At 59.8% G+C, this 49,966-nt stretch carries 50 protein-coding genes and 1 pseudogene (1 of these 51 running past the window's edge); 19 read left to right on the top strand and 32 right to left on the bottom strand.

The window, feature by feature from the left end; translation table 11 throughout:
- Nucleotides 1-612: 612 nt before the first annotated feature.
- A complete protein-coding gene (locus LPU83_RS72710) occupies nt 613-1,362 on the bottom strand; it encodes a hypothetical protein (RefSeq protein ID WP_024315228.1) in 750 nt (249 codons plus the stop codon).
- A gap of 412 nt (nt 1,363-1,774) precedes the next feature.
- On the opposite strand from LPU83_RS72710, the gene LPU83_RS72705 reads away from it, so the two are divergent.
- Both LPU83_RS72705 and LPU83_RS72700 read left to right on the top strand, forming a co-directional pair.
- On the top strand, nt 1,775-3,100 hold the full coding sequence (locus LPU83_RS72705; RefSeq protein ID WP_244656166.1) for a sensor histidine kinase: 1,326 nt from the start codon (nt 1,775-1,777) through the stop codon (nt 3,098-3,100).
- Nucleotides 3,097-3,750, top strand: a complete 654-nt coding sequence (locus LPU83_RS72700) for a response regulator (protein WP_024315226.1) — start codon at nt 3,097-3,099, stop codon at nt 3,748-3,750. The genes LPU83_RS72705 and LPU83_RS72700 overlap by 4 nt, the downstream gene beginning before the upstream one ends.
- Here the strand turns inward: LPU83_RS72700 and LPU83_RS72695 are convergent.
- From LPU83_RS72695 to LPU83_RS72675, 6 genes are all read right to left on the bottom strand, one after another.
- A complete protein-coding gene (locus tag LPU83_RS72695; RefSeq protein WP_425301962.1) occupies nt 3,744-4,280 on the bottom strand; it encodes a hypothetical protein in 537 nt (178 codons plus the stop codon). The genes LPU83_RS72700 and LPU83_RS72695 overlap by 7 nt on opposite strands.
- Nucleotides 4,281-4,548: 268 nt before the next feature.
- Nucleotides 4,549-5,016 (bottom strand): Lrp/AsnC family transcriptional regulator, encoded by a 468-nt coding sequence (locus tag LPU83_RS72690; RefSeq protein WP_024315224.1) that lies wholly within the window; start codon nt 5,014-5,016, stop codon nt 4,549-4,551.
- A 230-nt stretch (nt 5,017-5,246) separates the two neighbouring features.
- The gene (locus LPU83_RS73355; RefSeq protein WP_167546233.1) at nt 5,247-5,393 is read right to left on the bottom strand and encodes a hypothetical protein; all 147 of its coding nucleotides are present in this window, start codon (nt 5,391-5,393) and stop codon (nt 5,247-5,249) included.
- A gap of 271 nt (nt 5,394-5,664) precedes the next feature.
- The gene (locus tag LPU83_RS72685) at nt 5,665-6,021 is read right to left on the bottom strand and encodes a DUF779 domain-containing protein (protein WP_024315223.1); all 357 of its coding nucleotides are present in this window, start codon (nt 6,019-6,021) and stop codon (nt 5,665-5,667) included.
- A 58-nt stretch (nt 6,022-6,079) separates the two neighbouring features.
- Nucleotides 6,080-7,588 (bottom strand): aldehyde dehydrogenase, encoded by a 1,509-nt coding sequence (gene adh, locus LPU83_RS72680; protein WP_024315222.1) that lies wholly within the window; start codon nt 7,586-7,588, stop codon nt 6,080-6,082.
- Nucleotides 7,589-7,731: 143 nt separating this feature from the next.
- On the bottom strand, nt 7,732-8,691 hold the full coding sequence (locus LPU83_RS72675) for a helix-turn-helix domain-containing protein (RefSeq protein WP_024315221.1): 960 nt from the start codon (nt 8,689-8,691) through the stop codon (nt 7,732-7,734).
- Nucleotides 8,692-8,979: 288 nt separating this feature from the next.
- Between LPU83_RS72675 and LPU83_RS72670 the strand changes: the two genes are divergently transcribed.
- Entirely contained in the window at nt 8,980-10,065 is a 1,086-nt protein-coding gene (locus LPU83_RS72670) for an ROK family protein (protein WP_024315220.1), read from the top strand.
- 22 nt (nt 10,066-10,087) lie between these two features.
- Here the strand turns inward: LPU83_RS72670 and LPU83_RS72665 are convergent, their stop codons facing one another.
- From LPU83_RS72665 to LPU83_RS72645, 5 genes are all read right to left on the bottom strand, one after another.
- A complete protein-coding gene (locus LPU83_RS72665; protein WP_024315219.1) occupies nt 10,088-11,311 on the bottom strand; it encodes an ROK family transcriptional regulator in 1,224 nt (407 codons plus the stop codon).
- A gap of 105 nt (nt 11,312-11,416) precedes the next feature.
- A complete protein-coding gene (locus LPU83_RS72660) occupies nt 11,417-14,440 on the bottom strand; it encodes an alpha-mannosidase (RefSeq protein WP_024315218.1) in 3,024 nt (1,007 codons plus the stop codon).
- Nucleotides 14,441-14,469: 29 nt separating this feature from the next.
- A complete protein-coding gene (locus LPU83_RS72655; RefSeq protein WP_024315217.1) occupies nt 14,470-15,312 on the bottom strand; it encodes a carbohydrate ABC transporter permease in 843 nt (280 codons plus the stop codon).
- Nucleotides 15,309-16,241: a carbohydrate ABC transporter permease gene (locus LPU83_RS72650; protein ID WP_024315216.1), complete on the bottom strand. Its 933-nt coding sequence runs from the start codon at nt 16,239-16,241 to the stop codon at nt 15,309-15,311. Before LPU83_RS72650 ends, LPU83_RS72655 begins: the two co-directional genes overlap by 4 nt.
- 88 nt (nt 16,242-16,329) lie before the next feature.
- On the bottom strand, nt 16,330-17,682 hold the full coding sequence (locus tag LPU83_RS72645) for an extracellular solute-binding protein (RefSeq protein ID WP_051166667.1): 1,353 nt from the start codon (nt 17,680-17,682) through the stop codon (nt 16,330-16,332).
- A gap of 287 nt (nt 17,683-17,969) precedes the next feature.
- Here LPU83_RS72645 and LPU83_RS72640 point away from each other — a divergent pair, with 287 nt between their 5' ends.
- Nucleotides 17,970-18,416, top strand: a complete 447-nt coding sequence (locus LPU83_RS72640; protein ID WP_024315214.1) for a GNAT family N-acetyltransferase — start codon at nt 17,970-17,972, stop codon at nt 18,414-18,416.
- Between the two features lie 41 nt (nt 18,417-18,457).
- Here LPU83_RS72640 and LPU83_RS72635 read toward each other — a convergent pair whose 3' ends face one another.
- From LPU83_RS72635 to LPU83_RS72610, 6 genes are all read right to left on the bottom strand, one after another.
- Nucleotides 18,458-18,709, bottom strand: a complete 252-nt coding sequence (locus tag LPU83_RS72635; protein WP_024315213.1) for a hypothetical protein — start codon at nt 18,707-18,709, stop codon at nt 18,458-18,460.
- A gap of 107 nt (nt 18,710-18,816) precedes the next feature.
- Complete coding sequence (locus LPU83_RS72630) at nt 18,817-19,518, bottom strand: TfuA-like protein (RefSeq protein ID WP_024315212.1); 702 nt, start codon at nt 19,516-19,518, stop codon at nt 18,817-18,819.
- Complete coding sequence (locus LPU83_RS72625; RefSeq protein ID WP_082321377.1) at nt 19,515-20,705, bottom strand: YcaO-like family protein; 1,191 nt, start codon at nt 20,703-20,705, stop codon at nt 19,515-19,517. The genes LPU83_RS72630 and LPU83_RS72625 overlap by 4 nt, the downstream gene beginning before the upstream one ends.
- Before the next feature lie 9 nt (nt 20,706-20,714).
- A complete protein-coding gene (locus LPU83_RS72620; RefSeq protein ID WP_024315210.1) occupies nt 20,715-20,930 on the bottom strand; it encodes a hypothetical protein in 216 nt (71 codons plus the stop codon).
- Nucleotides 20,931-20,950: 20 nt separating this feature from the next.
- Complete coding sequence (locus tag LPU83_RS72615; RefSeq protein ID WP_024315209.1) at nt 20,951-22,786, bottom strand: peptide antibiotic resistance protein; 1,836 nt, start codon at nt 22,784-22,786, stop codon at nt 20,951-20,953.
- Nucleotides 22,787-22,789: 3 nt separating this feature from the next.
- Nucleotides 22,790-23,233 (bottom strand): helix-turn-helix domain-containing protein, encoded by a 444-nt coding sequence (locus LPU83_RS72610; protein WP_024315208.1) that lies wholly within the window; start codon nt 23,231-23,233, stop codon nt 22,790-22,792.
- A gap of 459 nt (nt 23,234-23,692) precedes the next feature.
- Between LPU83_RS72610 and LPU83_RS72605 the strand changes: the two genes are divergently transcribed.
- A complete protein-coding gene (locus tag LPU83_RS72605; protein ID WP_024315207.1) occupies nt 23,693-23,890 on the top strand; it encodes a hypothetical protein in 198 nt (65 codons plus the stop codon).
- Nucleotides 23,891-23,927: 37 nt separating this feature from the next.
- On the opposite strand, the gene LPU83_RS72600 is transcribed toward LPU83_RS72605, so the two are convergent.
- The 4 genes from LPU83_RS72600 to LPU83_RS72585 form a co-directional block, all read right to left on the bottom strand.
- Nucleotides 23,928-24,251 (bottom strand): bestrophin-like domain, encoded by a 324-nt coding sequence (locus LPU83_RS72600; protein WP_225040043.1) that lies wholly within the window; start codon nt 24,249-24,251, stop codon nt 23,928-23,930.
- 266 nt (nt 24,252-24,517) lie between these two features.
- Complete coding sequence (locus LPU83_RS72595; protein ID WP_024315206.1) at nt 24,518-24,817, bottom strand: hypothetical protein; 300 nt, start codon at nt 24,815-24,817, stop codon at nt 24,518-24,520.
- A gap of 145 nt (nt 24,818-24,962) precedes the next feature.
- Complete coding sequence (gene uxuA / locus LPU83_RS72590; RefSeq protein WP_024315205.1) at nt 24,963-26,150, bottom strand: mannonate dehydratase; 1,188 nt, start codon at nt 26,148-26,150, stop codon at nt 24,963-24,965.
- A 41-nt stretch (nt 26,151-26,191) separates the two neighbouring features.
- Entirely contained in the window at nt 26,192-26,914 is a 723-nt protein-coding gene (locus LPU83_RS72585; protein WP_024315204.1) for a GntR family transcriptional regulator, read from the bottom strand.
- A gap of 204 nt (nt 26,915-27,118) precedes the next feature.
- Here LPU83_RS72585 and LPU83_RS72580 point away from each other — a divergent pair, with 204 nt between their 5' ends.
- From LPU83_RS72580 to LPU83_RS72565, 4 genes are read left to right on the top strand one after another with little or no spacing between them, the layout of a single operon-like run.
- On the top strand, nt 27,119-28,294 hold the full coding sequence (locus LPU83_RS72580) for an extracellular solute-binding protein (RefSeq protein ID WP_024315203.1): 1,176 nt from the start codon (nt 27,119-27,121) through the stop codon (nt 28,292-28,294).
- Between the two features lie 56 nt (nt 28,295-28,350).
- Nucleotides 28,351-29,451, top strand: coding sequence for an ABC transporter ATP-binding protein (locus tag LPU83_RS72575; RefSeq protein WP_037070718.1), 1,101 nt, complete (start codon nt 28,351-28,353; stop codon nt 29,449-29,451).
- Complete coding sequence (locus LPU83_RS72570) at nt 29,448-30,326, top strand: ABC transporter permease (RefSeq protein ID WP_024315201.1); 879 nt, start codon at nt 29,448-29,450, stop codon at nt 30,324-30,326. Before LPU83_RS72575 ends, LPU83_RS72570 begins: the two co-directional genes overlap by 4 nt.
- 2 nt (nt 30,327-30,328) lie before the next feature.
- Nucleotides 30,329-31,171, top strand: a complete 843-nt coding sequence (locus LPU83_RS72565; RefSeq protein WP_024315200.1) for an ABC transporter permease — start codon at nt 30,329-30,331, stop codon at nt 31,169-31,171.
- Nucleotides 31,172-31,233: 62 nt separating this feature from the next.
- Here the strand turns inward: LPU83_RS72565 and LPU83_RS72560 are convergent, their stop codons facing one another.
- Complete coding sequence (locus LPU83_RS72560) at nt 31,234-31,485, bottom strand: YMGG-like glycine zipper-containing protein (RefSeq protein WP_024315199.1); 252 nt, start codon at nt 31,483-31,485, stop codon at nt 31,234-31,236.
- Between the two features lie 259 nt (nt 31,486-31,744).
- Between LPU83_RS72560 and pepT the strand changes: the two genes are divergently transcribed.
- Nucleotides 31,745-32,977, top strand: a complete 1,233-nt coding sequence (gene pepT, locus LPU83_RS72555) for a peptidase T (RefSeq protein WP_024315198.1) — start codon at nt 31,745-31,747, stop codon at nt 32,975-32,977.
- Here the strand turns inward: pepT and LPU83_RS72550 are convergent.
- From LPU83_RS72550 to LPU83_RS72530, 5 genes are all read right to left on the bottom strand, one after another.
- Complete coding sequence (locus LPU83_RS72550; RefSeq protein WP_024315197.1) at nt 32,974-33,162, bottom strand: hypothetical protein; 189 nt, start codon at nt 33,160-33,162, stop codon at nt 32,974-32,976. The genes pepT and LPU83_RS72550 overlap by 4 nt on opposite strands.
- Nucleotides 33,163-33,179: 17 nt before the next feature.
- Nucleotides 33,180-33,632 (bottom strand): helix-turn-helix domain-containing protein, encoded by a 453-nt coding sequence (locus LPU83_RS72545; protein WP_024315196.1) that lies wholly within the window; start codon nt 33,630-33,632, stop codon nt 33,180-33,182.
- Nucleotides 33,633-33,873: 241 nt separating this feature from the next.
- Nucleotides 33,874-34,146 carry a hypothetical protein gene (locus tag LPU83_RS72540; protein ID WP_024315195.1) on the bottom strand — a complete coding sequence of 91 codons (273 nt, stop codon included), beginning with the start codon at nt 34,144-34,146 and terminating at the stop codon, nt 33,874-33,876.
- Nucleotides 34,147-34,262: 116 nt separating this feature from the next.
- Complete coding sequence (locus LPU83_RS72535; RefSeq protein WP_040681026.1) at nt 34,263-35,423, bottom strand: fumarylacetoacetate hydrolase family protein; 1,161 nt, start codon at nt 35,421-35,423, stop codon at nt 34,263-34,265.
- Nucleotides 35,424-35,661: 238 nt separating this feature from the next.
- Nucleotides 35,662-37,497: an IlvD/Edd family dehydratase gene (locus LPU83_RS72530; protein WP_029710063.1), complete on the bottom strand. Its 1,836-nt coding sequence runs from the start codon at nt 37,495-37,497 to the stop codon at nt 35,662-35,664.
- A gap of 117 nt (nt 37,498-37,614) precedes the next feature.
- On the opposite strand from LPU83_RS72530, the gene LPU83_RS72525 reads away from it, so the two are divergent.
- Nucleotides 37,615-38,523, top strand: coding sequence for a LysR family transcriptional regulator (locus tag LPU83_RS72525; protein ID WP_024315193.1), 909 nt, complete (start codon nt 37,615-37,617; stop codon nt 38,521-38,523).
- 21 nt (nt 38,524-38,544) lie between these two features.
- Here LPU83_RS72525 and LPU83_RS72520 read toward each other — a convergent pair whose 3' ends face one another.
- On the bottom strand, nt 38,545-39,453 hold the full coding sequence (locus LPU83_RS72520) for a helix-turn-helix domain-containing protein (RefSeq protein WP_024315192.1): 909 nt from the start codon (nt 39,451-39,453) through the stop codon (nt 38,545-38,547).
- Nucleotides 39,454-39,539: 86 nt separating this feature from the next.
- Between LPU83_RS72520 and LPU83_RS72515 the strand changes: the two genes are divergently transcribed.
- The 6 genes from LPU83_RS72515 to LPU83_RS72490 all read left to right on the top strand — a co-directional run bounded on the left by LPU83_RS72515 (nt 39,540) and on the right by LPU83_RS72490 (nt 46,247).
- Nucleotides 39,540-40,817 (top strand): ABC transporter substrate-binding protein, encoded by a 1,278-nt coding sequence (locus LPU83_RS72515; RefSeq protein WP_024315191.1) that lies wholly within the window; start codon nt 39,540-39,542, stop codon nt 40,815-40,817.
- Nucleotides 40,818-40,893: 76 nt separating this feature from the next.
- The gene (locus tag LPU83_RS72510; RefSeq protein ID WP_024315190.1) at nt 40,894-41,754 is read left to right on the top strand and encodes a carbohydrate ABC transporter permease; all 861 of its coding nucleotides are present in this window, start codon (nt 40,894-40,896) and stop codon (nt 41,752-41,754) included.
- Nucleotides 41,751-42,587, top strand: a complete 837-nt coding sequence (locus tag LPU83_RS72505) for a carbohydrate ABC transporter permease (protein ID WP_024315189.1) — start codon at nt 41,751-41,753, stop codon at nt 42,585-42,587. The genes LPU83_RS72510 and LPU83_RS72505 overlap by 4 nt, the downstream gene beginning before the upstream one ends.
- A 14-nt stretch (nt 42,588-42,601) precedes the next feature.
- Nucleotides 42,602-43,687 (top strand): ABC transporter ATP-binding protein, encoded by a 1,086-nt coding sequence (locus LPU83_RS72500; RefSeq protein WP_024315188.1) that lies wholly within the window; start codon nt 42,602-42,604, stop codon nt 43,685-43,687.
- 45 nt (nt 43,688-43,732) lie between these two features.
- Entirely contained in the window at nt 43,733-45,736 is a 2,004-nt protein-coding gene (locus tag LPU83_RS72495) for an aldo/keto reductase (RefSeq protein ID WP_024315187.1), read from the top strand.
- A 172-nt stretch (nt 45,737-45,908) separates the two neighbouring features.
- A complete protein-coding gene (locus LPU83_RS72490; protein WP_024315186.1) occupies nt 45,909-46,247 on the top strand; it encodes a DUF2147 domain-containing protein in 339 nt (112 codons plus the stop codon).
- 37 nt (nt 46,248-46,284) lie between these two features.
- Here LPU83_RS72490 and LPU83_RS72485 read toward each other — a convergent pair whose 3' ends face one another.
- Nucleotides 46,285-46,596, bottom strand: coding sequence for a hypothetical protein (locus tag LPU83_RS72485; RefSeq protein WP_024315185.1), 312 nt, complete (start codon nt 46,594-46,596; stop codon nt 46,285-46,287).
- A 554-nt stretch (nt 46,597-47,150) separates the two neighbouring features.
- Between LPU83_RS72485 and LPU83_RS72480 the strand changes: the two genes are divergently transcribed.
- Complete coding sequence (locus LPU83_RS72480; RefSeq protein ID WP_024315184.1) at nt 47,151-47,894, top strand: SDR family NAD(P)-dependent oxidoreductase; 744 nt, start codon at nt 47,151-47,153, stop codon at nt 47,892-47,894.
- On the top strand, nt 47,891-48,799 hold the full coding sequence (locus LPU83_RS72475; RefSeq protein ID WP_024315183.1) for an RNA polymerase sigma factor: 909 nt from the start codon (nt 47,891-47,893) through the stop codon (nt 48,797-48,799). The genes LPU83_RS72480 and LPU83_RS72475 overlap by 4 nt, the downstream gene beginning before the upstream one ends.
- A gap of 295 nt (nt 48,800-49,094) precedes the next feature.
- Here the strand turns inward: LPU83_RS72475 and LPU83_RS72470 are convergent.
- Nucleotides 49,095-49,265 (bottom strand): annotated as a pseudogene (locus LPU83_RS72470) (VOC family protein); the annotation flags it as partial.
- A gap of 259 nt (nt 49,266-49,524) precedes the next feature.
- On the bottom strand, nt 49,525-49,966 hold the 3' portion of the coding sequence (locus LPU83_RS72465; RefSeq protein ID WP_331000932.1) for a DUF2332 domain-containing protein. It continues 533 nt past the right edge of the window; only the last 442 of its 975 coding nucleotides appear in the window; its start codon lies off the right edge, out of view — the gene reads right to left on this strand; it ends in the stop codon at nt 49,525-49,527.

Genomic DNA, 49,966 nt, shown 5'->3' with positions numbered 1-49,966 from the left:
GATTCTTTCCTCAGTTCGTTTCAATAGCCTAAGCGCCGATACGATTGATGAACGGTTAATGCAGTCGTTGTTTCGCCCTGCGGCGATAATTCGCTCTTTTTGCGTAGTTACAGAACTAGCTCGATTCGCGAGATTCGGCAAACCCCTCGAGGAGCCTTGTGCGGTCCATGTGCTGTGACGCGCGCATACGCGCGCCCCATGCTGTCATGCGCGAGGCGCGTGCCGGTCGAATGCCAGCAGAGTTCAGGCGGAACGAGACGTGGCGGTTAGGGAGAAGAGTTGTCCAAGGACACTTCCCTTGCGGTGACACGGGGTATTGCCGGATCAAGAAATGCAAAGGCTCGGGCGTTCTGCCGCTGCCTCGGGTTGCGGCAGCTCGTCGCCGACACACCGATACGGTGATCGTCCAAATGCTGGTGGAAGTCGGATTGCGATGGTGGCTATATCAGGAACGGAAATCGCGACGCCGACTGGCCAGTGGGCCAAGGCGTCGCGATCACTATTGATATTTCGGCTGGCGATTCCATCGCCTATGCCATGCGCCGACCACCAGTGCCGCCGCGGGGCTCCTCATCCGAATGCTGCCGCACCGTGGCCTCGCTCTCAGCAACCTCAGGGCTGCTCTACGATCACGGTCACTGGCGGCGCGTCGCTTTCCACCGGCGCGCTTGCGTCGGGATCCGTCACTGACTCCTCTGTTGGAAGTGTATCGCGAATCTGATCGATCTTTCCGACGGCCGGGCCGACACCCAAGATGTCTTTTGCCTCTTCGAGAGCATCGTCCGTCACTTCGCCACCCTTGGTAAAGCTCGAAAGCGCGTCGCGCAGCGCTTCGTCGCTAAGAGCCGGGTCAGTCGGAATAGCGTCAGGCCCGTTTTCGGCTTCAAACTCGGCGTAGGCCATCACATAGGCCGAAACCGCCGCCATTCGAGGATCGTTGGAGTGCATGTAGGCGTGGTAGTTCCTGTTCAGCGAACTCAGGCTGGCAAAAGAGGCTTCAGGGGCTTTTGCTTTGCTCGTCGTCGCGACCTTGCTTTTCGTTGTCGGTGCGGACTTCTTCTCGTGCGTGAACAACGACTTCAACGTTGGACGATCGCTACTGCTGTTGCTGTTCTTGCTTTTTCCGTGCGAACCGGCGGTGTCAGACTTCCCGTGGCTGGAACTGCCACCAGCGTGGTTTCCGCCGTTGCCGTTGCCGTTGCCGCCCCCATTGCCATTTCCGTTGCCACCTCCGGAATTGCCGTTACCGTTCCCACCCTTCGCATAGGCGACGCCCGACAAGCCCAATGCTGCGCCCCCGACAGGCGCAACCGCAATTGTCAGCGCAATAATGCTGCGTCCAAGAATCGTGGAAATGCTCATATCAACCTCCGGATTTAATACTGCTTTGCAGTACATTGTTCGTATGGCCGGAAAGCATGGTTGCAAGCGGCGGGCTTGAAGCCAGCTTTCCGGCCTGGCGCGGACACACCGCGTTCCAATTCACATCGACGATAGCCTGCGTCGGGCGCCAGTTCCACGCAGGTCAGACCATTGCTCCTCCAGTTAGGACCTAGGTCTGACCTGTCACAGACCAAAGGTCCAAATTCCCGTCCCTGTGACGCGATATTGTTTGACCCATTATCGGAACGAGGTAATTCTGCGGTTCGATGAACTGACGTGCCGCCGCAACTCTGGGCGGCCGATCCCGAGACATCTTGTGCGGCCCCATGAACTCATAAAACGATGGAATTCACAATCGCTGGCCAGGCAGTTCCTACTTACGGGAGGCGCTGTGTCGCTGGTCGCGATGGTGTTGGTCGGCGCATTCGTAAGCAGCCTGATCGAAGAGGCGGTGACCCGAAATTCAGCGGCGTCGACTGCCCTTTACGTCGACAGCGTGATCGCACCGTTGCTGCCTGACATGCTCACGGCAGAGGAGCTCGATGATACGGTCTCTCGCGCGCTCGACGAGACCCTCGAGCAGGGCGCGCTTGGAAACCGCCTGAAGTCGTTCAGGCTGTGGCGCGCAGATGGCACCGTTCTTTATTCGAACGACAAGCGCATGCAAGGCAAGCGCTTCAAATTGAGCGACGACCTCAAGACGGCTTTCTCCGGCAAGATGGTCGCGCAGTTCAATCGCCTGGACGACGGGGAGGACGAAGGCGAGCGGGAAAGTGGCAAGCCTTTGCTTGAGATCTACAATCCCGTTCTGCAACCATGGTCAGGGCAGGTCGTCGCCGTCTCCGAATTCTATGAAATAGCCAACGATTTCCAGCGGAGTCTCAATCAGGCGCGCTTGCACAGCTGGATGGCGGTCGCGGCCTTCACGCTTGCGTTTTTTATCGTGTTGTCGGCCCTCATTTTGAGAGGAAGCAGGACCATCGAAGATCAGCGGCAGGCACTGAGGCGCCGCATTGACGAGCTTTCGGCGCTCCTGTCGCAGAACCAGACGTTGCGAGCGCGGGTCCACCGCGCGTCTCAGCGCGCCACGGCGCTTAACGAGAGCCATTTGCGACGCATTGGCGCCGATCTTCACGACGGGCCGGCACAACTCGTCGCATTCGCCTCGTTGCGACTGGACAGCGATGCGCTGGTCGATCCGGCCACACCTGCATCACTGCGCGAGCGTGAAATCGCAGCCATCAAGGCAAGCCTCGACGAGGCCATGAATGAGATCAGGACGATCTGCAGCGGGCTTGTGTTGCCGCAGATCGAGGCCGCGAGCCTGCCAGAGATATTGGAGCGCAGCGTTCGTGCGCATGAGCAACGAACCGGATCACGCGTTCAATTGAAGATGGCTAACGTGCCCGAGCACCTTTCGCCCTCGGCAAAGATCTGTATATACCGTTTCGTGCAGGAAGGGCTGAATAACAGCTATCGTCACGGCGGCGGTGTAGAACAACGCGTGGTGCAACGCTTGGAGGGTGACCGCATCAGTATCGAGGTTTCAGACGGTGGATCCGGGTTCGATCCCAATGCCGTGGGCCCCACCAGCCTTGGCCTTGCCGGTCTCAGAGAGCGGATTGAAAGCCTTGGCGGCACCTTCCAGCTGCAATCGTCCGCCCAAGGTACCCTTGTCAGCATGTCGCTCAGTAGCGAGGAGATCCCACAAACATGACAGCGCGAATTCGCGTCGCAGTGATCGATGACCACCCGTTGTTCAGGGAGGGGGTAACCCGAAGCCTGTCGGAGATCGACGGATTTGAAATCGTCGCGGAGGGAAGCACGAAGGATGATGCGATAAAAGTGGCGCAGAATCTGCAGCCGGACGTGCTGCTTATGGACATTTCCATGCCTGGCGGCGGCTTGAACGCAATCGCTCCGATCCTCGAAACCGAACCGTCACAGAAGATTGTCATGCTCACCGTTTCTGAGTCCAGCGACGATGTCACGGCCGCATTGAACAGCGGAGCAAAGGGGTATGTGTTGAAAGGCGTCGGCTCCAGGGCACTTGCCGAAATCATCCGGAGCGTGGCTGCAGGCGAGAGCTATGTCGCCCCGACGCTGTCAGCACGGCTGCTTTCCAGTCGTTCTTCGCCTGCTCCGAAGAAATTTTCCGCCATTGCCGCACTGACCACGCGTGAACAACAGGTCCTGCAGCTCGTCGCATCCGGCATGAGCAACAAGCATGTCGCCAGGAAGCTCGATCTTCACGAAAAGACGATCAAGCATCACATGACGCAGATCATGGCGAAGCTCGGTGTCGCCAACCGAACGGAAGCGGCAATTGCGCTTCGCGATGCCATCGATGGGCGCGACAATCAATGAATGAAGGATTCGAGGCGGACTTCATCTGCAGAGGTCGCGCGCCGATTGACGATCGTGCGCCCCCTCGCGTCTCTCATGATGTAGCGGCCTTTCCTGATGGCTTCACTCATGCCGTCGCCGTGGCGAACCTCTATTGCCGAGCTGTCCGTATCACCGACATAAGCCCTCGAGCCATTTCCCGTGGTGGTGCCGCGGTTGGAACTGCCGCCGCTGTTTCCATTGCCGTTACCACCGCTATTGCCGTTTCCCCCGCTATTGCCATTGCCGCTGCCGCCGCTATTGCCATTGCCGCTGCCGCCGCTATTGCCATTGCCACCGCTATTTCCATTGCCGTTGCCGCCACCGTTGCCGCCACCATTGCCGTTGCCGCCACCATTGCCGTTGCCGCCCTTGTCGGCCTCAGCGGTCTGGAGCTTGAGCGTCAGCGAAGTGCCAGAGACCACGACCTTGTAGGGCATCGCTGCCAGCAACAGACCAAGTGACATACGGCACAGGGTCGCAACGAACCTTCGACGTGCGGGCATCATCATTCCTCTGAATTCCACGGTCCTTCCCGATCGTGATCTGGGCAATCATCGCTACCCGATTTGTCCGACGCTGGAATGCACATAGAAAAACCACCCGGCGTAGCATATGGAACTGCCGCGCCACCTTCTCGAATTTGCTCACGTGTCCACCAGACCGTCAATTCGCAATCGCTGCTTTCAGACCTTTCCTTGATAGCCGCAGGACGTTCGTCCAGCCAGCCTTTGGACCAAGGTCCGAGGATTTCGCCAAAGTGCTTGAGAAGCGACGTGCTCAGACCGGCACCGAAGTCGAGTATTTTACGCGCTTCAAGGCGAAATGCGACGACGATGTCGCCACGGCGTGGTGTGTCAGTATCCCTTGCATGAGTAGCCGCTCGTAGTCCTCGACGTCTGTGACGGCCACACGCAGTAGATAGTCCCAATCACCAGACATCGAATAGCACTCGAGTACCTCCTCGTGACTTTCCACGAAACGTTCGAAATCACCTCTGGCGACCGGGTCGTGCGTCTTCATTCGCACCTGGCAAAATACGGTCAGACCGCGACCGACCGCCTCAGGGCGCACGAGGCGGACCGTCGGCCCAAGCATGCCGGCCGCCTCCAGCGCCTTGATGCGGCGCCAGCAAGACGCGCTCGACGCCCCGACCCGCTCGGCAAGCGCGGCATGGCTGAGATCCCCCTCGCTTTGGAGTAATCGGAGAATCTTTCGGTCTACATTGTCGATTTCGGGCACTTTCATCGGAATCTCTCGTTTCGCGATACGTGCGTTTCTCATGATCTGACGCTTCCGTCGAAACCGTGCAGCCAGCCTTGGCTTTGCGCACCATTCTCTTCAGACAGTAGCGCGGTTTATCTCATATGAAATGGCGGAATGGGAAAGCGAAGCCAGAGCACTCGTCGCTTGTCAGTCAGGGAGCTCTCGTGCCCTACTGCCCTCAGTCGCAAACCGGTGCACCGAAGGAACCGATATCAGATCGGCGTCCTGAACAGGGTAAAATAACCCCATGCCGCGACGAACAGTGCAAGAATGGCTGCCGCAATCGCGAGCTTGCGAAGACCTGGTCGAGGCGGCCGCGGGGGCTTCGGACGCCGGAATTGAATGACATTATCGTTCATCTGCTGTTTCTCCCTCGTGCCGCATCATACGCTGTTTCGGGCGAGCCATAGCAGATGTCAAAAAGAAAAAGACGCTCAACCCTTTCGGGGAGCGTCTTTTCTTTCCCGGACAGCGAACGCGACATGTCCCGGAGGGCACGCCAGCAGGCTATCGATACAGGTGATGTGCGTTAGATGGCACCGTTCTTGCCAACGATCAAGTCGGTAAGGACGACTTTTTTGCATCGCCGCTCGGTCGGCCTGCTTGGCAGTGGGTAGATCTGATCGCTCGTCAGGTCGCGGCCGCAAACAGACGGGATCGGGTCAGGAAGCGCTTCTCTCGGCCGTTGTCGAGCGAGAACATGCCGCCACGACCGGGCACGACGTCGATGATCAGTTGCGTGTGCTTCCAGGCCTCGAACTGTGTGGCGCTGATATAGACAGGGACGCCTGCGATCTCCCCGAGCTTGACGTCGTGATCTGCGACAACGAAGTCCCCCGCCGGATAGCACATCGGCGACGAACCGTCGCAACAGCCCCCCGATTGATGAAAGAGGATATCGGGATGATCTCGCCTGATCTCCTCAATCAACGCGATCGCACTGTCTGTCGCTGTGACGCGTGGCTGGTCATTGATCGTCGCTTTCATCATCTCTCTCCTGAAAGCGGCTCGCCCTGTCATGAGAGCGAGCCGGCAAACAGACCTCTCAGAAGAAACCGAGGGCCTTCGGGCTGTAGCTCACGAGCATGTTTTTCGTCTGCTGATAATGGTCGAGCATCATCTTGTGGGTTTCGCGACCGATGCCCGACTGCTTATAGCCGCCAAAAGCGGCATGCGCCGGATAAGCGTGGTAGCAATTCGTCCATACCCGACCGGCCTGAATCTCACGGCCGAAGCGGTAGCAACGGTTGGCGTCGCGGCTCCAGACGCCGGCGCCGAGGCCGTACAGCGTGTCGTTGGCGATTTCGAGGGCTTCCTTTTCTTCCTTGAAGGTGGTTACGGCCACGACGGGTCCGAAGATTTCCTCCTGGAAGACGCGCATCTTGTTGTGTCCTTTGAAGATCGTCGGCTTGACGTAATAGCCGCTGGCGAGGTCGCCGCCGAGATCGCTGCGCGAGCCGCCGGTCAGCACGGCAGCACCTTCCTGCTTGCCAATGTCGAGATAAGCGAGGATCTTTTCCAACTGTTCGCTGGAAGCCTGGGCACCGATCATCGTCGCCGTGTCGAGGGGGTTTCCCTGCTTGATGGCTTCGACGCGCCTGACGGCCTTTTCCATAAAGCGATCGTAGATCGATTCCTGGATGAGCGCGCGGCTGGGGCACGTGCACACCTCGCCCTGGTTCAGCGCGAACATTGCAAAACCTTCCAGCGACTTGTCGAGGAAGTCGTCGTCTTGCGCCATGACGTCGGCAAAGAAGATGTTTGGCGATTTGCCACCGAGCTCGAGGGTCACCGGAATGAGGTTCTGGCTGGCGTATTGCATGATCAGGCGGCCGGTCGTCGTCTCACCGGTAAAGGCGATCTTGGCGATGCGCGGGCTGGAGGCGAGCGGTTTGCCTGCTTCAAGGCCAAAGCCGTTGACAATATTGAGGACGCCAGGCGGCAGCAGATCACCGACGAGTTCTGCCCAGACGAGAAGCGAGGCCGGCGTTTGCTCGGCGGGCTTGATGACGACGCAGTTGCCTGCGGCGAGCGCCGGAGCGAGCTTCCAGGCAGCCATCAGGATCGGGAAGTTCCAGGGAATGATCTGGCCGACGACACCGAGCGGCTCATGGAAATGATAGGCAACCGTGTCGTGGTCGATCTCTCCGATCGAACCTTCCTGGGCACGAATGCAGGAGGCGAAGTATCGGAAGTGGTCGATCGCCAACGGGATGTCGGCGGCCATCGTCTCGCGTATCGGCTTGCCATTGTCCCATGTTTCGGCTTGCGCCAGGAGTTCAAGCTTATCCTCCATGCGCTGAGCAATCCTCATAAGAATGTTGGCCCGTCCGGCAACCGAAGTCCTGCCCCATTTCTCCCTGGCAGCGTGTGCAGCGTCGAGTGCGGCATTGATATCCAGTTCACTGGAGCGTGCCACCTCGCACAGCTTGCCGCCGGTAACGGGCGTGATGTTGTCGAAGTAACGCCCCTCGATCGGCTCGCGCCATTCTCCGCCGATGAAGTTGCCGTATTTCGTCTTGAATGGCGTCTTGATGATTTTCTGATGCAGCATGTGATCCTCCCTTGAAAAGGTCCGGGTTCGGGAGCGAACCGGTGAGAGGAAATCTGCGCGCGTTTTGCAGCGGCAGAAAGCTGCCCTTAAGAGTACCGCAGCGCACACTGTCGCAACTCTGCGACAAAGAGGCGTCAAGGCAGTCAGTGTAGATTGAGTCGCTTCATCTTCCTATGCAGCGTTGCCCGGCTGATACCGAGCGCAACGGCAGCTTGTGAGACGTTTCCACTAGAGCGGGAAAGGGCACGCAGCAAGGCTGCCCGTTCTGCATCGACGAGATCCTCGTTTGCCGAAATGCTCTGCTCCTGAAGCGCATCGGCGGCAGGCAGGCCCGCCGCAATGCGGCTATCGTCCAGCTTTAGGGCCAGACGCGCGGCGCGGGTAGCGCCGAGAACGAGGTCATGTCGATCGACAGCAAGGAGCGCTGCGGTCGGATTGCTCGCGGCAGGCACCATGAGGAAGCGGGCCCCGGCAAAGGCGCTTCTGAACAGATTGATTTCAATGCGCAGGGCGGCGTCACGGGCCATCTGGCCAAGGATCCCGAGTGTGACCTCGTTCACGTCGTCGCGACACGTCGATATGTCGAGTGCGGCGGCCAGCTGGCCGCGGTGGTCGCGGATTGGCGCCGTTGTGCAGCTCAAGGTGATGTTCGAGCAGAAGAAATGTTGATCCCGCAGGATCGTGACAGAACGCCCGTCAGCGATGGCGGTGCCGATGCCATTCGTACCAATGCTGGCTTCGGTCCAGACGGAACCTGTCCAGAGACCCAATTCATGAAAATGCTTGTCATCGCCTGCCACACCGCGGCGTTCGAGCGCAACGCCATTGCTGTCGGTCAAGATTAAGCAACAGCCGCTCTTGCCCACCGTCGCACATAGACGATCAAGTTCGGACAAAGCGTCAGCGATGAGGTTTTCGGAGGCTTGCCGAGCGCTCTTTAACTCCTCGCCGGAAAGGCGAAGTGACACCCGTATCTGCTCCGGGGCAAGCCTATGCATGGCAATGCATCGCCGCCAGGACGCAACGATGGATGAGTTTGCGACAGCGGAATCCCGTTGAGTGCACGTATAGACGTGCTCTGCATGCGCAGTGAGTTCACCCATTGGCTCCTCCAACCAATTGTAGGGCCACCTTGGCGCAAAGCCATGGCTTTGGCAATTCTCGCGCTGCCGGTAGAGCCATCCGCGACGAGCATTGTGATGAGCCAAGTGTCGCAATATTGCGACACTTGGCTCATCACCCACTCGCTGAGACCCGCGGAGCGCCGTCGAACTCAATTTGGTGCCCGAGCAGATGCCATCGGTTCTTGCTGCGATGGGGAAATTGGGGATAGATTTACCTGTTGCGCGTGATTGATCGCGACTGCAGCAGTTGTTTGGGAAGTTGCTTGCTTGAAAACACCACGGCGCCATTCGATCTCAGGCGTAGCCAGGCAGCGGCTCCGATACGATGATCGACCCGGAATCAGTCCGGTTGATATCGCCGAGCATAATTCCCGCACGACCCTTAGGCTCCTTCGGCGCCGCGGCCCACTGACGCGTCGGGAGCTTTCCAAGGAACTGGGCCTGACCGAACCTGCCATCACCGGAATCGTCCGTCGCCTTGCGGTTGCCGGCCTTGTCAGCGAACGCAAGCGCTCCACCACAGGGCATTACACAGCCGCGGAATTTGGCTTGCGTGGCGAAGCCGCCTGTTCTCTCGGCGTGCGGATCGGCAAGCGTGATGGCGAAATCATCCTGATGGACTTTGCTGGCGAGATCGTTCGCCGGCAATCTTTCGAGACGCATGATGATCTCATCGCCACGGCCGCCGATTTCCGCCGAACGGCCGGTCTCGGCACGCTGGTGGGCTGCGGTGTCGCAACCTCGCCTGGCCCCTTCATGGATCGCCATCAGATAAAAAGCGCCCTCACGAGACAGAGCCAAGAGCCTGTCTTCTTGGATGACACGGAGGCCGCGATCGAAGCCGAGCGCGCGCTGGGGACTGGCGACCGGGAAGGTGGGCTGGTCATGATCCTCATCGATTGCTCGGTGCGTGCCGGTCTGCTGATTGGGGGCAGGGTCTTCCGAGGCATCCATGGCCGCGCCGGACAGATCGGCGAAATGCGCTCAGGCGTCGACGGGGCAAGTCTCGACGAGGTGGCGACGCTCAAATCCCTGGAACGCTGTCTCGCTTCAGGCCCGGCCGACAGGGATCGTTGGGTCGCGACCGCGGCCCGTCATCTGCATGAGGCGGTGCTTGCTGTTTCGGGCTTTATAGCCCCCGGTGCCATCCTCATCGGCGGCTCCTTGCCCGAGGACGTCCTGGATGCCGTGGTCGAGCGCATGTCGCGGGAGCGTGACGACAAGATCCGCGACCTTGTCATTGCACCCTGGATTCAACAGGTCAGACGCGCGACGCTTCCCTGGGGGGGTGTCACAGTCGGCGCCGCCTTGCGACCGCTGGACGCAATCACATTGCCGGACACGCGAGAATAGCACCGGACAACTGACGCAGTCGCTACGCAGGCACCAAGTCCGGCGCCTGCAAAGGATGTCCCCCAAGCGGGTTGCGAACCCGCTGCTCCGGTTCCGCGGACGGAAGCCCGAGCCGGTGGGCAAGGGGAATTGCGGCGGCGCCAAGCGCTGCGGCGTCCTCTGATCCTGCCGCCCGGTGTAGCGACGGGGCCTGGGCACCGAGACGGGCAATTTCCTCATGCACATAAAGGAGAAGTTCGTCGATCAGGCGAACAGGAAAGCGGCCACCGATAAGCACCCCTTCGGGATCGACGATCATGCCTATGTTGACCACCGCCTGCGCAATCTTAATGCTGACCTTGCGCAACCATGCACTGACAAGCTTGCGGCCCGTCTCGTCGAGCTCCAGAAGGTCGGATGGCGCCGTCGCCGTGACCCCGTTTTGCTGCAGATGGTCGAGCAGGATGAAGAGCGAGAACATCTCGCCGAGCGGTTGGGTGCTGCCGGCATAGGGACCCTCATCAAAAACAACAGGCAGCCAGCCGATCTCGCCGCCGATACCACTTGCCCCCTTATGCCGGACGCCGTCGATCACCAGACTGCCGCCGAGGCAAGCATTTGCGAGAATGTAGAAGAAGCTGTCGATCTCGGTGCCAAGACCATATTCGATCTCGCCGAGCGCGGCGGCATTGGCATCGTTGTCGATAAAGACCGGATGATCGGACAGAGCCTCCAAAGCACCGCGAACGTCATAGCCATTCCAACGACGGTACTCTGGCGGGAAGCCGATCACCGGCACTTCGCCCAGCCAATCGGGAATGGCGAGGCCGATACCTGCGAGCCGGGTTTCCTGAATGATCTTGCGACGACGAAACGACGAGAGCGCGTCGCCCATGAGCGCGACAAAATCGTCCGGCAACAGAAAGCGCCGCTCATGGTGGATGCGCCCACGGACAGTGCCGACGCCGTCCACGGCAACGATCGTCAGGTGATCGCGATCGACGTTCGCACCGATTGAGAAGACGCCTTCTGGATCGATCTCCAGTTCGATGGCAGGCTGCCCCCTCAAACCGCGTCGACGCCGTGCCTCCATGACGAGGCCCTCGTCGAGCAGGCGCTCGACAATGCGCGTCACCGCCTGTTTGGTGAGCCTCGATTGCGCGGCAAGTTCCGTGCGCGAGATCGGGCCGCCGCGCTGGATCGAAGAAAGGATCATGGCGCGGTTCGCGGCCGCAGCCTGCTCCGTGTTCGAGCCCGACACCAACACCAACACCTTCCGCCTCCCTCCAGCACACCCAAGCTTGCGCAAGACTATGTGATTGGATCGAATAGGAAAAGGGACCAACGCCAGCCCGTTCCGCCATTGCGCTGTTCAAGCTCTTGCAATCCGCCAGCTCTTGACCTCGAAGGGCATCAATCCTGTCGCCGGCGTGTCGGCCATCGGTTCTTCCAGGATACTGACCGATCCTTGGTTGCGCCAATTGGATGGGAGCTTCAGATCGAATGATCCGCGGCGACCGGCCGGTTCGTAGACGCGCACGATCAGTCCGTCGCCGTCTTCCACAGGTTTTATAGCCGAGAGTGCCGCATCGATCCCCGTCACCCCAAGTGGTTGCCAGTTGCCGATCGCGCGTCCTGCCACGGGTAGTGCCAAGAGGGGCTGGTTCAGGTCTTCGGCTTCCTCCCGGACCCCGCCGTCGTACCACGTGCCGTCGTGCGGCATCAGCGCATAGGTGAACGCTTGCACCCCCTCATCAGCAAGCGGATCGGGATAGATTGGCGAACGAAGGAGCGAAAGACCAAGGACATTGCCTCGAATGCTGTGTCCATACTTGGCGTCGTTGAGTATGGCCACGCCGAAGCCCGGTTCCGAAAGGTCGGCAAACCGGTGGGCCGGCGCCTCGAACATCGCCGCGTCCCACGGGGTATTGGAGTGCGTCGGCCGCTCGACCACGCCATAGGCGCATTCGCAGGTTGCGCGCGCATTGCGAACGGCCACCCCCGTCTGCGACCGCAGGAAGGCACGACGGTCATGCCAATCGAGCTCGGTTTCGATATCCAGCCGCCGTGCGTTGGCGCCAAGCGACAGCACTTGCGTGATGCGCGAATGCCGCCATGTTCTGACAATCTTGATCGCCACGCGGTTCGGTCCGTTGTCAATCACCTCGAGGCTGTCGAGTGCGGTGATCTCTTCGCCGCGCGCGGCGTAGTCCTCCTCGACATCCCACGCATCCCAATTGCGAGGTTTGTCTGCCGGATAGACGAACAGACGGTTGCCACCGTCCTGCAAGGCTTCGCGGGCAGTCGGCTTGTGGACAATGCTCGCGATCGAGCCATTCTTGGCCAATGTTACCTTAAGGACGGCATTTTCGAGATGCTCGCGGCTGACGGAAAGGCCAGGCGCAGGCTCGAGCGCTTCCGCACCGATGACGGCAATGGCGAGCGGCGCGATCACTGTTTCGGATGAGATGATGGTCCCGTCGTGAAGCATGAGCCGCACCGGCCGTGCCGACAGGGATGGATTGACAACGAGCAGGTTGTTTCCGGTGCCCGCCGGCAACTGCTTGGCGATTGCCTCCATCGCCTTGGCCTGGGCTGCCTTGCCCTTGGCGACAACCGCTTCGAGTTCGTCGGCGGCATCGACGTAGACCTCCGCGATCGACGAACCCGGCAGAATATCGTGGAACTCGTTCTTCAGGACGACGCGCCACTCCGGCTCCATCGATTTGGACTGGGCGGCACCCAACAGGTGGGCCAGCCCAAACAAGGTCTCGGCGGTAATGAGACTGCGCTCCGCCTTGCGGTGCAGTCGCTTTACCACGCTCTGGCTGGTCAAGGTCGCGCGATGCAGCTCGAGATAGATCTCTCCGCGCCAAGTTGCCAAGTCCTTCTTGGTTGCACTTTCATGCGCGCCCTTGAAGAAGTCGTCGACCGTCGTCCACCGCGCCTTCGGCAGGGTGGGAAATGCCCGCAGCTGCTCCTCGCGTACGATCATCTCGGGTGTGACGCCGCCACCGCCGTCGCCGTAACCGACCGCAAGCAGGGTGGTGTCGTGCTTGTCCTTGTCCTTGAAATTCCGCCAGGTCGGAACAAAGCAATCCGGTCGCACGAAGCCATTATAGCCATGCATCGGATTGTCGAACGTATGGGCAAGAACCCGACTCCCATCAAGGCCCTCCCACCAGAAGAGATCGGAAGGGAACTTGTTCGTTTCCGACCAGTTGACCTTGATCGTGAAGAAGCTGTTCATGCCACCCTGGCGCAACAGCTGCGGAAGGGCGCCGGAAAAGCCGAAGCAGTCAGGCAACCAGCAAACGCTGTGACGAACACCGAATGTCTTCTCGAAATAGCGCTGTCCATAGAGAATCTGCCGGCTGAGGCTTTCGCCGGTCGGCATGTTCGTATCGGGCTCTACCCACATACCGCCCACTGTCTCCCACTGGCCTTCTTTGGCGCGCTCGATAATCCGCTCCAAAAGTGCCGGATCGTCCTCCGCAATCTGCGCGTAAAAATGCGCGGTCGATTGATTGAAACGAAAATCGGATGACTGCTCCATCAGGGAAAGCGCTGTATGGAATGTTCGGCGCATCTTTCGCCGCGTTTCGCCATAGGGCCAGAGCCAGGCAAGATCGATATGCGCATGACCCGTCAACGCGATCTCGCCCTGCGGCGGGAACCGTTCACGCAGTTGCATCAGTTGCGCAAGCAGCGTCTCATAGGCGGATACCACGCTGGCGCGCTCGGCCTGATTGAGCCCTTCCGGCGCCGCCGCCAATGGCGGCAGCTGCCAGATCTTCTGCTGCATTGGCGAAGGCGCCGTGCGTGCCACATAGGCAGCGGTCGCCGAGGGCCATTCCAGGCCGCGCATCGCATCCTCGGCGATATCAAGCAGATGCGCAACAACGTCGTGCTGGTCGAGAATATCGACAGCCTCGCAGATCTGGCGCAGAAGCAGCCAGAGATTGTCGACCGCCGTGTCCAGCCAGATCAGCGCCGCGCGCTCCAGTTTCGGAGCGCGTACCGGCTCGCCGAACGGCAGGCGTGCCACCGTCTCCGACAATATTTTGATATCGCGGGAGGGGAGGAGAAATTCGCGGTGATAGGGATCGAGACCGAGCCTCTTTTCATTGCCCGCCTCATCGGTGATCGTGATCAGGCTTTCTCCGCCAAGATCGAGCAAAAGGCGGGCATCTTGCAGCGGCCAATGGTCGGGAAGTCTGGCGGTCGCGGCAAAATGAACGGTACCGTCGCTGTGCGGCCAGGGCGCCCCGATGGCAATTGGCTCTGCGCCAAAGGTCCAGCCATCGACCTGGGCCGTTTCGCGCGAGCGCCAATGTTCGAGTTCCGCAGCACGGATACGGATGCGTTCAAGACGTTGCGGCAGCGTAAGCGTCATAATGATAATCCTGCGATTTGAAACAAGGATCAGCCCTTGACGGCACCTGCCGTCATTGCGCCGAGGATGAGACGTTGGAGAGAAAGAAAGGCAACGATTGCGGGAACGACCGATACGAGGCAGGCGGCCGCCAGAAGCTGAATGGAGGAATCATTCTGCGTCCCGGCATATTGAAAGATTCCGACACCAATCGGCATCAGCGATTCCTTGCTGATCAGAAGGAACGGCACGAGGAACTGCGACCAACCCGCGATCACTGTGATGATGAAGGCCGATGCGATACCGGGTGTCGATAGCGGCAGTATGATGCGCCAGAAGACCGCGAAATGGCTGCATCCGTCGATCAGCGCCGCCTCGTCGAGGCTGCGGGGGATGCCGTCGATGAAACCCTTCAGGATCCAGGTCACCATCGGCACAGCAAGCGCGATGTAGACCATGGTTGCCCCGAAGTGGCTGTCCGTCAGACCGATTGCGGCCATGTAGCGATAGAGCGGGACCATGATCACGAGTGGCGAGATCATCTGGAAGGCGAGCAGGACCATCATCCATGGGCCTTTCCCACGGATCGGGAAGCGCGAAAATGCATAGGCAGCCGGCAACGCCACGACAAGGCAACCAATGGCGCTTGATGTCGACAGGATCAAAGCGTTCCAGAGATATCCGGCAAACTTGTCGGACGACAGAATGGTCGTGAAGTTATCCAGCGTCGGGGCTTTCGGAATGAACCGGCTGACGCCCAGAAACACCTCCTTTCGCGTCCTGAGCGCGAGCGAAAGCAGCCATAGCAGCGGCCAGGCGAAAAACAGGAAGGTGACGGCCAGAAACACGTAGCTGAAGAGATCGCCCAGCCGATCCTGACGTGAGGTTCTCATACCGGCTCTCCCCGTGGCAGGAAGCGCGCATAGACAAGCGCAAGACCAAGACTGATTAAAAGCATCAGGATCGACAACACAGCGCCGGCCGCGAGATCATAATTGCGGAACACGACATTGAATGTGTAGAGCGAAAGCACCTCGGTTGCCCGTCCAGGTCCGCCGCCGGTCAGCGAGATGATGGCATCGAACGTATTCAGCGTTTGGATGGTGATCAGGATCATGTTGACCAGGATCGCAGTGCGTAGCTGCGGCAAGGTGATGTAGATCATGCGTTGCCAGGCATTGGCGCCGTCGATCTCGGCCGCCTCGTAAAGTTCGGGATCGATCGCTTTAATAGCCGCATACATGACGACCATCGAAAAGGCTGTGCCGCGCCAGACGTTGGAAATGACGACGGACCACATGACCATATCGGGATCGGAAAGCCACTGTACCGGCGCAGCCCCCACCATTCGCAGCAGACTATTCAGCCCGCCAAACGGCGCTTCGTTGAACAGCATCTTCCAGATGATGCCGCCGGCAATGCCAGGAACGACCCATGCGACAAGCGCCGTTGTTCGCACGATGGTGGATCCAAACAGACCACGATCCTCGCTGCGCACAACCACCTGAGCGATGAAGAAGCCGAGCACCTGTTGTGCAACGACGCTGGACGCCGTGAATACGAAGGTCACCCAAAGGATCTGGACGAGCTCGGGCCTCGACAGTGTGTGGATGATGGTCTGCAGCGTGTATTGCTCATCGGCGCCGACGAGCGAGACATTGGTGAATGCAAAGCGGAACACGTCGATCAGAGGGTAGAGGTAGAAGATGCCGAGCACCAGAATGAGCGGAACGAGCCAGGGCAGGGGCGATGGATTGCGCCGGCGCGCGTTACCCACGCCGAGCCGTTGGGGACGCTCGGCCGCAATGGAAGCATTCATCATCGGTCAGTCCGGTCCATTGTCCTAGAAGGATGGCGTCCAGTCATGACCGGTGGCGCAGATGAGGGGCTCTGCGCCACCGATCGCTCGCTCAGCTTCGCTTGAAGGCGCTGAGCGAAGCGCTGAAAGCCTCGTCCACGGCGGCTTCGGTCGCCTGTGTGCCTGTCAACACCTTGCCCATCATGATCTGGATCTGGTTCGAGATCTCGGGATAGACCGGCGCCCCGGGCCTTGCCTGACCAACCTTGAGGGCGGCAGCAAATGTCTTGTTTGCCTCGCTCGAAAACACCTCGTACTTGTCATAGAGGTCAGCGCGTGTGGGCAGTTGCTCCTGCAGCGCATTGGCCGGCCCCATATAGATCTCGCGGGCAAGGTCAGCGCAGACCTTGATCTTGGCCGGGTCTTTGCTGAACGCGGCGACGGTCCAGCCACCCGTACCGGTCGAGCGCTGATCCGCCGTCGGTCCGGGAAGCGGAGAGAAACTCCACTTCGCGAACTCTTCCGGATCGAGAGCCGTCTTCAACTGGGCATATTGCCAGTTGCCGCCGACGAAAAGTGCCGTCGTGCCCGCCGCCGCGGCAGCATTGAAGTCGTCGTAGCTGCCAAGCGTCGCGACCCGCTTCGGCGCCGCTCCCGATTCAACCAGATCGCGATAGTAGTTGACAGCCTTGATGAACTTCTCGCGGTTTTCGCCTTCGCCGAAGATTGGCTTACCCTGGTCGTCGACCAGCCTGCCGCCCTGTGCCCAGAAATTCGCCAGCCAGTCAAAGGTCGTTCCTTCGTAGCGGCTACCATTGAACAGAATGCCTTCCATGCCCTGTTTGACCGATGATAATCCCGCCTTCTTCAGGTCATCCCATGTCTGGGGAGCATCCGGAACGATTTCCTTATTGCGATAGAGGACACGCAGATCCGTCGACCACCACCACGCGTAGATGTTGCCATCGGCGCCAGTTATGCCGTCACGGATAAACGGAAACAGTTGAGCGATCTCATCCTTGCTGAAATAGGGCGAGAAGGATTGAAGCACGCCGGCCTTCTTAAACAGCGGCAGAACGAAGGAGTCGACCGCTGCACAGTCCGGAGCCTGACCCGACTTGGCCTGTTCGAGCATGCGCGCCTGTTCCTGCCCGATGTCGCCGGACATCATCTGCAGCTCGATTTGCCAATCGGGACGCTTGGCAATGAAGTCGTTGAACAGTTTGCCATAGCCTTGCGCATAAGCCGGTTCGTTGTTGCGCGGGCCATCCGTGGTCATGCGGAAAACCATCTTGTTTGGCGCATCGGGTTTGCCGACGATGTCACCTGTGATGGTGTCTTGAGCCATACTGAGCTGCGGCAGCGTGAAAATCGTGCTGGCAGCAAGCGCAAGCGTGATTGCCTTGTTCCTCACCCTATGTCCTCCCTGGTCAGGATCCGGTCCGAGCCCTTTGCCTCCACACATCGAGCATCCAGATCCGACGATTAGATTAAGTCACTTTCTTTTGGTGTCAAGGAGAGCCCGTTGGTATCATTCCCGCTCCCGACGCTCATCGCCTTCAACGTCGGCGTGCAGATGCGACTACACAAAGCAAAAAACCCCGTCGTTTCAGCGAAGACATTCGCGCAAAGCGCGTGTCACGATGAAGTCACAACACGGCCCGTCAGGCCTGTGCTTTAACGTCGTGGGGTAGAATGAACAGGAAGGCGTCCACAAAGCGCGTCATGCGCGACTGTGGCGACAGTGAATAAATGCCGATCATTTATAGACGCATGACCCGGGACGAGGCGCTACAGAGCGCCGATATCATCGTACAGGCCTACGCCAAGCAGCCCTGGCACGAAGAATGGTCCACCCAGAACGCAATCTTTCGCATAGACGAATTGACGACGACGCCGATGTGCCTGGCTGTCGCAGCGTTCGACAAAGAGCGGCCGATTGGCTTCGCCTTCGGCCTCCCACACACGTCTGTGATGGGTCGCGGGATTCACGTTGCGGAAATAGCGATAAGGCCGCAGCATCAGCGCTCCGGAATCGGTTCCCGCCTATTGAATCGATTGGAGGAGGAAGCGCGCATCATGGGCTACGTGCACGTGTGGCTCGTCTCTCGCAGCACCGGCGGCGTTGCGGAATACTACAAGAGCAATGACTATCAGCAGTCCGAGAAGCTCTGTGTCTACTCGAAAAAACTGACATAGGCCGGCGCACGCGCCGCCGGCCCCCGCCTGTGCGGGTCATGTCAGTTCAAGCATGGCGCCCTGTTGGAAAACAACACATCCGCCAGTCCCTCATGCGGACCGTCACCAATTGCACGCAGAACCTCGTTAAGCGCCAGGCCGAGACAGTGCATTGCGCCCACCAGATCAACATCTTCGGCCGCATATTTTGCGTAACTAATCATGCGCGCCAATGCGACGAGTTCATCCAAGTCGTCGGAAGATCGCTCACTGCTACCCAGGTCGATCAGTCTGTCTGTCGATGCTCCACTCATCTCTGTTCTCCCTCGAACAGGCGAGAGAATATTCAGCACACGCGCAAAAGGCCCGTGAAAAACACGTGACACACGTTATTGTTGCATTCCGTGCCGCAATCTCCAAATTATTGCTTTTGCGACAAGACAAAGGTCTCGTTGAATTGCCACGCTCGTTCGCTCGGGGATGGGGGGTGATCGTCTGCCAAAAGAACCGCATCAAGAACGGCGAGAGCGTCGGCCCGCTTCTGATCGACCTCGTTCGATCGCAGCAGCGACAACAACGACTGCTTATCTGCCGAAACATCCGCACTTGCCACGATCGCGCTCCAGGTCCGCATCTTGAAGAACAAATTTCCCGCAGCTATTTCGAGCTCCACGCGATGCTCATGCCTGAGCATCTGGCGGTTCTCCAACGCATCGAGTGTCGCCCTGACATTGACCAATGGAACGGTCAACGCCTTATATGCTAACTCGATCGGTCCATGCAGCAGCGCTACATCTGCGTCGTCGACAGTCGCCCCCGTCGCATACTCGCCGTAGATGCGGCCAACGCCGACCATACCGAAAATCCCACATTCGGCAGCACGTAGCGCGCCCATGCTCGCACCCCCGAACACGCGGACCTGTCGCGAAAGTGCATAGAGAATTTCCTTGTGCCAGACGGGCGCTGTATATTCGAAGCCGCCATCGATGATACCGATCACCCGCGCACCCTTTTGTACGGCCGCCAGCACGTCGCCTTGAACGGCAGGCGGGCATATGGTGACCTCATCACCGACGAGAACGGCTGCATCAGAAAGGCTCGGCCCGACAAACACGACTTTCATGAAAACACCGCCTTTGCGATCGCGCGGGCGCCAAAGCGACGCGCCCGAGCGCCCTCGGGATTTTCGAGCCCGGGAATGAAGACTTTGACGACATGGAACGGAAGAGCACCATCGGTGAGCGGCAGCGCGATGACTGGCGCGATTTCTCGCTCGCGCAAAGCATTGAAGACCTCATCGAGGTGCGGTCCGACGCCGTGCCGCTGTGAGGCCGCAATAGTGCTGCAAACGACCGGCATGGCATCAAGGGCGCGCACGGTCTCGGCGGGCGCAGGCCTTTGAAACACGTCCTGCGATAAGTCGTCGCGTGCGCCACTGATGTAGGTGATCCTCGATTGAACCGCCTCGGTCATTGCCCGAACCGCCGCCCGAACAGGCGACGGGTGCGCGCCGCTGCCGCCTGTCACTTCAACAAAGCGGATGTTGCCGTCGCGTCGCTTCGAGGGCCCGACTACGGCGGTGACACAGGGAACGGCAATGTCACTCGTCATATCAAACAGGCGCATGGCCAGCCCCGCCGTCTCAATCTTTGACACGAGTTTATCGACCAGTGGATCATCGAAGCTCACTGGATCGATACAACGCGCGAACCGATCCGCTTCGCTTGCGATCTGCCAAAGGCAATATGCATCGCGCTCGATACGCTCGAGTACCCCGTGCAAAATGGCCTCCTGTGGGGTATTGCCGGAGGCGAGGCCATCGGACGACATCCAGAAGCGGTTGCGGCGCGTTCGATCCAGAAGCGCCGCGTCGAGGGGAACATAAATCTCCCGATCAGTCAGGAGATCCTTGCCGAGCGCCCAGTCAACCGGTTCGTCCAGCCGAATATCGCTCTCGTGACGGCCGATCAGGCAGGCAAGCGTATCAAAAGCAAAACCCGCCGCCCGCAGATCATGAGCCGAGGTGCGGAACGTTGGAATGGCTGGCCTGTTGGCAACGACGCGCTCCAACGCTTCCATGACGGCCGAAGCCTTAGCGTCGTCATCCGTCAAACCCTTACCCTGGGCGATCGCAACCGAACGCCCGTTTGGGACATAAGCACACCACACCGGGATGCCGATGTTGTCCAGACCGGTGTGGCGGGCGATACGGGTTATGCCGAAATCCGCAAGAAATGGTGCGGTTCGAACGAGGGTTTCGGATGGTGAAACCGTGCGGTCAGAATAGGCGGCACGTCTACGCGCGGTCAGCGTGCGCTCTCAGCTTTCGACGTGACCGGAGAACGCCGCTTTCGCGGTCGAGACCGCCACCGCGAAGTCCACCTTCTTGACGACGGTGGCGCCCGCCTTTCGCAGCTCGGCAACCTTCGCCAGTTCACCGGCTGCGGCATCGAGTTGCTTGACGGTGCCTGCATCGAGGTCCGCAATCCAAAGCGTCGCGTCCCCTGCAATACCAAACACAACTGCCCTTGACATGATGTTCCCTTTCGTTGGTGTTAAAATCCAGCTTTCAAAAGCCCCTCTCTGTAGAGATCTTTCTGCCATTGCTCCTTGAAGGGCACGACCGAGAGCCATTTTTCCACATCGAAGACGGGGTTCAGAGTTTCCGCACGCTGCCGATAGAACTGCGCACGCCTGCGGTCGCCAATCATTGCACAACTCGCAGCAGCAATGCGGTGGGCCGGCGCCTTGTCCTTCATGGCTTCCACATAGGCGATGGCGTCGTCGTACTGCTCGAGAAAGTAGCTTGCGCCGGCAGCACACCAAAGATAGCTGTCCGGCGATAAGGGATTGAGCGAGATCGCCTTCAGGATCTTTGTCAGCGCCTCCTTCGGACGGGAGGCATGCACCAGCGTGTCGGCGTGGCTATAGATCACGTCGGCAAAATGCGGGCTCAGTTCCTCCGCGTGGCAAAGCGCTGCCACGCTCTCGTCAACGTCGCCGAGATAGAGCTTTGTCACGCCGAGTTCCCGGTAGCCGCTGGCGAAACCATCGTCGCGCTCTATTGCCTTCAACGCATTCTGCTCAGCAAGGCCCAACAGTTCCTCATTGCCCTGGGCAGTCACCAGCCACTCGCTGGTATAGGTCCGTGCCAGGCCTGTAAAAGCCGGCGAAAAGTCGTGATTGTATTTCAACGCCTCCTTGAACGCTGCTCTGGCCCTGCGAATGTGGGGCAGCGTCAGCTTGCCCATCAGGCTCGCACCAACGAGATAGGCATGATAGCACTGCGGGTTGGCCTCCAGGCTCAGCCGAGCTTGCTCGTTCCTGGCAAGTTCATCCGCGACAGACGATGACAGGTGCTCGGCAATGAGCCGCCGCTGGGTCGGCAGCGTTGCAGCGGTCATGGGAAAGCGGGTCGCCCAGATGATTTCATCGGTCGGAAAATAGACAAGCTGAGCATACAGACCTTCGCCTGAAAGTCTCGTATCAAGGAGATAGGAGATAGAGTGACGAGCGATAACGGCGGCTTTGTCGGAGTCGCGGCGAATTTGCTCGGCGGTATGGGGTGCAACAATGGAAATGTTCCTGAGCGCGCATAGCTCGATCGTCACATCCTCGATCAGCGCACTGGCAAGCGAGAGCCCGACAACGCTGCCCTGTGATGTCGGAGGAAGCAAAACCAGTCGCGGCAGGCTCGACGCGGGCCGGGGTTCGGGCTCCGGGCGGTTTGCATTCCGCACCTCCGCCGGCACCGCATAATTCCGCGTTTGCCTGTCGCTTGGCGCCAGCACGTCCGGGCCAGCAACGCCAGGCAGCCCGCGAAGGATCGCCCGGAGCGGCTCGTCGCTCGGCTCCTGCTCCAGCAACTGCAAGGCAGCGCCGGAGACGGTTCGGTAGTCGTCGGTGCCCTGTGCAGACGGCGCCGCCTCCAAGAGCATCTGCCGCAACTTGACCCTGTGGCCGCGCTGCTCGCGCGCGATCCAGCTGTCGATCGCCTTGCTTGCTGAGCGAACATTGCCGGCGAAATCACGCTGAAGTAGGTCGCTGCTGGCTCTCAGCCTGTCCATCGGCGGCATTGCCTCGTCGAATATCTCAACATCGATGGAAAGGAGGCGCGCCTGCAACTCGATCGACACCGCAGTAATCTTAAGTGGCGCGGCCTCACTGTCATCGATCTGGCGAATACGGGAGATGAGCTTACGCAGATTAAGGCCGGCCTGATCGGGCTCGGCATCCGACCATAGGAACGCAGCGACCTCTTGGCGGGTGAGGGCGTGCCCCTTGCATGTGAAGAGATAGGCCATCGTCAACAGCGCCTTGGCAGGATAGCCGACCGCATTGCCCGCCTCATCCGTCAGACGCAGTTCGCCAAATGTTTGGAGACGCAGCACCGGCTATCCTCTTGTTACGTCCGCCCGTTCCCAGCTCTCATGCTCATCCGTGACCGATTGCGTGGAGCCAAGGCTCCTTGCAAGTGCAATCAGCTTTCGACGAATATTCGGATCTTCGATCGCGATGAAGGCACGCGTCAGCGCCAGACCCTCCTTCGAAGCGATGAAATGCGCGACTTCATCGGTATCGGCGCTCAAACGCAGGCCCGCCGTGTGCGCCTTCTCTTCATCGAAAAAGAAGCCAACGGGCACGCCAAGGACTTCTGCAATGCGCTGCAGCCGGCTTGCTCCGATGCGGTTGACACCCTTTTCGTATTTTTGCAGCTGTTGGAACGTAATCCCTAAGGATTCCGAAAGGCTAACCTGGCTCAGGCCAAGTAGCTTTCGCCTTAACCTGACACGCTCACCCACATAGGCATCAATAGCGTTTGGAGTTTTGGCCTGCATGGCGTCCCCCGTTTCCTCGTGTCAGACTGGCATTATGCTGAGATCTATAAAAAATACAACCAAGAGTAAATTTATTCAAGGAGCTAATTGCTGCCGGCGGCGACATTTTGCTGTGGCGTTGCGATTTTACCCCATGCGGAGGAAATTTAGCCAAGTCCGATGCATTGAGGCAGCAAATATTGCCGACCTTGAGCGGTATATATTTCGACTGCTCTATTCATGGTAGTGTCACGTCGATTTCACAGGCTGTTCCAGATTTTTGCGACTATAGTCCAGGCACGGTTAAGTTGAAGCTTTGGTGCCGTCTTTACGGAGGCTACAGGCGGCTTTTTAGCTGGAATCGCGATAGTGGGGCATCGTTCAATAACATCACGAATGTCGCGACCTTCACTTGCTTAACCAATATCAACATTCAACGCACATCAAGAACGTGTGCCGCATCGACCGGGGGTAAGGGCCATGGAATTACGTCCTATAGTCATCAACCACGCCGACAGGCTTTCTGCCTGCCGTGAGAAGATAGAGGAAGCCGTATACCAGATCATTCAAGGCGAAAAACTGGTCGGCTTCTCGTCGACCGAAATCGCAATTGCGATCGCGGATATCGCCGACGACTACATTCTCGCGGCCTCCAAGAAGCGCGCGGCGACGCACTAATCCACGCTGTGTGTGCGGCCGACTGCCCAAGAGGCGATCAACTGCGCCCCACCCGCGACAGGGCGAGACGCAGAGGCTCATCCGAAACATAGATCAGGCCTCCGTAAGGGTGGGCCATATCGTTGATGATGAAGACCGCACCTCCGACGGACAGAGCGCAGACGACAATGACCGATATCACCGTGCCGTTATAGGGCGACAAAAGGCCGAACGTGCGAAAGATCACGATCAGCCAGAATGTCAGCACCACCAGGAAGGCGGTTGGTCGTCCTTCGCTTCCCGTATCGAGAACCAGCCAATGTGCCTCGGCGATGGGCGCTGCTGACCTCCAGCGCGCGCGTCTTGAGCAGGCGTTGTCCATCATCCTTTTCGGGCGCCAGCACCCTCAAGAGCTTCTGGACGGCTTCGACGCTGAGATCGTCCGGCGTTCCCATCCCGAGAGCCTCGCCGGCTGCGCCTCCTCCAAGCCTGGGCGACATGAGCCTCAACATGTTCGCCACGCGGTTTGAGCCGCGACCTTCCGTTAGCGATGCATCTGTCCGTGGAGACAAGAAGGGGTCCGAGGTGGCTTCGAAAAAGATACCGGAGCCTCTCCTCCACGAGGTGAGGCTCCGCTTCGCAGTATGCTTACTGCTGTGTCGTGCCGCCGGTCGAAGGGTTGGCCGGGGCAGGTGTTGCCGGCTCACTGGACGGCGCCACAGGGGCTACCGGCGGCTTCATCGGCTGAGATTCAGTCGTTGAAGCGGTCGGGTTGGGATCGGTGCCCGGCCGGTCAAACCATTCTGTGATAGCAAACGCTGCGACAAGGATCACGGCGATCGCGGCAATCCATCCGATCCAACTGCTTGAGCTGCGGCGCAGCGGTGGCGTGCGCAGGTCGTGATCGGTCGTGGGATTGCGGTTCGGATCATTCGGGTCGTAGGTCATGTCGTTTCTCCTCTCTGCAGGAAGAGAAATGAATTGTGCCCAAGTTTGTTCCAAATGCGTGGGCAATTGCCCTTCCAGAGGTCAACCGCGCCACCTGTAGCCCGCGATATTGAGACGACTTACGGGCTGCGGCCGCGATCCACTGTTACGTCGGCTTCGCACCCAGGGCAACGAGAATGCCGCGAAGCTCGGCCAGACCGCGCAGTCGACCGATTGCCGGATAGCCCGGCGTCACGGTCTTGTCGAGGTCATCGAGCATGCGATGGCCGTGGTCAGAGCGGAACACGATTGTTTCGTTTGCCCGACGCCCGCGGTCTTCTGCGACGAGCTCCTTCAGGACTGCAACCATGTCGACGTCGCCCTCCAGGTGGGCACTCTCGTGGAAGCTGCGTCCGTCGGCCTCGCGTTTTGTTGCGCGCAGATGGGCGAAATGGATTCTCGATGCGAAGCGGCGGGCCATCGCCGGCAGGTCGTTGTCGGCACGCACTCCGAGGCTGCCGGTGCAGTAGCACATGCCATTCGCCTTTGAGGGAACGGCATTGAACAGCGCGGCATAGTCTTCGGCGGTCGAAGCGATCCGCGGCAGACCAAAGAGCGAGCGCGGCGGATCATCCGGGTGCAGCGTCAGCTTGACGCCGCGCGCTTCGGCTACAGGCGTCACTGCTTGAAGAAATTCGATAAGATGCTGGCGCAGCTTGGCGGCATCGATACCGGTATAGGCTGCGAGCTTTTCACGGAACTGCGGGATCGTCAGCGGTTCGGTCGTGGAGCCGGGCAGGGCGGATGTGATGATCCGAGTGATCTCTGCAATCTCGGCTTCGCTCATCGCCTCGAACATGTCGCGCGCACGCGCCTTGTCCTCAGGGGAGTATTGCTGCTCGGCACCGGCGCGTTGGAGCACGAAGAGATCGAAGACGGCGAATTTCTCATGATCGAAACGCATGGCCGTCGCGCCGGTATCGATGACATAATCGAGTTCGGTGCGCGTCCAGTCGACGACGGGCATGAAGTTGTAACAGACAATTGGAATCCCGCAGGCTGCAACAGCTTCAAGGCTGGCGATCCAGGCCTCGATATCTGCCTTGGCTCGTCCACCGTTGCGCTTGACGGCATCTGGAATCGGGATGCTCTCGACAACCGACCATGTCAGGCGCGAGCGTCCGGGCGGCGTCGTTTCGATCATCGCCTGGCGCTCGCGCACTTCCCCTTCAGTCCAGGCACGGCCGATTGGTACCTGGTGCAGGGACGAGACGACATTGGTCGCACCGGTCTGGCGTACTTCATCGAGCGTTACCGGTGCCTCCGGCCCAAACCATCTCCAACCCTGGCGCATGTATTTCCTCCTTGGGATCTTGTCGTTGCCTGCTGACAGTCTCAGCAGAAATAATCGGGATACCGGACGCGAAGCTCGTCGACGTCGGGAATGACGGCGCTCAAGTGGTGCATCATGGCCGCACGCGCCGCTTCCACGTCGTGGGCAGCGACTGCGTCACGAATGAGCCCGTGTTCGTGCACGACATTGTCCATGCGGCCAAGAACCGGCAGCGTCAGTCGTCGGGCGCGGTCGATTTGCACCTTGACCGTCTTGAGGATCGTCCAGATGCCGGGATAGCCGGCAATCTCGGCGACAGCCTCGTGGAAGGCCTCGTCCTCGTCGTGAAAAGCGGACGTATCGCCGAGCGCGGCAAGCGATCTCTGTCGTGAAATGATGGAATTCAGGCGATCGATATCGCCTGCCGTGGCAACTTCGGCGGCGCGTTCGACGGTCGTGCCTTCAAGCGACTTGCGCACGACCACCGCCTCCGGGATCGCAGAGACCGGCACCCGCGACACGACCGTGCCGGACTGCGGGTAGATATCGACAAGCCCGCCCTCTGACAATCGAAGCAGCGCCTCACGCACTGGAGTGCGCGAGACATTGAACTCTTCGGCAATCCGCTTTTCCTGCAACAGCATGCCGGGTGGCATTCGCAGAGCAAGTATATCCGCGTAGAGCCGATCGAAGATGGCGCCGGCATTCGTCACACGGCGAAGCTTCGTCGGCCTCTCGGCCCCGAAAGGCAAGGCCGTTTGAACGGAAACAACTGCTGCCTGCATAAGGAGCCCTGACATTGACTTGATCGTGCATACTAGTATATCAATTTATTGCGACTGCCAAGGCGCACCGAGGAGGACGGTGTTTTTGGCAACTCTTTCAATAGGTTTCACACATTTGACGACAAGGTTCCGGTCCCTGCAACGACCGGCACGAGGACGCATTGGAGCGCATTTGCGGCGTCAGACAACAGGAGGAGAAACAGGATGAAAGTCACCCGCAGAACATTCGTCGGCACCGCAGCGGGCGCTGCTGTTGCAACCATGCTGCCGCTGAGGGCGTTTGCGCAGGCCAAGAAACCGGCAAGCCCCGTCACCATCACGATTGCAGATGTCGCCGGCAACCTGGCGCTGACGCAGGGCATGTTCGAGGCCTACGCCTCGGAAAAGGCGGACTGGGTTTCCAGCTTCGCCTTCACAAAGGCACCGGCACCAGAACTGCCTGGCAAGATCAAGGCGCAGCAGGCGGCCGGCAAAGTCGATATCGATCTCGTCCTGACGGGAACGGACGCGCTTTCGGCGGGCCTTGATCAGGGACTTTGGATCGATCTGAAGGCACACAAGTCGGAGCTGCCCAACCTCGAGCAGATCCTGCAGCCGCAGGCCTTCAAGATGCAGTCCCTTGCCAAGGATCAGGGCGTCGTCATCACCTATTATCCCTCAGGCCCACTCATCGAATATATGCCTGACAAGGTACCCACGCCGCCGAAATCGGCGCAAGAACTGCTTGAATGGGCGAAGGCAAACAAGAACCGCTTCATCTATGCTCGGCCGGCCAATTCGGGCCCTGGCCGCACCTTCCTCATGGGCTTGCCATACCTGCTTGGCGACAGTGATCCTCGCGATCCCGCCAAGGGCTGGGCAAAAACGTGGGACTATCTCGCCGCACTTGGCGAGCACATTGAGTATTATCCGACGGGCACTGGCCAGGTGATGAAGGAGCTTGGCGAGGGGACGCGCGACATCGTCGTATCGACGACCGGCTGGGACATCAATCCGCGGGCACTCGGCATTGTTCCAGCCGAGGCGAAGGTGCAAAAGCTCGACGGCTTCCATTGGGTCACGGACGCCCACTACGCGGTCGTCCCGAAAGGCGTCTCGGACGAGAAGATCGGCGTGCTGATCGACGTGCTTAACTACATCCTGCAGCCCAAACAGCAGGCGATCGCCTACGATGCCGGCTATTTCTATCCGGGTCCGGCCGTGAAGGACGTCACCCTCGAGATGGCGCCGCAGGAAAGCCAGGACACGATCAAGGAGTTCGGCCGTCCCGAATATGCCGACTGGATTGCCAACAATCCGCTGGAGGTTCCGCTGGAGCCGAAACAACTGGTCGAAGCCTTCCGCATCTGGGACGAGAAGATCGGCGCCAAGAAGGGCTGATCAAAAGAAGCAGCCGGCCCGGAGCCGCGTCTCGGGTCGGCCACCTCATTTTGCAGATGGAGATTGATTTGACTTCGGTTTCGAATGCCGCCGCATCGACGCGTAAGAACGCGCGCCTGGAACTCGATGGGATTCGTCGCGTCTTCGGAGCGTTCAACGCTTTGACCGGCATTGATCTTGCGATCGAACCCGGAGAGTTCGTGGCGTTGCTTGGTCCGTCCGGCTGCGGAAAGTCGACTGCATTGAACTGCATCGCCGGTTTGCTCGCACTGACCAGTGGCGAAATCCGGCTTGGCGGCACGCGTATCGACCAGCTCGAACCCGAGCGCCGCGGCTTTGGCATGGTCTTCCAAAGCTACGCCCTGTTTCCACATATGAGCGTGCGCAAGAACGTCGGATTCGGCCTTGCCATGCAGGGCATAAAGGGACCAGAGGCCGATAAGCGCATCCGTGATGCCCTGGCGCTCGTGCGCCTCGACAGCCAGGCCGACAAGTTGCCTGGTCAGCTGTCCGGTGGCCAGCAGCAGCGCGTGGCGATCGCTCGTGCCATCGTCATTCGTCCGCCAATCGTGCTGATGGACGAGCCGCTCTCAAATCTCGATGCGAAACTGCGGCTCGAGATGCGCGCCGAAATTCGCGGCATCCACGATCAGATCGGTTCCACCACCATCTATGTGACGCATGATCAGGACGAGGCGCTGTCGCTTGCAGACCGCATCGTCGTCATGAGCCAGGGCCATATAGAACAGATCGGATCGCCTCAGGATCTCTACCAGCGCCCTGTGAACGTCGAAGTTGCCGACTTCATGGGCTTCAGGACGCGTGTTGAAGGCCGCATTACGCGTGTGACGAGCGCAGAGGCCGAAATCGAGGTCGCCGGCGCCCGCCTCGTTGGCACGATGCGTTCGCCGCTCAGCGTCGGCGATGCAGCCATCCTGTCGGTCCGCCCGGAAGATCTGGTCGCGTCGAACGGCGAGGGGATCGCTGCCACCGTCAGCAGCATGGAATATCGCGGGCGAGCATTTTTTGGCATGGCGCGGGCAGGGAACGGCTCTGAACTCTATTTCCGCGCAGATGAGCCGTTGGCGCGGGGAGCATCGACCAGGCTGCACCCGATTGCCGGACGGGCACTGGTCTTCAAAGGAACCGGCCGATGAGCGGCCCTTCGCTGCGAACCCGGCTCGCTGGGCGCGGTCTCGATGGCAAGACGCTTTTGTTGCTGCCGGGGCTGATCTTCATGATCGCGATGTTCGTCTACCCATTCCTTTACGGTGTGGCCGATTCACTCACGCCGAAAGAGGGCACATGGTATGCCAATTACGCGAAGTTCTTCAGCGATCCCTTCCAATATCAGACGATCGCCGCAACGATGTGGCTGGCACTGCCTGTAACGGTGATCAACCTCGCCTTTGCCGTACCCGTTGCCTTGCGCGTGCGCCTGATGCGCAGGCAGCGGCTGCTAACCACCATTCTCGTGCTACCCATTACCCTCGGCACGGTCTTCGTGGCAGACGGCCTTTTGACCTTTCTCGGGCCGCGCGGCTGGTTCAATCATGCCCTCTTGATGCTCGGCGTCCTCGACGCACCGGTGAAGCTGACGAATAACTACTGGGGTGTCTTCGCCTCGTTGCTGATCACCGGTTTTCCCTTCGCCTTCCTGTTGACGCTGTCTTACGTTACCGGCATCGATCCCGCGATCGAGCAGGCGGCGGCGACACTGGGTGCGGGACCACGACAGCGCTTCTTCAGGGTCTTCCTGCCGCTGTTGGTTCCGGGGCTCGCTGTCACCTTCTGCCTGGCATTCGTGCAGGCCTTTGCGGTGTTTCCCTCCGCCGTTCTTCTAGGGGCGCCGGCCGGCCCGACGCGCGTCATCTCGATTGCAGCCTATCAGGCAGCCTTCGAGCAATATGATCATTCGCTCGGTTCGACCATCGCGCTCATCATGGGCGGCGTGGAACTGGTTGTCGTACTTGCCGTTCTGGCCACCCGCTCACTCTTCTACCGCGGCCCCGCCGGCGGCACGAAAGGCTAGTCATGATCCGAGATCAGGGCCTCGCTTCAAAGATCTGGCGCTTCGCCATTTGGGGGCTGGCCATCCTCTTTGTCCTCAATCTGCTCGCCGTTATCGCCGCTGTCATGGTCAACTCCTTTGCGACGCGCTGGCTTGGGACATGGCTGCCGGCAGGTTGGACGACACGCTGGTATTTCAGCGCCTGGAAGGAATTCCAGCTCTCCAGCGTTGTCCTTGTCACCTTCGAGATCGTCTTTACTGTCGTCATCATCTCTGGGATCTTGGGCATCACGACCGCATATGCGCTGGCGCGGCGCGACTTTCCCGGCAAGCGTCTGGTCATCTTGCTGTTCTTGCTGCCGCTGTTGATCCCTCCCTTGACCTACGGCATTCCGCTGGCAACCGTCCTCTATCAGCTTGGACTCGGCGGCACGTTTTGGGGCGTCGTGCTGATCAACGTCGTCCCGTCGCTGCCCTTCGTTGTTTTGGTGATGATCCCGTTCATCGAGCAGATCGACCCTCGCATCGAAGCGGCCGCACGCGTATTCGGCGCGGGAACAACGAGCCTGTTCCTGCGAATTCTGCTGCCCCTGCTTTTGCCGGGAATGCTGGCTGCGTTGCTGCTGGTGCTGGTGCGAACCATCGCGATGTTCGAGCTGACCTTCCTGATTGCCGGGCCGACGACGCAAACACTGGTGGTGTCGCTCTATTACGCCGTCTTTGCATCAGGAGTGCGTGCAGGCCAGTCGATCGATGCCATGGCGGTGGTCTACATGGTCACGACATTGTTCTGGCTGGTTCTCGCCTTGCAGTTCGTCAACCCGACGCAGATCGTCGCAAGGGCAAAACAGCAAAGCACCCACTAGTGTAAGTCTCGAGGGAATAGACCGCCTCTCATAACGAGGCGGTCAGTTAGCGGCTGCCCCTATCAGCAGCGCGCCTCATAGGTGCGTCCATATCGATCACGATAGACACAGTAGCCGCGCCGTTCGGTCGAGCGTCCAATCAGCGCCCCGGCGACACCACCTGCCACGGCACCGACCGCTGCGCCTCCCCAGCTATTGCTGACGGCACCGCCAATGATAGCGCCCGTGCCCGCACCGATTGCGGTTCCTTTCTCGGTGGCTGTGCACGATGCCAATGCCCCCATAAATGCAGCCACAAGGACAATTTTTCTCATCCGCCACTCCTATGATTATATTTTTACATTGCGGTCTAGGAACTAAATTCAATGCCATAAGGTTCCAACGGCGGACTTAAGTCTGACGTTGCCATTCTCCCACCACAGCACAACCGCAGTCGTCACGGGTACGGGTGCGGCGGCGAGTTCACCATCTCTCGGCAGCGGTCGGGTCGGCCATAGGGGATCGAGTACCCCTATTCACGCCCCATCTTCGAAGGCTATATCGGTGGGACGCAAAACACAGATTGGACCCGCCATGACCGATACCGTCCTCGATCGCTTTCTTCGCTATGTCGTCATTGACACCCAATCGGATGCGGCATCGTCGACGCAGCCGTCGACCGTGAAACAGAAGGACTTGGGCCGCTTGCTGGTCGACGAGTTGTTGACGATCGGCCTGTCCGACGCTCACTTGGACGAGCATGGCTATGTCTCCGCGACCATTCCCTCGAATTCAGACAAGACCGTTCCGGTCATTTGCTTCTGCTCGCATATGGATACGGCACCCGATTTCACGGGGACGAACGTCAAACCACGAATCGTGCGCGACTACCGCGGCGGCGACATTCAGCTTGCCGGTGACAAGAAGCAGGTCATTCGCGTCAGCGAGAATCCGGCGCTCAACGACCAGATCGGCCACGACATCGTCACGACCGACGGGACGACACTGCTCGGCGCCGACGACAAGGCGGGCATCGCCGAGATCATGACGGCGGCTGAGATCCTCATGGACAACCCCGACATCAAGCATGGAACGATTAAGCTGCTCTTCACGCCCGACGAGGAGATCGGTCGCGGCGTCGACAAGGTCGATCTGACAAAGCTCGGCGCGCAGTTTGCCTACACGATGGACGGTGAAAGCGCCGGACACATCGAAGACGAGACGTTCTCGGCAGACGGCGTCGAGATTGCCATCGAAGGCGTTGCGATCCATCCGGGCTTTGCCAAGGGAAAGATGGAGAATGCCATCAAGATCGCCGGCGCAATTATTGATCGGTTACCCAAGAATGTCGCACCGGAAACGACCGAAGGTCGAGAAGGTTTCATCCATCCGACCGGTTTGGCCGGCTCCATGGAAAAGGCCGCTATCAGCCTCATTGTCCGAGACTTCGAGGACGCTGGGCTGACTGACAAGGAAAGTAGGCTCGAAGCGCTGGTGCAGGAGGTGATGGCCGACTATCCCGGATCTTCCTACACCTTCACCGTCAAGCCGCAGTATCGCAACATGAAGATTGTCCTTGATCGGCATCCGCAGGTCGCGGAAAACGCCATTGAAGCCATTCGCCGCGCCGGCATGTCGCCTGTGCGCGGCAGTATCCGAGGCGGAACGGACGGCTCGCGCCTTTCCTTCATGGGCCTGCCATGCCCGAACATCTTCGCCGGCGGCCACGCCTTCCACTCGCCGCGTGAATGGATCAGCAGGCAGGACATGGACAAGGCCGTCGCCACGCTCGTCAAACTCGCAAAGGTGTGGGAAGAGCGTGCTTAGCGCAGCGGACCGCTAGTGCCGCACCCAATGCTCTTCGCCAATGGCACGCGCTCTTTCGGTGCGTGCTCATTGAGCTCCTGCAACAGAGCGTCGACAATACGCAGAGTTCCCCCACCCGGCGAAATGAGGCGCATCGCTCCGAAGGTTTCCAGGCTGAATTTCATCTGATCGGCGAAGCCCAGCATGTCATAAGGCTGAACGTTTAGGCGAAGGTTTCGCCAGGTTTCGTTTGCTCGCCGGCAACGTCACGCCCTTCCTGCGCATGCGCCATGGCTTTGACCAAAGCGACAATCTTTTCACGAAGCTGCGTGTCGGTGATTTTCAGGAAGGCGCGATTGAGCGCGAGACCTTCCTTCGAATGCAGGAATTCGGCAACCGGGTCGGCCGCGACCGAAGTCTCAAGCCCGGCCAAGCTCAAGGGCTCGGACGCATCCTGCTGAAAGAAGAAACTCGGAGACGTGCTCAGCACATCGGCGATCCGTTGCAGTCGGCTGGCACCGATCCGGTTAAGACCTTTCTCGTATTTCTGCACCTGCTGGAATGTCACGCCTATCTGATCGGCCAGTTTTTCCTGACTAAGTCCTAGGAGTTGCCTTCGCATCCTCACACGAGAACCGACAAACGTATCGATGGCATTTGGCGTCTTTGCATTCATCATAAATGTTCCATGTACCGGACTAGCGTCATGTTCATCCGCTCGACCACATACCCGGTATCGCACCCCTTTGGCGAGTGTGTATTAGCCGCGGGCCAAATTCAATCGGCTAATTGCATAACATTGTATGATAAACGAATGTGACTAGCCATCTGAGAGCTTGGCGATCGCAACAAGTCGATGTTGCAGGGTGAATCGTCGATCGGCAGGCGAGCTTCGTCCGTTTCACCGGCCGCGCTGTTCAGCGGTTGAAGCGAATCGGCCGGATTTCCCTGTGAACGATCTTCAGCGACTTGTCCGGTTGTATCATGTAGGTCTCATCGACCTGTCGGCCCCACTCGTCGATGAAATTGTGCGGGAAGGTCGATCCCGGCGGCGACTTCGTCAGTCTTGTACGCGGCTGGCCGCTATAGGTGATGCTGCCGGCGATCGGATCGAGACCCGGCGAGGAAAAGTCCTTCGTGGTGCACCCGACAAGAGCGAGCACGCAAATCAAGGCAAGGGCTTTGTTCATGGCACCCTCAACGATTCCGCTTCATTCCTGAAGCATATATCCGATCGATTGCGCCGGAACAGGCAGACAACCCGCCCGGCGCAAGATTTCAGCAGCCGCGCCGGTCGCCCGAAAGCCTAAAGGAGATCCCGCTTTGCAAGGTTTGCCATCAGGGCGGTGATACCAAATGTCCAGGAAGAGCACTCGGTTGAAAGCCGCACGGTATTGACGAGCGAGCCGAGGCCCATCGACGAAATTTCGACGACGTCACCGATTTTGTGGGTGAAGCCCTGGTTCGGCGCATCACGATCCTGCGTCGGCGCAAACAGCGTTCCCAAGAACAGCATGAAGCCATCCGGGTACTGATGGTGGGCGCCGCAGGTCTGCTTGACGAGGTCGGAAGGATCGCGGCTGATCTTCGACATCGAACTCTTTCCGTGAAGGACAAATCCGTCGGCTCCGGTGACCTTGAGGTCGAGCTCTGCTCTGCGCACCTCATCGAGGCCGTAGCTCTCGTCGAATAGCCGAATGAACGGGCCGATTGAGCAGGAGGCGTTGTTATCCTTGGCCTTGCCTAGCAGGAGCGCCGAGCGGCCCTCCACGTCGCGCAGATTGACGTCGTTGCCAAGTGTTGCCCCCTTGATCTCCCCGCCGCTGTTGACGGCAAGTACGATCTCGGGTTCCGGATTGTTCCAGGTCGAGATTGGATGCAGCCCGACATCGGCGCCCCAGCCGACAGAGGCAAGGACCGGTGACTTCGTGAAAACCTCGGCGTCAGGTCCGATGCCGACCTCGAGATATTGAGACCACATGCCTTCGTCGATCAGCGCCTGCTTGACCTTGGCGGCTTCAGCCGAACCTGCCTTCAGATTGTTGAGGCTACCACCGATCAGCGTACTGACGCGCTCGCGGATCGCGGCGGCGCGATCGGGATTTCCAGCCGCCTTCTCCTCGATGACGCGCTCGATCATCGACTGCGCGAACGTTACGCCGCAAGCCTTGATGGCCTGAAGGTCGGCAGGAGCAAGCAGATGAACCAGCGACGGGTCAGGTGTTCCGATGCCAACGGCAGCGATCTCGTCCAATGTGGTGAGCACAGGACCACCCGCGGCGCGGACGAAGGCGGCGGGATCGGCCTGTTCCAGGAGCGCACTCAGCGTCGGCGCAGCTTTGGAGGTGATGTCGACCAACTGGCCATCCCGAACGACCACGATGCTCGGGCCTTGAACACCGGGGTTCCAGGCACGACCGACTAACAAGCCGCCGGCGGCGGCAGAATCCAGAAGAGCATAAGACATCGACATGTTCCGTCACACGAGCGATGGACGCGCTCAAGATCAAAACGAACCGGCCGCCCTCCAACCCAGCGGCGCGCCGAAATCGACCACAATTGATGCCGGTGGGCAAGGTCAAAACCAACGAATCTCGACCTCGTCTCCAAATTGAGAATGGGCGCGATGCCGAGATGGTATCGCGCCCATTGTACTCAATCGGACTGTGTTCGGCGACGCGATCTGCTGGCCGCGCCCGGAGGATTTAGTGGTTGTCGCGCGGAATGCCCTTGGTCTGGGCGATTCGCTGGTACTTGACGGCAGGCTCAAGCACGGCGCCGGTTTCCATCTGGCCGACATAGGTACGCTGGATTTCCTGCCAGGGTGTCTGGCTCTCCGGATAGACATAACCGCCGGCTGCCTCGAGCGCCTTGCGCCGTTCGGCAAGCTCCTCGTCGCTGATGAGGATATCGGCGGACCCCTTCTTGAGGTCGATGCGTACCTGGTCGCCGGTCTTCAGCAGAGCAAGCCCACCGCCAGCGGCCGCTTCGGGCGACGCGTTGAGGATGGAGGGCGAGCCAGACGTGCCGGACTGACGCCCGTCACCGATGCAGGGCAGCGAGCTGATGCCCTGCTTCAAGAGATAATCCGGCGCACGCATGTTGACCACCTCGGCGGCACCCGGATAGCCGATCGGCCCGGCACCGCGCATGAAAAGGACCGTCGACGCATCGATCGCCAGCGACGGATCGTCGATGCGGTGATGGTAATCTTCCGGTCCGTCGAAGACGACCGCGCGGCCAACGAAGGCTTCCGGATCGTTCGGATTGGACAGGTAACGTTGCCGGAACTCAGGCGAGATCACGCTCGTCTTCATGATCGCCGACGAGAAGAGATTGCCGCGCAGGACCAGGAAGCCGGCGCGCTCCTTCAGCGGGCGCTCGAACGGACGAATGACCTTGTCGTCCTCGATCGTCGCCGTGGTGTAGTTCTCGCCGACCGTCTTGCCGTTCACGGTCATCGCGCTCGTGTTGATCAGATTGTGCTTGATCAACTCGCCCATGACGGCCGGAACGCCGCCGGCGTGGTAGTAGTCCTCGCCGAGATACTCACCGGCCGGCTGCAGGTTGACGAGAAGCGGGATTTCCTCGCCGTAGGTCTGCCAGTCATCGACCGTCAGTTCGACGCCGACATGGCGGGCAAGTGCGTTGAGATGGATCGGGGCATTGGTTGAGCCACCGATCGCGGAGTTGAGCCTGATGGCGTTGATGAAGGCGTCCCTGGTCAGAATGTCGGAAGGCTTGAGGTCCTCGCGAACCATTTCGACGATCCGCAAGCCGGTCTCATAGGAGATTTCCTGACGGTCACGGTAGGGAGCCGGAATTGCCGCGCCGCCCGGCAGCTGCATCCCGAGCCCTTCGGCAAGTGAATTCATCGTGGTCGCCGTGCCCATGGTGTTGCAGTAGCCGGTCGAGGGCGCGGAGGAGGCAACGAGCTTGACGAAGCCCTGATAGTCGATTTCGCCACGCGCCATCATTTCGCGAGCTTTCCAGACGATCGTACCGGAGCCTGTGCGCTCGCCGCGGAACCAGCCGTTCAGCATCGGGCCAACCGACAGTGCGATCGCTGGAATGTTCACGGTCGCGGCGGCCATGAGACAGGCCGGCGTCGTCTTGTCGCAACCAATCGTCAGGACCACGCCATCCAGCGGATAGCCGTAGAGGATCTCGACGAGGCCGAGATAAGAGAGGTTGCGGTCGAGACCTGCGGTCGGACGCTTTCCAGTTTCCTGGATCGGATGCACCGGGAATTCGATGGCGATACCGCCTGCATCACGAATACCTTCGCGAACGCGCTTTGCGAGCTCGATGTGGTGACGATTGCACGGCGACAGGTCGGAGCCAGTCTGAGCGATGCCGATGATCGGCCTTCCCGACTGCAGCTCTTCCTGGCTCAGACCGAAGTTCATGTAACGCTCCAGGTAGAGCGCGGTCATGTCAGGGTTTGCGAGATTGTCGAACCAGGCCTTGGAGCGAAGCTGGCGCGATCCGTCCTGCTCTTGAACTGCGTTCTGATGCGGGGAGGGAGTTTTCTCAACCACGATGAATTTCCTTGCTTTGACGCCGCTGTTGTCATGCACTTAGCTGATCGATACAGGAATGTATAATCAGTCTTTCGCATTTTGATATGCAAATATCTTATATCGAGTGAGGCAATCGTGGGATTGGACGGTTTCAGACTGCGGCACTTGAAGATGCTCGTGGCGCTCAGCGAGCACGGAAAACTCGGCGTGGTTGCCGAAATGTTTGGAATCTCGCAACCGGCCCTGTCGAGAACCCTCAATGAGCTGGAGCAAATGTCTGGGCACCAGCTTTTCGACCGTCACAACCGTGGCCTTGTCCCGACACCTCAGGGCGAAGTGATCGTTCGCCACGCCAAGATGCTGATCTCCGAAGCACAACGCGCCGAATACGAAATGGTGGTCGCCGCTGCCGGGCAGGGCGGCAGCGTGGCATTCGGCACGATCATGACGCCCGCGGCCGATTATGTCGCCCCCGCCCTGAAGCGCATCTTCGAGACCCACCCGACGATCGACATCAGCATCGCCGTTGGCAGCAGCGATGTGCTGCTCGAGGATGTGCTGAACAGAAGGCTCGACTTTGCTGTCTGCCGCATTCCAAGTGGCATGAACCCACTCTGGTTCGACTATCTACCGGTCGGTCAGGAGACGCTGCGTGTCATCGTAGCAGTCGATCACCCGCTCTCGGGCAAGCCTGTCGTCACCGAGGATGACCTCAGGCACCAGAGCTGGGTGCTCCAGCCGCATGGCTCGTTCCTTCGCCAGGTCATCGATGACTTCATCCGCCGCCATGGCATCGTGCCGGCAAGCGTCGTTTCGACTTCCGATGCGCTTTTGACCATGTTGCTGATGATGCAGAGCCAGCGGCTCGGCATCTTTGCCGAGCCCGTGGCAGCCCTTCTCGAGCGGCATGGTCTCGTCAAGGCGCTGCAGATAGAGGGAGACATCTCCGTCCCAGGTTTCGGCCTCATCAAACTCAAGGAACGCGAACTATCTGCCTCCGCCGAGCTTGTCTATACTGTGTTTGCCACGACGCGAAACCCTTGAGGCAGCGCGGCTGCCAATAGCCTAAGGCGCATATTGCGTGACCATGCGGGCATCGCGGCGGAAATCGGAAGGCGACATGCCCGCGATATGGCGGAACGACTTGTTGAAGGCGCTGATCGAGCCGAAGCCGCTATCCATCGCGACCTGCAAAACGTTCGCCTCGTCGTTCATCAACATCGCTTGCGCGCGCGACAGGCGCAGGAGATTGACATATTTGCTGAGCGTCATGCCGGTCGTCTTCTTGAACAGGTTCATCGCATATTTCGGATGAAGGTCGGCGGCGCGAGCGATATCGACCGAATCGATTTCCTGCAGGAAGTTGACGGCGATGAAGTCACACATGCGGGCGACGCTGCGCGATGACTGCGGATAGAATTGCTCTATGTCATCGGCATCCGTCGGCCCGAGCGTCGGCAGCAGCGAATAGGGTTCAAGTGCGATTCGCTCCACGCGCAAAAGCATCTCGTCGAGAGCGTGTTGAGCCTTGGCCGGATCACCGGATTTGGCGTAGCGCACCCAGCGCGGAAAATTCTCCTTGTCGGCCGCATCGGTTGCCGAGGTGAACAGGATCTCGCCCTTCATCAGCCGGCTGGAAATGTTGATCGGCAGGCGCATACGGAAGAAGTAGACCAGTGGAAGGTGCCCGCCGGCATAGATCGCATCCTCGGAGCAATCATCCATCTGGTGCGGCTGGCCGCCCCAGAACAGGCACATGTCGCCCGCCTTCATCGAGATCTGATGGCCGTTCATGCGGTAGTGCACGCTGCCCTGCATGATATAGTTGACCTCGACCTGCACGTGCCAGTGCGGCATCAGCATCACCGGTGGATGGTTGTGAAACATCTGCAGGGCAGTCGGCAACCCTTCGATACTGCTCGCTCCCGGCTGGTAGACAGCCCGCCTTCCGATCTTACTTTCCGCCAAGTCCATGTTCCCTTTTTAGGAGACAGCGGCTCCCTTCCAGATAGTCTAGCCGCGTTCGCTAAGGGACGGCAATTGAAAAGGGAGGATTTTCAATGCGCTTCAAACTTATCGGTGCGACCGCAATGGTTGCGCTGCTTGCTTCGGGTTCTGCATTCGCGCAGCAGTCGGGCAATCTCACCATCTGGAGCTGGAACATCGCCGCATCGGCGCTGAAGTCCACACTCGAAGGGTTCAACAAGCAGTACCCGGATATCAAGGTCACAGTCGAAGACCTCGGCAACCAGCAGGTCTTCGACAAGATGCTGGCGGCCTGCGCTGCCGGCGGCGAAGGACTGCCTGACATCGTCAGCGTCGAGAACTTCGAGGCGGAAATCTTCTGGAGCCGCTTCCCCGACTGCTTCGCCAACCTGAAGGATCTGGGCTATACGGCAGAAATCCAGGCAAAATTCCCGGACTTCAAGCGCACCGAGCTTGAGGTGGGCGATGTCGCTTACGCCATGCCTTGGGATTCCGGCCCGGTCGCCGTTTTCTACCGCCGCGACTTCTATGAAAAGGCAGGCGTCGATCCGTCGAGCATCAAGACCTGGGACGACTTCATTGCGGCCGGCAAGAAGATCTCCGCGGCCAATCCCGGTGTCGTCATGGCGCAAGCCGACTTTAACGGCGACAGCGAATGGTTCCGCATGATTTCCAACGAGCAGGGCTGCGGCTACTTCTCGACGGACGGCCAGACGATCACCATCAATCAGCCGGCCTGCGTTGCGACGCTCGAAAAGGTCAAGCAGATGAAGGACGCCGGCACGCTGACGGCAGCCATCTGGGACGAGAAGATCCAGGCCAATACGGCAGGCAAGGCGGCAAGCCAGATGTATGGCGGCTGGTATGAAGGCACGATTCGGTCCGGCTCGCCCGATCTTGCCGGCAAGTGGGGCGTCTACATGATGCCAAGCCTGACTGCAGATGGGCCGCATGCGGCAAACCTCGGCGGTTCGTCGCTTGCAATCGCCGCCAATTCCGAGAACAAGGAAGCAGCCTGGACCTACATCAACTATGCACTCGGCACCAACGAGGGCCAGGTGACGATGCTGAAGTCCTTCGGCCTCGTTCCGTCGCTGCTGACGGCAGTCCAGGACCCGTTTGTCAACGAGCCACTGCCCTATTGGCACGACCAGAAGGTCTGGGCCGACATCCTTTCGACCCTGCCGAAGATTGTTCCAAGCCGCGGCACGGCGTTCCAGACGGACGCTGATTCGATCTACAGGGCGGCGCAGACGAAGTACTTTGCCGGCGGCTACCCCGACGCCAAGGCCGCGCTCGACGATGCCGCAAACCAGATCGCCACGGCGACAGGCCTTCCCATTGCGAAATGAGTAACGATGCCGGGCGCCGCTTGGCGCCCGGCCTCCATCCAAAGGGATGGCTCGTCTCGTCTGTGAGGAGAATAGAATGCCGATCCGGAACCGGAACGCCTACGCTTTTCTTGCGCCCTATCTCTTGGTCTTTGCCACGTTTTGGATATGGCCGATCATCAGTTCGTTTCTGATCTCGTTTCAGAACACACGTGTTAATCCATGGAAATTCAGCTTCTCAGTAAACTGGGGCCGCCTGGTTGGCGATCCAGCCTTCTACAACGCGCTCTACAACACGCTGATCATCCTGGTCATTCAGGTTCCGGTCATGATCACGATCGCCACCGTGATGGCTGTACTTCTGAATTCGCCGCTTCTCAAAGCGCGGCCTCTCTTTCGCTTTGCTTTTTTCGCGCCCGTCGTCGTCGGCGAAGTCGCCTATGCGGCCGTCTTCCGCCTGATGTTCAGCTTCGACTTCGGGATCGTCAACAAGCTGGTCAGCCTCGTTGGTCTTCCAGCCGTCTCGTGGTTCGACAATGCCAATGCTGCTATGGCCCTTGTGATCATAGCGGTGACCTGGCGCTGGGCGGGATATAACGCGATCATCATTCTCGCCGGCCTGCAATCGATTCCTGACGACGTCTACGAGGCGGCAACGCTCGATCGCGTCAGCAAGTCACAGCAGTTCTTCCACATCACCCTGCCACTTCTAAAACCGATCATCCTGTTTTGCGTCATCCTGTCGGTCATTGGCACGATGCAGCTCTTCACCGAACCATTCCTCATCACCAATCGCGGCGGGCCGGGAGGTGGAACGGAAACGCTTGGCCTTCTGCTTTATCGCGAGGGCTTCCGCTCGCTCAATTTCGGCTATGCCTCGGCAGTCGCCTACACGATGGCGGCGCTGGCGGTGGCAATCTCGCTGTTCAACCTCTGGATCGGAAGGGAGCCCAAATGAGATCGAAATCTCAATCGCTACTGCTGCGGCAGATTGCTCTTCACGCCGTCCTGACGCCGCTGGCCATCATCTGGCTGTTTCCGCTGTGGATGATGCTCGTCTTCTCGACAATGTCGGATTTCGGCATATTCAGCCCCGAAATCGTCCTCTGGCCGTCTACGAATTTCATCGAGAACTTCAAGAACCTGCAGGCCGACACAAATTTCATACGTGCGATGTCGATCTCGATCGGCGTTGCCGTGATCTACACGATCCTGTCGGTGCTTCTAACCTCGATGGCCGGCTGGGCACTTGCGCGCTACCGCTTCGTCGGGCGGTCGGTCGTGATCGGCATCATTCTTGGTACGATTACACTGCCCTTTGCCGTCGTCGTCATCCCGCAGTTCATCATGGTGGCGCGCGAATTCAAGCTGGCCAACACCTGGATCGCGTTGATCGTGCCTCCGCTTTTCAATTCGCTTGGCGTGCTCTTCATGCGTCAGGCCTTCTCGATGATGCCTGGGGAACTCTTCGATGCCGCGCGCGTCGAGGGCGTCAAGGAATGGCAGATTTTCCTTCGTATCGCCCTGCCACTCGCAAGGCCAACAATGGCGGCACTTGCGATCATCCTCTTCCTGCACTCCTGGAACAACTACCTCTGGCCGCTGCTCATCAACTCCAAGCCGGGGATGATGACGGCACCGGTGGCGCTTGGCACGCTGATCGGGCTCACCAAGGTATCGTGGGGCGGCATCATGGCCGGTGCCATGATGCTGACGGCGCCGATCCTGGTCGTCTTCGTGTTCCTGCAGCGCCACTTCATCGCCGGCATCGCGGCCGGCGCAGTCAAATAATCGGGGAATGCCTGATGTCCGAACTTTCGTTGAAAAATGTCGTCAAGCGCTTTGGCGCGCTGGAAATCGTCCATGGCGCAAATCTTGAGGTAGAGGACGGCGAGTTTGTCGTCTTCGTCGGCCCGTCCGGCTGTGGCAAATCGACATTGCTGCGCATGATCGCTGGCCTTGAGGATATCTCGGGCGGCGAGATCAACATCGGCGGCAAGGTCGTCAACGACGTGGAACCGGCCGACCGCGGCATTGCCATGGTCTTCCAATCCTACGCACTCTACCCGCACATGACGGTCGAGGAAAACCTGAGCTTCGGGCTGCGCATGAACGGCAACCCGAAGCAGGACACCGAAAAGCGCGTCAAGCACGCGGCCAACATCCTGCAGATCAATGAGCTGATGCAGCGGCGGCCGAAACAACTTTCGGGCGGCCAGCGTCAGCGCGTCGCCATCGGCCGCGCCATCGTGCGCGAACCACAGGTCTTCCTGTTCGACGAGCCGTTGTCGAACCTGGATGCGGAATTGCGCGTTCAGATGCGCGTCGAGATCTCGCGGCTCCACAAGCAACTCGGCACGACGATGATCTATGTCACCCACGATCAGACGGAAGCGATGACGCTGGCCGACAAGATCGTCGTCCTGCGTGCCGGCAACATTGAGCAGGTCGGCGCGCCGCTCGACCTCTACGACGATCCCGCCAACCAGTTCGTCGCCGGCTTCGTCGGCTCGCCAAAGATGAATTTCCTGAAGGCCGAGGTTCTTGAAGAGGACGGTGCACGCACAACGGTTGCGCTTGCAGGCGACAAGAATATCCGCCTCACCATGCCGGTGAGGGGGCCGATCGTGCCTGGCGCGCAGGTGACGCTCGGCATCCGGCCGGAGCATTTCGTCGACGCCGGGCAGGGTGAGACTGACCTCACGGTCACGATCGACGTCGCGGAGCATCTTGGCAACACAAGCTACATCTACGCGACAACGGCAGCGGGCGAACAACTCATCATCGAGCGCCCGGAATCGCGCGCCGCCGGCAACCGAGACACGCTGACCGTCGGCCTGAGCGCCAACCGCACCTTTCTGTTCGACAGCGACGGCAATCGGCTGCGCTGACGGCAAACTTCATCCCAAGACGTATGCAATGAAGAGGAACTCCTTATGAGCACAGACCAACCGATCCGTTGGGGCGTTATCGGCCCGGGCACGATTGCCCGCACCTTTGCGGACGGCATCGCGCATTCGCGCACCGGAAAACTCGTTGCCATTGCCACCCGCAACCCGGAAAAGCCGGGGCTTGGCGAGAACTTCCCCGGCGCCCGCATCGTCAAAGGGTATGATGCACTGCTGGCGGATGCAGAGATCGACGCAATCTATATCGCAACGCCTCATACCGGCCACGCCGAATGGGCGATCAAGGCCATCCGCGCCGGCAAGCACGTTCTTGTTGAAAAGCCGATTGCGCTTTCCGCGTTTGACGCTGACGCCATCTATCATGAAGCCAGGAAGGCCGGCGTCTTTGCCGGCGAGGCCTTCATGTATCGCGTTCACCCGCAGACGGCCAAGATCGTCGAACTGGTCAAAAGCGGTGTCATCGGGACGGTGCGCATCATCCGTTCGAGCTTCGGCTTCAACATGGGCACGTTCCGGCCCGACCATCGCCTCTTCGCCACCGAGACGGCGGGCGGCGGTATCCTCGATGTTGGCGGCTATCCGGTCTCCATGGCGCGGTTGATCGCGGGTGCTGCCGAGGGCAAGCCGTTTCTTGATCCGGAAAAGGTCGCCGGCGTCGGTCACCTCGGTCAATCAGGGGTCGATGAATGGGCCTCTGCCGTGCTGAAGTTTTCGAACAGCATCATTGCCGAGGTGTCCTGCTCGATCATGGCGCAGCAGGACAATACACTGCGCATCATCGGTTCGGAGGGACGCATCGAGGTCAAGGACTTCTGGTTTGCCTCTGGCCACCAGGGTGGCGTCGGCAGGATCGAGATCATCAAGGGCAACGAGCAACAGACGGTCGAGGTCAAGGAAGATCGCTGGCTCTATTCCTTCGAGGTGGATGCGGCCGGCGATGCGATCCGCGCGGGCGAAAAGGAATTCCGCCACCCCGGCATGGGATGGGCCGATTCCGTCGGAAACCTGCGCGTTCTCGATCAGTGGCGCGCGTCGATCGGACTGGAATATGGGGTCGAGAAGGCCGACAAGCGAACCGCAAACGTCGCAGCCGGCCTCGTGCGACGCGGCAATAGCATTCCGCAGCGGCAGATCCCCGGCATTTCCAAGCCTGCCTCGGTCGTCACCCTCGGCTTCGAATTCTTCCCGAACTTCGCGGCGGCATCGCTGACCCTCGACGCGTTCTACGAGGCCGGCGGCAATGTCTTCGACACCGCCTTCGTCTATGGTGGCGGCAAGACCGAGAGCATCTTCGGCGACTGGCACACCAGCCGAAAGGTGCCGCGCGAGGAGATCGTGCTGATCGGCAAGGGCGCGCATTCGCCGCTTTGCTATCCGGATGTGATCGCCAAGCAGCTCGACCAGTCGCTGAACCGGCTGAAGACCGACTATGTCGACATCTACTTCATGCACCGCGACAACACCGACGTTCCCGTCGGCGAGTTCGTCGATGCCATGGACGCAGAGGTCAGACGCGGTCGAATCCGCGGCATCTTCGGCGGGTCGAACTGGACGCGCGAGCGCATGGAGCAAGCCGCGGCCTACGCCGCCAAGAACGGCAAGACGGCGCCGGCTGCCCTTTCCAACAACTTCTCGCTTGCCGAAATGCTCGACCCGATCTGGGCCGGATGCGTAGCAGCCTCCGACGATGAGTGGAAGACGTGGTTGAATGCCAAGCAGATCCCGAACTTCGCCTGGTCGAGCCAGGGCCGCGGCTTCTTTACCGACCGTGCCGGACGCGACAAGCAGGACGACGAGGAGATTGTGCGCTGCTGGTATTCCGACCGTAACTTCCAACGCCGCGACCGCGCAATCGAGCTCGCCAGCAAGCTCGCTCGCAGCCCGATCCACGTCGCGCTCGCCTACGTGATCGCCCAGCCATTCCCGGTCATTCCGCTGATCGGGCCACGCACGATTGCCGAGCTCGAAGACAGCCTCTCGGCGCTCGACATCACGCTGACCCCCGAACAGGTGGAGTGGCTGGAAGCCTGAGGCGATAGCAACCTGGGCCCGGGGCTTGCGACGAGCCAGTCCCGGGCGGGCGCCTTCACCGGCGCGGCAGAAAAGAGCAAGGAAAGCTGGAGCGTGGCGCTTTCGAGGCGTATAGTGAAACGCTTTAGGTCGGACCAGCGGCCTTACCCTTATCGCCAAGAGGGAGCAAACCATGCAACGGTTGGCATTGATCACGGCGTCGATGACGCTCGTGGCCTTCAGCGTTTGGGCTCAAGAGCCTGTCGTCGGCACCTGGAAGACACAAGTCGGCACTACCGCGGCAATCGACGAATGCGCACAAGGTTACTGCATTACCATGAAAACGGGCAATAATGCGGGCAAGCGCATCGGCTCTTTTCAGGGAAGCAACGGCAACTTCACGGGAACCATCATCGAGCCGGAGAGCAGGAAGACCTTTAGGGGTGTGCTGACACTCACGGGTGACACGGTGCACATGCGCGGCTGCACGATGAAGGTGATCTGTGTCTCGCTGATCTGGACGCGCTTGTGACAGCCGAACGGAAATGGGCCGGCTGTTGTTCGCGCGGCTAATTGCGGCGCTTCAGGCCTTCGATAACCTGTCGATATTCCTCCGCGATGGAGATTGCCGCTTTTACGACCACCGGATTGACCGATTTGCGATCAACGGCGTCCGAGCAGGCTTCGAACACGCCGCGCAGCTCGCGTTCGATCAAGGAAAGCTCCGGATAGTGCTTTACCAGAACCTGCGGAAGCAATTTTGCCTTTGCTTTCATCGACTTGGAGTGGACGAGGATGTCCGAATCTGTCGTGGTAACATCGAGAATGGCTGCTTCGAGCTGTCCGGTGGCGCTGACGATATCGATATCCAAGGCCATCATTTTCCCTCCAAACAAAGGAACCTGTGAAGAATACCATGCATTCCTCGTGCCAAACTGTTGAACGCCGGTTCGCGCTCGCCTGTGAAGGCCGTCGTCGATCGCGTTGATGGTGTCGATGTGGGATCCAGCAGGTGATTCCGGCGTGGTCGAAGATTCCGCCAACCGTGGTTCGGGCATGATTTCTAGTTGAGACTTGTTGCGAACACATTTCCGCTATCCGGTAGCAATTGCCACCAGCGTAGGGGAGAGCGACGGCGGCTTCGCGGCGCGAAGTTGCCGTTTGCTGCCGTCCTGGGAACATCACCAAAGCCACCAAGATAAGACCTCCGTTGTGTCTGTCCACGAAGTGGGCATCGCAGGATCAAGCCGTACTCGCTGGTCTGTGTTGATCCGTTCTAGTCCGAAATCGATCACCGTCGAATTTCGGCCGAGTCAGACTTTTAGACGCTGGCCTCCGCAAATCGCTGTTGGCGATGACTCTTTTCACCTCGTTGGAACGTCGTTGTTGCGACCGTCGTCGAGCGGTCGAATCCGACCAAAATGAGGACTGAGAGATGGATCTGGAAGGAAAGCGAATCGTGGTTGTCGGCGGGAGCCGCGGCTTGGGGAGGGGGCTCGCCGAAGCATTTGTGGTTCGCGCGGCCGAAGTCACCGTGGTAGCCCGAAACGCGGCTGCCGTGCAGGGGCCAGGCGAGCAATCGACCGTCACCGCCATATCGGCTGATGCAACCGATGTCGACGCGGCATGGCGGATCATGGAGCAGACGCGACCAGATCTCGTCATCATGAATGCTGGTGTGGAACCGCCCATGGAACGGATCGACCGGATTGGCTGGGAGGCATTCACGACCAACTGGAATGTGGACGTCAAGGCCGCGCTGCACTGGATACAGGCTGCTCTGACGTTGCCGATGACGCCGGGCGGGCTTGTCGTCCTGGTCTCCAGCGGAGCCGCCGTGCAAGGGTCGCCGCTATCGGGCGGTTATGCGGGAGCCAAGCGCGCGCAGTGGTTCATTGCAAAATATGCCGAGGGCCTGTCGGCGGAACTCGGCCTGGGTCTGCGCTTCCGGGTCATCGTTCCACGGCAGATGTTCGCCGGTACCGGTGTGGGCGATACCGGCATCGCGGCCTATGCCGCGGCGGCGGGTCGGACATTCGCCGAACAGGCCGCCACCTGGCCAGACATGACGCCGCGGGCTTTTGGCGATATGGTCGCCGACCTGATCGGCAGGACGGGCCTCGCCGAGGCCGTGGTCTACGCGGTGCGTGGGGATACGGGTGTGACGGTCATCGAATGACACAAGACGCTGCTCTCGAAGACGAAGAGAGGAAAACTCTGCTCGTAGCCCTGGCCAGGGAAGCGGACGCGCTTCGCCCCGAACTGCACCGCTATGCTGCCCGTCTGGTGGGTTCGGTGATCGACGGCGAGGATGTGATTCAGGACGCGTTTGCCAGGGTATTTGCGACGGCTGGCTCGATCCCTCCGGGCACGCCGCTGCGACCCTGGCTATTTCGCATTGTCCACAATCGAGCCATAGATGCCTTGCGCCAGCGCAGTACGCTCCGATCGGAGCCCCTTGAGATGGCTTTCGATCTGGCCGATATCAGCGTCGTCGGTCCGGAGGACGCGCTGATCCAGCAGGACGCGGTGCGGGTCGCCCTGAGCCACTTTGCAGAATTGCCGGTGCCGCAACGCAGCGCGGTGATCCTCAAGGATGTGTTGGGAGAGTCACTTGCGGACATCGCAGCGCTGCTGGAACTGAGTGTCGATGCCGTCAAGGCCCATCTGTCGCGCGGTCGGGCGAGATTGCGCGCCATCTCCAACGTACGGTCCGAGATTCCGCCACCGCCGAGTCCCGAGGTCCTGAACTTTGCAGCGCTCTTCAACGCCCGAGACTGGGACGCTTTGCGTCGCATGCTGGCGCAGGATGTTCGGCTTCGTCAGGCGCGACGGCCGGAAATCTCTGGTGCCGCCGACGTCGGTCGATTTTTCACCTATTATGCCGAATATCCGCGGGTCAGGATCGAACCGGCTTGGCTGGAAGGCCGGGAGATATTGCTGGTATCAGCCGAACCGTCGGGCGGTCCTTCATATTTCATGCTGCTCGAATGGCTGGGGCAAAAGATAAGCCTGATCCGCGACCATCGCTATGCGACCTATGTCATGGACGGTGCGGACGTCATGCTGGCCGCATCGCGGTGACCGACATTGATTAAGACGCGCTTTCTCGAGGTCCAATTGCGGTCATTGGCTGTCTGCGCTTTCTAGGGGTCCGGCCCCACCCTTCGATAGGATTGCCTCGGTCGACGCTAACAGCCTGTTGGCATGTCATGCACCTAGACCCAAAGGGTCCGCTTCCCGCCAAGGGGTGGTCGGTCGGCTCAGACCGATCACTCGTATCTGATTGGCGAGAACGCGGAACAGTGGCGGGTCCATCTGGACCGCCTTCTTGCCGTGACCGAAATTGAAATATCGCGCAATACGGACGCCGTTTCAGTTACTTTGTTGAGAGGGTATGCGCAGTTATCGTATAGCCAAATGGATCGACGAAGGCGAAATAGCGTCCGAACGGATTGTCCCTCGGTGGGAAAGCTATCCGCACGTCGCGCTCGCACAGATGAGCGTGCAATTCGTCAGCGTCGTCGCAGCCAAACCAGATCGCGATGCCAACTGAGGCATGAGCGCTGAGACCGTCGCCAGATCGCCAGCAGCCACGCGTCCCAGCTCGACCGCTACCTCGTGGCTGCGGCGGTGTCGGGCGACGCTCATTTCGGCCGTTCTGCGGCTCAGGTGCCTGAACCAGCGGGACGCGCCATAAGGCGACCTTCATGGCGCTCCCTCAAAGCTGCCCTTCGCGCAACGGCTCGAGTCGGAACGTATAGCTGACCTCTGGCGAGCGGTTTGGAGACGTTGTCATTGCCAGCCGCCTACGCCTCGTCCGCGATCCATTCGAGCGAGGCGCCATGCGGGTCGGTCCAAGCGACAGGGGAGCCGTTCACAGATAGGAGAAAGCGGCCTGGCGGCCGGCTTTTTCCGGCGCACGTGGCGATGCACGGGAATACGCGAGGGAACTCGTTCGATACCCAATAGGGAGAGAGACGCATCACCTGCTCAGCGAAAGCCTCTCTGTCTGCGGGGTCGGAAACATAGTCGAGGACGGCTGTGTGAAAGACGACGAGGGTAGCATCCTTTGGAGCTTCGCTGCAGAGCCGCACTAGGTCGCTGCCGCGCAGGTCGCCCTTCAGCACTCGGGGCTTGACCGTGGCAGCGATTTTTACGGCCGCCCGCAGATTGGCGAGCCGCGCCGTCTGCTCTGGCCAGACCAGCGTCTCAAGCCATGCGACTTGCGAGGGGTCCGAAGCATCGATC

Source organism: Rhizobium favelukesii (genome assembly GCF_000577275.2).
Taxonomy (GTDB): domain Bacteria; phylum Pseudomonadota; class Alphaproteobacteria; order Rhizobiales; family Rhizobiaceae; genus Rhizobium; species Rhizobium favelukesii.
This window is presented reverse-complemented; position numbering and strand designations above follow the sequence as displayed.

What these genes read in the sequence shown, in the direction of transcription:
- LPU83_RS72690 (WP_024315224.1), bottom strand. Translation starts at nt 5,016, where the DNA reads ATGAAAGTGCCCGAAATCGACAATGTAGACCGAAAGATTCTCCGATTA.
- LPU83_RS72565 (WP_024315200.1), top strand. Translation starts at nt 30,329, where the DNA reads ATGATCCGAGATCAGGGCCTCGCTTCAAAGATCTGGCGCTTCGCCATT.
- LPU83_RS72585 (WP_024315204.1), bottom strand. Translation starts at nt 26,914, where the DNA reads ATGCAGGCAGCAGTTGTTTCCGTTCAAACGGCCTTGCCTTTCGGGGCC.
- LPU83_RS72535 (WP_040681026.1), bottom strand. Translation starts at nt 35,423, where the DNA reads ATGTCTTATGCTCTTCTGGATTCTGCCGCCGCCGGCGGCTTGTTAGTC.
- LPU83_RS72515 (WP_024315191.1), top strand. Translation starts at nt 39,540, where the DNA reads ATGCGCTTCAAACTTATCGGTGCGACCGCAATGGTTGCGCTGCTTGCT.
- LPU83_RS72650 (WP_024315216.1), bottom strand. Translation starts at nt 16,241, where the DNA reads ATGATGAATGCTTCCATTGCGGCCGAGCGTCCCCAACGGCTCGGCGTG.
- LPU83_RS72540 (WP_024315195.1), bottom strand. Translation starts at nt 34,146, where the DNA reads ATGAACAAAGCCCTTGCCTTGATTTGCGTGCTCGCTCTTGTCGGGTGC.
- LPU83_RS72570 (WP_024315201.1), top strand. Translation starts at nt 29,448, where the DNA reads ATGAGCGGCCCTTCGCTGCGAACCCGGCTCGCTGGGCGCGGTCTCGAT.
- LPU83_RS72495 (WP_024315187.1), top strand. Translation starts at nt 43,733, where the DNA reads ATGAGCACAGACCAACCGATCCGTTGGGGCGTTATCGGCCCGGGCACG.
- LPU83_RS72660 (WP_024315218.1), bottom strand. Translation starts at nt 14,440, where the DNA reads ATGACGCTTACGCTGCCGCAACGTCTTGAACGCATCCGTATCCGTGCT.
- LPU83_RS72520 (WP_024315192.1), bottom strand. Translation starts at nt 39,453, where the DNA reads ATGGACTTGGCGGAAAGTAAGATCGGAAGGCGGGCTGTCTACCAGCCG.
- LPU83_RS72695 (WP_425301962.1), bottom strand. Translation starts at nt 4,280, where the DNA reads ATGATGATGCCCGCACGTCGAAGGTTCGTTGCGACCCTGTGCCGTATG.
- LPU83_RS72480 (WP_024315184.1), top strand. Translation starts at nt 47,151, where the DNA reads ATGGATCTGGAAGGAAAGCGAATCGTGGTTGTCGGCGGGAGCCGCGGC.
- LPU83_RS72595 (WP_024315206.1), bottom strand. Translation starts at nt 24,817, where the DNA reads ATGACCTACGACCCGAATGATCCGAACCGCAATCCCACGACCGATCAC.
- LPU83_RS72685 (WP_024315223.1), bottom strand. Translation starts at nt 6,021, where the DNA reads ATGAAAGCGACGATCAATGACCAGCCACGCGTCACAGCGACAGACAGT.
- LPU83_RS72545 (WP_024315196.1), bottom strand. Translation starts at nt 33,632, where the DNA reads ATGAATGCAAAGACGCCAAATGCCATCGATACGTTTGTCGGTTCTCGT.
- LPU83_RS72600 (WP_225040043.1), bottom strand. Translation starts at nt 24,251, where the DNA reads ATGGACAACGCCTGCTCAAGACGCGCGCGCTGGAGGTCAGCAGCGCCC.
- LPU83_RS72475 (WP_024315183.1), top strand. Translation starts at nt 47,891, where the DNA reads ATGACACAAGACGCTGCTCTCGAAGACGAAGAGAGGAAAACTCTGCTC.
- LPU83_RS72640 (WP_024315214.1), top strand. Translation starts at nt 17,970, where the DNA reads ATGCCGATCATTTATAGACGCATGACCCGGGACGAGGCGCTACAGAGC.
- LPU83_RS72675 (WP_024315221.1), bottom strand. Translation starts at nt 8,691, where the DNA reads ATGGGTGAACTCACTGCGCATGCAGAGCACGTCTATACGTGCACTCAA.
- LPU83_RS72575 (WP_037070718.1), top strand. Translation starts at nt 28,351, where the DNA reads ATGGAGATTGATTTGACTTCGGTTTCGAATGCCGCCGCATCGACGCGT.
- LPU83_RS72605 (WP_024315207.1), top strand. Translation starts at nt 23,693, where the DNA reads ATGGAATTACGTCCTATAGTCATCAACCACGCCGACAGGCTTTCTGCC.
- pepT (WP_024315198.1), top strand. Translation starts at nt 31,745, where the DNA reads ATGACCGATACCGTCCTCGATCGCTTTCTTCGCTATGTCGTCATTGAC.
- LPU83_RS72500 (WP_024315188.1), top strand. Translation starts at nt 42,602, where the DNA reads ATGTCCGAACTTTCGTTGAAAAATGTCGTCAAGCGCTTTGGCGCGCTG.
- LPU83_RS72635 (WP_024315213.1), bottom strand. Translation starts at nt 18,709, where the DNA reads ATGAGTGGAGCATCGACAGACAGACTGATCGACCTGGGTAGCAGTGAG.
- LPU83_RS72485 (WP_024315185.1), bottom strand. Translation starts at nt 46,596, where the DNA reads ATGATGGCCTTGGATATCGATATCGTCAGCGCCACCGGACAGCTCGAA.
- LPU83_RS72645 (WP_051166667.1), bottom strand. Translation starts at nt 17,682, where the DNA reads ATGTGTGGAGGCAAAGGGCTCGGACCGGATCCTGACCAGGGAGGACAT.
- adh (WP_024315222.1), bottom strand. Translation starts at nt 7,588, where the DNA reads ATGCTGCATCAGAAAATCATCAAGACGCCATTCAAGACGAAATACGGC.
- LPU83_RS72505 (WP_024315189.1), top strand. Translation starts at nt 41,751, where the DNA reads ATGAGATCGAAATCTCAATCGCTACTGCTGCGGCAGATTGCTCTTCAC.
- uxuA (WP_024315205.1), bottom strand. Translation starts at nt 26,150, where the DNA reads ATGCGCCAGGGTTGGAGATGGTTTGGGCCGGAGGCACCGGTAACGCTC.
- LPU83_RS72490 (WP_024315186.1), top strand. Translation starts at nt 45,909, where the DNA reads ATGCAACGGTTGGCATTGATCACGGCGTCGATGACGCTCGTGGCCTTC.
- LPU83_RS73355 (WP_167546233.1), bottom strand. Translation starts at nt 5,393, where the DNA reads ATGAACGATAATGTCATTCAATTCCGGCGTCCGAAGCCCCCGCGGCCG.
- LPU83_RS72710 (WP_024315228.1), bottom strand. Translation starts at nt 1,362, where the DNA reads ATGAGCATTTCCACGATTCTTGGACGCAGCATTATTGCGCTGACAATT.
- LPU83_RS72655 (WP_024315217.1), bottom strand. Translation starts at nt 15,312, where the DNA reads ATGAGAACCTCACGTCAGGATCGGCTGGGCGATCTCTTCAGCTACGTG.
- LPU83_RS72610 (WP_024315208.1), bottom strand. Translation starts at nt 23,233, where the DNA reads ATGCAGGCCAAAACTCCAAACGCTATTGATGCCTATGTGGGTGAGCGT.
- LPU83_RS72630 (WP_024315212.1), bottom strand. Translation starts at nt 19,518, where the DNA reads ATGAAAGTCGTGTTTGTCGGGCCGAGCCTTTCTGATGCAGCCGTTCTC.
- LPU83_RS72510 (WP_024315190.1), top strand. Translation starts at nt 40,894, where the DNA reads ATGCCGATCCGGAACCGGAACGCCTACGCTTTTCTTGCGCCCTATCTC.
- LPU83_RS72550 (WP_024315197.1), bottom strand. Translation starts at nt 33,162, where the DNA reads ATGCTGGGCTTCGCCGATCAGATGAAATTCAGCCTGGAAACCTTCGGA.
- LPU83_RS72620 (WP_024315210.1), bottom strand. Translation starts at nt 20,930, where the DNA reads ATGTCAAGGGCAGTTGTGTTTGGTATTGCAGGGGACGCGACGCTTTGG.
- LPU83_RS72580 (WP_024315203.1), top strand. Translation starts at nt 27,119, where the DNA reads ATGAAAGTCACCCGCAGAACATTCGTCGGCACCGCAGCGGGCGCTGCT.
- LPU83_RS72700 (WP_024315226.1), top strand. Translation starts at nt 3,097, where the DNA reads ATGACAGCGCGAATTCGCGTCGCAGTGATCGATGACCACCCGTTGTTC.
- LPU83_RS72560 (WP_024315199.1), bottom strand. Translation starts at nt 31,485, where the DNA reads ATGAGAAAAATTGTCCTTGTGGCTGCATTTATGGGGGCATTGGCATCG.